Here is a 40,526-nt window from a genome sequence, read left to right as displayed (position 1 = left end):
GCGCACACCTGAGAAGGATCAAGTAAAACTTTTAGACTATGAAACAGTATAGAACAACAAACAATCAAAATTTAGGACAATGCAAAAGAGCCACACCCAAATGAATTTGTCATAAATCATTTTTGCGACTTCAAGATTCCGGTCATTGCCCATTGCAAGAAGATCGGCGTAGACAAGCAGCGGGGGAACAATATTTTTATAATTCCACTGATATTCGAAACCCCAGAATTTTTGGAACAGTTCGACGTCACCATCCCGGGCTTTTCTTAAATGATTCGCCAAAAGAAATTGATTTATTTCTTCGGGGACGTAAACCGTTATTGCGCCGGGTTTCAGATAATCCGTTAAAAAAGCGGCGGCAGGCTCACCGCCCAGAAGTGCACCGGTGTTTTGATGATTGAGATTTTTCCACCAGTCATTTTTTTTTGTTTTGTATTTTCCGATATACAACCTCGGCCTGAGTTCCCTTGCATAAGTTTCAACCCACAGATCAAAAAGCCTGGCTGCATTGATCAGTTTACGGCCGAGCCTTCCCCTGACTGCCAGAAAATTTTGTTGTTTCAGATCATGCATCACCCAGCCCACGGTTCCCTGGGCGACATTGGCAGCTTTTACAATATCCCGGTACGGGGCTTTTGCCAATTCCGGCTGGCAAAGCAGGGCAAAAACGACTTTCAGCCCCGCGGGCTTAAAAGCTCTGCCAACAGTCGTTTTTTCCGGGATATGCCTTTTTCTCCGGCCGGTAATAAAAATGTATATCGGCGGGTCGTTGATATACGCATTGCCTGCAGCATCAATAAATGCAATGTTTTTTTCCTTCAAGTGCTCCGCCATTTGAGGATTCACATACCAGGCAACCAGTATTCCCGGTTTATCAAACCGGCCGGTCCGTTCCGCCAAATAGCTTAGCAGAGCCGCTTTTGTGATCTCTTTTTTTATTTCAGGATAATATTTTTTTGTCTTTGCTTCAGGGGCATAAACCTGTAATACGGCGTCGGGTTGGTTTTTTCCCGGGAGCACGGCTTCCGTGATCTGCATATCTATGCCGGCAGCCTCTTTAAATGCCTGCTTTGCCGCATCAAGAATTTTCTTTGTATCAGCGAAACGGGGGTTAATATTGTTTTCAGGTTCCATGGCGTGCCTAAAATGTTTACTTTTGTACATTTTACATCTCTGTACAATAAAAATGTACAAAAGTAAACAGTGAACAAAAAGATTTTCAAAGCCCCCAGGTATATCCAGATTAAAACCCATTATCAGAAATCTGCAATCATTGTTATGCAGGCATTCGAGCTCTTCCTGGAGATCTTCACTTTCGGCTTTTAGGGCCTCGTATTCCTTAATCTTGATCTGCTGGAACCGGGAGAAGAGCCGGATTTTCATCAAAACCCCGGGGCGAGGTTATATACTGCTGGCGGCACACAGAAAAGAAACGAACATATTCAGGCAGGGTAAACACTTTTGAAGAATCACTAAGCAACCTCTTTTCCGGATGGCGTCCCGGATGGTAACACAGAAACAATATGTTTTATAAATGACTGAAATTATTAAGAATATGGCGGAGGGAGTAGGATTCGAACCCACGGAGCTTTCGCTCAACGGCTTTCAAGGCCGCCGCCTTAAGCCACTCGGCCATCCCTCCGGTTTGAACAGATCTTTTCTATCAGAGCGCAAATCCCCGGGTCAATGCTTTTTTGGGGTTTTGGGAGCCGGGGTGCGTGTTGTGTATTGACAGGAGTTATATATGCCTTATTATAGGATTTCATTGGGTTTTTTCGGGAAATTTTCCGGATTTTGGATTTTATTCGTAAATGTCTGACCATACAGCACAAGTTCTTCAGGAGCCGTTTAAATGAAACAGAAATACGCAATTTCAAAAGACAGTGAAACCGGCGGATTGACCATCCAGGAATATGCCGAGCTCAGCAAGGACATGTTTTCCCTGGTCTGCGAGGAGTCCTATGACCAGGACCAGATTCAAAAGGCCGTGGATGAAGGCCGAAAGTCTTTGATCGACACCCTGCGCACGCCCAATTTGTATCCGATTTCGGATTACATTGAAAAAATCGCGGATACGGTGGTTGATCTTTACCGGCAAACAGATGCACCCGGCGACCCTGTGGAACTGGTGTTTGATGATGTGGAGCTGTTTCAGCGCCAGGAAGAAGATGTTGAAACCGAAGAAGAGGACTCTGTGGAAATCGAGGATCTGCTCGATGACGAAGCCCCGGCTGACCAGGCACCGGCTGAGCAGCCCCCCGCGGAAGAGCCCCTGGATGACGCGTCCGACGAATCCCTGGAAGATAAATAATTTTCCGGGATTTCCCAACATAGAAGGAGATCAGAAAAATGTTTGAGACCAAGGAACAGGTATTTGAAAAGATCATGGAGCAGGAAAAGCCTGCGTGCCCGCACTGCGGCCAGGAGATGAGCATATGGGAAATCCCGCCCATTGCGGTTGGCGACGGGCTGGGCTGGGACTCGCCTTATATGTATGTGTGCTTTAACGACGAGTGTCCGCTGTTTGTCGAGGGCTGGGAGAACATGTGGGAAAACTATGCCCAGCGGGCATCCTACCGCTGCATCAAAAGCCCCCACGGCAGCAATTTCGAGGTGATGCCGGTTTTCAGCTCCATTGGGGGCCAGGGCCAGATTGTGGATGACGAGGTGGTGGCTGCAGAGGAAAGGCTCAAGGAATCCATCAAAAAGGGCTTTTCCGTCCTGTCTGAGTGCTATGTTTCCAATGATTCCGTGACCTGTGTGCAGATGCTGCTCGATCCGTCTGAACCGGCCCGGGTGCGGATCAAAGCTGCTGAAATGGCAGGGGACATCGCGGGTCTGGAAGCCCTGGAAGTGCTCAACAACCGCCGCTTCGGAAACGAGCTGCTCCAGGAGAAAAGCAACGAGGCCATTTCCAAAATCCATGAACGCCACTTTACCCGGGAGTGCCCGTTTTGCGCGGAAATCATCAAAAAACGCGCAAAAGTCTGCAAGCACTGCGGCAAGGATGTGGCCGGGGTGTAAACACCTGCACTGACCCGCTATTCAAGGCCCGGAGCTGCGCAATGCAGTTTCGGGCCATTTTTTTTACAATGGCTTTTTTTAAACCCGCTTGATCTGGGACAGGGCTTTTGCCGCTGCTGCCCGGATATTTTCCGGATATCCGCTGAAAAACCCCCGGGTGCGCACGACTTTCTCCAGGGCGGAGACCGCCTCTTTCGCCTGCATCCGGCCCAGGGCCTCGCAGGCCTTTGTCCGGATTTCATCGCGCACCGCCTTGTTCTGCCAAAACGACTTGGATTCCAGCAGGTTGATCAGATACGGGGCTGCGGGCTGATATCGAATGGCGCCCAGGACTGAAACAATATGGCCGGCCAACTGAGGCTCAACCACCGGAATGTGCTTTAGCAGCATATCCCCGGCCTTGTCCCCGTCAATGGCCTGAACGCTTTTGACTGCCTCGAGCTGCACCCGGTAGTCCGGGTACGTGAGCAGGGGCTCAAGCAGGCTCAGCTGCTCGGGCCCGCCGATGCGGCCCAGCAGCAGGGCCAGGTTCCGGATGTAGAACCACGGGCCTCCCTGGGCGAGCCTTTCTGCCACCGGCTGAACTGCGGCATTGCCCATCCGGGAGACGGCCTGCACGATCCGGTTGCGCTCGGCCATGTTGTGGCTGTCGCGCAGCCGGTCAAGCAGGCGTTCAATGGTGGTCGAGCCCAGGATCACCAGGGTGCGGATGTCTTCCTTTCCCGTGTCTGATGTGTTTCCCGCCTTGCTGAGCACCATTTCCAGGATCTGGTCCGTGGAAAGATGCTGGAGCATGTTTGCGGCCAGGGCCTGGATGGCTTCCTGTTTGGAAAGCCGGCCGTCGCGGATCAGGGCATAGGCCTCGAGGATGTGTTCGGCATCCGCTGCTGAGTCCTTTTGGGTGATGACGGTTTCAGCCAGATTTTCCAGCCGATGGGTCACCTGCTCATATTCTTCTGAAATGCGGTCTTCACCTTTGATCCATTCAACGAGTTTTTTCGACATGGCAATGCGCTGATCCAGCCGGTCTTCGGCCTCCATCTGCTCATCGGTTTGGGCCATGATCCGTGCCACCGCCCGGCGCACTTCCGGGGCGTCATCGCCCAGGGCTTGTCCCATCTGTGCTGTCAGGCCCGCCAGCATATCGTGTTTTTCCTGCCGGGCCATTTGCATGGCTGCTTTGGGCAGCAAATCTGCGGTTTTTTGATCCAGAAACGGGGAGTGATCGCCTTTTAAAATCCGGGACAGGGCCTCCTTGACGGTCTTGGGACGGCCCGGGGGGGTGGGCGGTTCTGCTGCCTGCTTGTACTGGTCCAGCAGTTTGCCGATGGTCTCTGCCGGATCTGAGGAATGCACGTCCTGAGGGGTTTGGTCAAAGGCTTCTGAAATGGATTTTAGAATCTGCTCAGTGTCGGCATCTGAAAGCCCTGCCAGGGAATCGAGCATGCGGCCGGCCATCCGGGTCTGCTCGGCCCGGGTTGCATCCGCGTGCTGCTCAAGCAGGTAGCGGGCGCCGGTTTCAAACACCCGGGCAAACCAGCCCGGGGCATCGGCCATTTCCCGGACCTGATCAATGGTTTGCTGATCCGCGGAGTCTTCTTCGCCCAGCAGGTATCGGACAAAATCCGTGTCACTGATATCCAGCCCTGAAACGATCTGCCGGTCGGCGTCTCTTTCAACATAGATTTTTTCGTCAATGACAATGTGGGAAATCCCGGCATCTTTGATCATATGGGCCGGACCGCCGGCGTTTTGGATTTCTTGGGCGGATTTTCCCATCACCTGCAAAAACTGGGAAATTTCCGGGCCGGTAATACCCGGGTAAAAGGTGATGCTTTTAATACCAAAATCCAGCAGCATTGACAGAAAAGAGCGGATCTGTGGCCGCTGCTGCTGTTTTTCCGGCAGGGGCTGGCCGGCGGCCAGCAGATTTTTCTCGGATTCGGCAAATTCCAGGGGCTCGCCATCTGCCAGCACCTCTTTTAAAGCGGTTTCCATTCGTGCAACAGAGGTCTGGATGATTTCGCTTGTGGGCGGATACAGCCGGATATTTGTAATTGCGGCATTTAAAACAAACAAAAAATCAACACCGGTTTTTTTCACAAACGCCCCCTTTCCGGCATCAGCCGGATTCATCCTGCCCGGGCCGGCAGACATTGACATTCATCATGTCATAGGACCGAAAAATCAGGTATTCTTTTTCCCGGCGCTTTTCCGGCAGTGCCACCGGCGGATTTTCCTGCAGCAGGCGCGCAGCGCTTTGGGCGTCCGGCAGGGCATCTGCTCCCTGTCCAATCTGTTTTCCGGAAACCGCGTCATAGACCAGTGCGGTCTGCCCGTCAGATGCAGCCGCATAGGGCACGATGTTATCCGGCAAAAGAATCCGGGCTGCGGCCACCACCTCTTTTTGTCTTGAATCCAGGGACCCGGCCGCGCACTTGATCACCATAAACGGCCGGTTTTCCACAAACACCACCAGGTCCAGGGCTGTTTCATAGGGATGGCCGGCAACGGTAAACCCAAAGGGCAGGTTTACGGCAATGTCTTGTGCCAAAAATCCTTTCTGTTCCACCAGCAGGCGCTCCACAGCCTGGCGGTTGGCCTCTGCACCCACGTTGGCAAGTGTTTTTCCGGTCAGATAATCGGTTATGATCTCAACTTCTTTACTGGTCTGCATGGGTCTGGCCTGCATTGCTTTGGAATTTCAGGTTTGGATCAGATTCTTTCCGGTCATCTCTTCGGGCTGGTCAATGCCCATGAGATAGAAGATGGTCGGGCCGATATCGCCGAGCACCCCGTGCTGCAGGTTTGTCCCGGAAAGCCCTTGCCCGCAGATCACAAACGGGACAGGGTTCATGGTATGGGCAGTGTGGGGTGAGCCGTCAGGTTCCCGGAGCTGGTCAGAATTGCCGTGATCGGCGGTTACCAGGGATATGTACCCGTGCTCGCGGGCGCATGTGACCACCTTGTTTGCGCACGCATCCACGGCCTCGGCCGCTTTTACAGCCGCCTCCATGACCCCGGTATGGCCCACCATGTCCATGTTGGCAAAATTGATCACGATCAAATCATACTTTTCCGACGCAAGCCGGGACACGGCTTCTTCGGCCACCTCATAGGCGCTCATTTCCGGTTTTTCATCATAGGTGCGCACCTGCCGGGGAGAGGGAATGAGCTTTCTGTCCTCGTTTTCAAACGGGGTTTCCTCTCCGCCGTTGAAAAAATAGGTCACATGGGCGTATTTCTCGGTTTCGGCCATGCGCAGCTGATGCAGGCCGTTTTTGCTGATCACCTCGCCCACGATGTTTGTCAGGTGAACCGGGCCGAATGCCACGGGCAGGTCAAAGGATTCGTCAAAGTGGGTCATGGTGACATAGCCGGACAATTTGGGCCGCTTTGTTCGCTCAAAAGGCTCAAACGGGTCTTCGGTAAATGCCCGGGTGATCTGCCGGGCCCGGTCCGGGCGGAAATTGTAGAAAATAATGCCGTCGTCATCCGCCACCGTGCCCATTGGGTCACCCTGGCTGTCGGTGATGACCACGGGCTTGACAAACTCGTCTGTCTCACCCCTGGTGTAGGCGTTTTTTACAGCGCGCACCGGGTCGGTTTCCGGCTCTCCCTGGCCCAGGGTATAGAGCTCATAGGCCATGCGCGTGCGGTCCCAGCGGGTGTCGCGGTCCATGGCATAATACCGGCCGCACAAAGTCGCGATTTTGGCATATGGATGATTTTCAAGGTTTTCCTGAATTTGGCGCACATAGCCCACGCCGCTGTCCGGCGGGGTGTCTCTGCCGTCTAAAATCGGGTGGATATATACCTTTTCAAGCCCGTAGCGCCCGGCCATATCCACCAGGGCAAACAAATGCGCAAGCTGGCTGTGAACCCCGGCATCCGAGGCAAGGCCCATGAGATGAAGGGCTGAGCCCTTATCCCGCACGGTTTTCATAATTTCGGCCAGGGCCGGGTTTTCAAAAAAGGAGCCGTCCTTGATGGCCAGATCAATGCGCAGCAGCACCTGGTAGACCACCCGGCCGGCGCCAATGTTTAAATGGCCCACCTCGGAGTTTCCCATAACCCCTTCCGGAAGACCCACTGCCGGACCCGTGCATTCCAGATACGTATGCGGGCAGGTTTCCATGAGCCGGTCGAGAAACGGGGTATTGGCAACAGACAATGCATTGTCCGGCCCGGCCGGACCAAGGCCCCAGCCGTCTAAGATCAAAAGCAGGCATCGGTTTTTGGGAAAATCATTCATCGCTGTCATCGCTTTCTTCAGCCGGTTGTTGAAATTGGGGATATGCAGACAAGTCAATGCGCCGGGCATCGGCCCACAGGCTTTCCAGGTCGTAAAACCGCCGCACCGGATCATAGAAAATATGGATGATCACGTAGCCGTAATCAATCAGTGCCCACTGGCCGTCCTTGACCCCTTCAACGCTCAAGGGCCGGATTCCGGCTTTTTTGAGCTCGGATTCCACATACTCGGCAATGGCGGATACCTGCCGGCTGGACCGGCCGCTGCAGATCATAAACACGTCTGCCACGTCCGTGACCCGGGCAACGTCCAGGGCCACCAGATCCATTGCCTTGCGGCCCAGGATGGCTTCTACAAACGGCTTTAAATCCGGTTGGCTTTTTGCCTCTGTCATTTATACAATCCCTTTTTGTAAATATAGCCCTCTGCCGCCTCAGGCACAAGGTAGCGGATGGATTTTCCCTGTGCGGTCAGAGAACGGATCCGGCTGGCGGAAATATCCAGAGCCGTTGCCTCAAACCAGTAAATCGCCTGTTTTTCCGGGTGGTAGAACCGCCGGGCCGCAGGGTCATATTCATAGCCGGCAGATATGCGGTCAAAAATCACCTCTGCCATTTTTTCCTTCGGATCCGTGGGTGCCGGCCGGGACATGACAATCACCTCGATGGTATCAAGCAGCCGAAGATAATCCTTCCAGGTATCGATTTCCGCAAACGCGTCCAGGCCCATGATCAAAAAGCAGCGGGCGCCCCGGGGCAGCAGGGCTGAGACCTGGCTTACCGTGTCAATGGTATAGGATCGGCCCGGCCGCCGAAGCTCCGCGTCCGAGATTTCAAAACCGGGGTTTCCGGAAATGGCGGCCTGCAGCATTTCATAGCGGTCTATGGCCGGGGCCAGGTCCTTGTCGGTCTTGTGGGGGGGGTTGGCTGCGGGGATAAAAAAAAATTTGTCCAATCCAAATGCCTCGCGCACCTCCTCGGCCATGCGCAGATGGCCCAGATGCACTGGATTAAACGTTCCCCCGAAAAGCCCGGCCCTGATTTGCATGGGATCCATACCTGGTTTACGTCCGGATCTGGCCGGTTCCCAGAACCACGAACTTGGTGGTGGTCAGTTCCCGAAGGCCCATGGGGCCGAAGGCATGCAGCTTGGAGGTGCTGATGCCCATTTCCGCGCCCAGGCCGAGCTGGCCGCCGTCGTTAAACCGGGTGGAGGCGTTGACCAGCACCACGGATGAGTCGGCCTCCTGCAAAAACCGGTGGGCGCGCTGGTAATTGCTCGTGACAATGGCCTCTGTGTGCTGAGAGCTGTAAGCGGCAATATGGGCCAGGGCCTCGTCCATGGATTCAACGATTTTCACCGCCAGAATCAAATCCAGGTATTCCTCGGGCCAGTCGGCTTCCGTGGCTGCGACAATATCAGTAAGAATTTGGCGGGTTTTTTCACACCCCCGCAGCTCCACGCCGGCCTGGGCAAACTGCCGGGCCATTTCCGGCAAAAAGGTTTGCGCCGCATCCTGGTGCACCAGCAGGGTTTCCATGGCATTGCACACCCCGGGGCGCTGGACCTTTGCATTCATGCAGATTTCCGTTGCCATCCCGGTTTCGGCCGAGGCGTCCACGTAAACGTGGCAGACCCCCTTGTAATGCTTGAGCACTGGAATCTTCGAGTTTTCCGCCACAAACCGGATCAGGCCCTCGCCGCCCCGTGGGATGATAAGATCCACATGCGCGTCCTGGTTCAAAAGGGCGTTTACCGCTTCGCGCTCCCGCACGGGAATAAGGCTGACCGCGGTTTCCGGCAGGCCGGCTTCGGCAAGGCCCGCGGATACGGTTTTGGCAAGGATCTGATTGGAGTGCAGGGACTCTGATCCCCCCCGCAGAATCACCGCATTTCCGGACTTGATGCAGAGCCCGGCAGCGTCAATGGTCACGTTTGGCCGGGATTCGTAGATAATGCCGATCACTCCTAAAGGAATGCGCATACGGCTCACCGAAAGACCGTTTGGCCGGACCCAGGTGCCGTCCATGGACCCCACCGGGTCTTCCAGGGCGGCGACTTCTCTAAGCCCATCAGCCATGGCGGAAAGCACCTTGTCTGTGATGGTCAGCCGGTCGATCATGGCCGCAGACAGGCCCTGGTTTCGGGCTGCTTCCACGTCTTTTGCGTTTTGGGCCTGAATTTGGGCCTTGTTTTCTATGAGTTTTTCGGCAATGCGGTTTAAGGCGTTGTTTTTCTCTTCTGATGAGCACCGGGCCAGGGCCCTGGCGCCCCGGCCGGCTGCCTTTGCCATTTCCGCCACTGTGGTTTCGATATTCATGGCACCCGTCCTTTCCTGGTGTTTTTGGGCCATTTTCTTACCCCAAAAGGGTCATGTTGTTTCTGTGGATGACCTCGTCATAGGATTTATGACCCAGCTTCTCGCTGATCTGGCACGACTGGCAGCCCATGATCCGGCGGATTTCGGCTGCGCTGTAATTGACCAGGCCCGCTGCCAGGTGCCGGCCGTCGGAATCCACGATATGCACCGGCGAGCCCGCACCGAAATCACCGGTCACATCCCGGATGCCGCCGGAAAGCAGGCTTTTTCCCTTCTCCAGAATAGCCCGGGCCGCACCCTGGTCAATGACGACCTCGCCCCTGGGTTTTAAGGCAAACCCGATCCAGGATTTCCGGTTGGGAATCCGGCTGTGGGCGGGCGCAAAAAAGGTGCCCCGCGCCTGGCCTTCAAAGAGCCGGATCAGCACGTCTTCTTCCCGGCCGTTGGCAATGACCATGGGAATGCCGGCAACCGTAACCTTGCGCGCTGCCCGGATTTTCGACAGCATCCCCCCGGTGCCCAGGACCCCGGGCAGGCCGCTTGCGGTTTTTTCAAGGTCCCGGGTAATTCGCTCCACCACCGGGATCTGGCGGGCTTTGGGATCTGTTCTGGGATCGCCGGTATACAGGCCGTCGATATCCGTGAGATTGACCAGAATATCGGCATTCATCATCAGGGCAATCAAAGCGGAAAGATTGTCATTGTCCCCGAACTTGATCTCCTCGACCACCACGGTGTCGTTTTCGTTGATAATGGGCACCACGTGCCAGGCCATAAGGGTGTGCAGGGTGTTTCTGGCGTTTAGATACCGCCGCCGGCTCACGGACAGATCATCGCTTGTCAGCAGAATCTGGGCAACCTGCCGGTTGTAGCGGGCAAACGCGTTTTCATAGCATAAAATCAGGCCGGCCTGGCCCACGGCCGCCATGGCCTGGCGCTTGGGGATTTCCTCGGGCCGCCGGTCCAGGCCGATTTTTTTCTGGCCCGAGGCCATGGCCCCGGATGAGACCAGCAGGATTTCCAGCCCGTTTCGGGTCAGATGGCAGATCTGGCGGCTGAGACTGGCAATCACATCAGTGTTTAACCCGTCATCTGCGGTCAGCACCCCGCTTCCCACCTTGACCACCACGCGCCGGGCCTGATCAAAACAGGTTTTGCGGTCAATTTCCATTGGTGTGTTTTCCGGAGTTGACAATCTCGTTTAGCTTATTGACCAGTTGGGCAATGCCTTTGCCCGTGGCAGCGGAAATTTTGATCACCGGCAGATTGCCGGCCGCGCGGATAAAGGCGTCAGCCCGGGTTTGGCTGTCTGGCAGATCCATCTTGTTTAGCACCACAACCTGATTTTTTTCCGCCAGCTCCGGGTTAAAACCCGCCAGTTCACTGTTGATGGCCGTGTATCCGGAAAGCGGATCATCTGCATCAATCTCTGAGGCATCCACCATGTGCAGCAGCACCCGGGTACGCTCAACATGCCGCAAAAAGCGCGTGCCCAGGCCGGCTCCCTGGTGGGCGCCCTGGATTAATCCCGGGATGTCGGCCACCACAAAGGGCTCCCCGTTTTCCGGGGTTACAACGCCGAGCACCGGATTGATGGTGGTAAACGGGTAATCGGCAACTTTTGGCCGCGCAGAAGATATCCGGCTGATCAGTGTGGATTTGCCGGCATTGGGAAAACCGATAATGCCGATATCGGCAAGAAGTTTGAGATCGAGCTTAAGGGTGCGGGTTTCGCCAGGCTCGCCCGGCTGGGCGTGTCTGGGAGCGCGGTTGGTGGAGGTGGCAAAGCGCCGATTTCCCCGGCCCCCCTGTCCGCCCTTGGCAACCACGAAGGTTTCCCCGGGTGTGACGCAGTCATGGATGATTTCATCGGTTTGCCGGTCCCGGATCACGGTGCCGGGCGGTACTTCAATGACCAGATCCTGGCCGTTTTTTCCGGTTTTCTGGCTTCCCTGGCCGTGGCCGCCGTTGGCTGCCTGAAACTGGCGTTTGAAACGGAACTGGTGAAGGGTTCGCAAACGATGCGATGTGAGGATTGATACATTGCCGCCGTGACCGCCGTCTCCGCCGTCCGGGCCGCCCTTGGGAATGTATTTTTCCCGCCTGAAGCTCACGCATCCCCGGCCCCCGTGGCCGGCGGCCACGTCAATTACAACTTCATCGATGAATTTCACGCCGCATAAACGCTGACTTTTTTCCGGGAGCGGCCGAGACGTTCATAACTCACCATTCCGTCGATCTTGGAAAACAGGGTGTAATCCTTTCCCATGCCGACGTTCTCACCGGGATGTATTTTGGTGCCAAGCTGCCGCACCAGGATGTTGCCGGCCCGGACTTTCTGTCCGCCGTACCGCTTGACTCCCCGGCGCTGTCCCTGGGAGTCCCTGCCGTTTTTAGAGCTTCCGCCCGCTTTTTTGTGTGCCATTTTCCGTATACCTCATATAAAAAATTTGGATCAGACAAAATTATTACGCACCTGCTGCGATATCATCGATCTGCACGGCCGTGTAGGACTGGCGGTGGCCTTTTTTCAGGCGGTAGCGCTTGCGGCGCTTGTATTTGAACACCAGAATTTTCTTGGACCGCGCCTGTTCCACGATCCGGGCCTGCACTGCCGCGTTTTCCAGAACCGGCTGACCCAGGGATACCGCGTCACCGTCTGACAGCATCAACACCTTGTCAAAGGTCACGCTGTCGCCCACATCCCCGGCGATCTTCTCGATGCGCAACACATCGCCTTTTGTTACTTTATATTGCTTGCCCCCTGTGGCAACAACTGCATACATGGCTAAAACCTCCCAGAAACTCGTATTTTCAAAATTTACCTACTATACCCGATTTTATCCGTTTGTCAATAATAATTGATAGCGACATCTGAAAATTGTCTTCTAAGTAACTTCAAAAAAGTTGCTGTTCGTGCCTGGTCCTGTAATTGTCGCATGATGCCGACCCGGTGGCGGTTTGCTCCCTGCTGACCGCTTGCGCGCTCAATGCGACTCGCAAACCGCCACCGGGCCGGCATCATGGCCGACTGTGTGCAAAGTTTCACACCAAGGGAGTCGGAAGGAACACATTCAAGTCCTAAAAAGCGTTGTTTTCATGCCCGGTCCCGTGGGCTGCCCCGGCAAGAACCCTTCCAAGCCCGGGGGCGGGGTCGGTTTGTGAAGCGACATTGAGCGTTTCCGGGATAAATTCAGCCAATGCCGGGGCGAATAAAGTTTGAAATTGCCCGGGGTTGGATGGAAGAAACCCGGAAACGGTCAGGAGCGAAAAAACCGACCCCGGCCGCAAGGCTTCCTTCCTGCAACAACAGCGGACGCGGTAAAAAGCTTAAATTGCATCAGACATGTAACGTAAAAAGGGCTCACCCGCCTGGCTGTGACGGGTGAACCCAGGAAAAAGTCCTTTTTTTAAAACTGCGGCCCCGGGCTATCCCTGGCCGGCCACTTCCCTTTTGACCCCGGTTACAATCTTGTACAGAAGGGTCAGCACCAGAAGTCCAAGGGCATAAACACCGATGGTGATGACAATCTCGGGAATCGAGGGAATGTATTCGTTGACCTCGTGCAAGGGGTTGGGCACAAACCCGCCGGAGATCATCCCCAGTCCCTTGTCAATCCAGGTGCCCACAAACACAAACGCGCAGGAAAAAATCAGTGTGGTTTCATTTTGCCGGGCAGCGGGAATGATCAGGAAAATCACCGCCAGCACCATCAGGGCCATGGAACTCCACATCCAGGGAACCAGCGCATCATGTCCGTGAAGACCGAAAAACAGGTACTGCAGATGGCTCATATGCTCCGGGATCTGGCTGTAGACGGCCACAAACACTTCGCAGAGAAAGAAAAACAGGTTGGCTATCACAGCATAAGCCACGATCTTGGCCAGGGTCTGCCGGGCCTTGGTTCCTGCGTCAAACCCGGTAAACCGGCGAATGATAAAGCTCAGCAGAATCAGAAATGCCGGGCCTGCGGCAAAGGCCGAAGCCAGAAAGCGGGGGGCCAGTACCGCGGTCAGCCAAAAGCCCCTTCCGGGAAGGCCGCAGTAGAGAAATGCAGTGACCGTGTGAATGCTCACCGCCCAGGGGATGGAAAGATAGATCAGAGGTTTGATCCATTTTTCCGGGGCCGTGTTGTTTCTTTCCGCATCCAGCACGTTCCAGCCGATGACGATGTTTAAAAACAAATACCCGTTTAAGACGATCATGTCCCAAAACAGCATGGAGTGGGGCGTGGGATAGAAGATCACGTTTAACAGCCGCATGGGCTGGCCCAAATCCACGATGATAAACAGCATGCACATGAGCACCGAGGCCACGGCCAGAAACTCGCCCAAAACCGTGATCTTGCCGAATGTCTTGTAATCGTGCAGGTAGTAGGGCAGCACCAGCATCACCGCCGAGGCGGCCACTCCGACCAGAAAAGTGAACTGGGCGATGTAAAACCCCCAGGTTACATCCCGGCTCATGCCCGTAATGCCAAGGCCAAAGTCGAGCTGGCGCAGGTAGACAACAAATCCGACGGCAATCACCACCGCCAGGGCCAGCAGCCACATCCAGTAGGTCTTGCTTCCTTTAAGCGCTTTTTCTAGCATAGCTCCCTCATACGATCAAACGATATAGAACACCGAGGGGAAGGTCCCCAGGTTCGGTTTCCGCCGGATGGCATACTCGTCTGCCAGCAATTTGCGAATATCAGAGTCCGGGTCATTGAGATCCCCGAAGGTCAGTGCGCCCCCGGATGCCTCAACGCAGGCCGGCATCTTGCCCACAGCCAGGCGCTCGGCGCAGAAGTTGCACTTTTCCACCACCCCTTTCATTCGGGTGGGAAAATCCGGATTTTCATCTTCGATGGCCGGCCGGGGATCCCGGAAGTTAAAGCTGCGGGCGCCAAACGGGCAGGCCGCCATGCAGAACCGGCAGCCGATGCAGCGGTGGAAATCCATGAGCACGATGCCGTCTTTTTCCCGCTTGAACGTGGCCTGGGTGGGACAGGCCTGCACACAGGGAGGGTTGTCGCAATGGTTGCACAACACCGGAATGGGTGCGTGCTCCAGCCTGTCTGACAGAAATTCGGCTTCCTGGCCGGGAAAGGCGTGCTTGAATTCGGTATCCCAGATCCATTTGATTTCATGGTTCTTGTTGCCGAATTTGCCGATAAGGTCGGGCACGTTGTGGATGCTGTGGCAGGCTTCTTCCATTTTCCGGCAGGTGCGCTCGTCAAGTTCGCGGGTATCTATCACCATTCCCCAGCGCCGGGCGTGTTTGGCCTCGGGCAGATCGCCGAACTCCGGCCCGGATGCGGCGCCAGGGCCTGCAGCACTCGCGGGTCTGCCAGCAAGGCCGATGAGCATGGAACCGGCACCGACTCCCAGTATGGAAAATCCTGCGGTTTTCAAAAAGCGTCTTCTGCTGTTTTCCATTACTCTGTCTCCTCCGGATATGTATGACAATCCCAGCAATAGGGATCCACCGAGGTGTAATTATGGCAGCTGTCGCAAAACTCCTCCTTGTTGGAGTGGCAGTCCATGCAGGTATTGGAAAGGCTGGCTTCATACTCCTTGCCGTTTTCAGCCTTGTAGATCCGCTTGCCGTCCCGGACCACCGTATCCCGCCATTGGTCGAGAATCTGCATATGCTCGGTGCGCATATGATCGGTTTCAGCAATACAGGCTTCCGCTTCCTTGGCTTTATCGGTCAATTCGGGTTCCGGCGCCTTGGCGGCGTCGGCGGCGCCGAAAATCAGGTTGAACCAGAAGGGAAACAGCAGCACCACAAAAAAGATGACCAAGCCCGCGATGATCTTGTTCTTATCATTCATCGGCGTCTTCCTCCGTTTCTTCGTTCAGGGGTTCGAAGCGCAGGTCCATGGTCCGCTCGATTTCCCCGTCCATCACCAGCGCATTGCCCACCAGCTCATGAATGCCGGTTACGCCGACACCGGGCACCCAGTAATCCATCAAAGGCGGCAGAGCGGCGCGGTCAATGGCGCAGATGCAGGAAAGCATATTGACTCCAAATGTGTCATGCACATGCTTGACCGCATTGGCTCGTGGCAGGCCGCCGAGCAGCCGCAGTTCCATAATCTCTTCGGTGTTTAATCCCGAGCCGCTGCCGCAGCAAAACGTCTGCTCCCGGATGGTGTTTTCCGGCATTTCGTAGAAATGGTTGCAGACGCTGTTGAGCACGTAGCGCGGTTCATCAAGCAGACCCATTGCGCGGGAGGGGTTGCAGGAATCGTGATAAGTGACCACGTGTTTGTCGTTTCTGGATGGATCGAGTTTCAGCTTGTTGTTGCGGATCAGGTCGGCGGTAAACTCGGTTATGTGGACCATTCGGGTGGAAGCCGCGTTTTCAAACACCGTGCCGGTGATCGGGGATTTGGGCACCTCACCGAAATCTGCGGGTCCGTTCATGGTGTCCATGTACTGATGGATCACCCGCCACATGTGGCCGCACTCACCGCCGAGGATCCACTTGACCCCAAGCCTTCTGGCTTCGGCAAACATCTTGGCGTTTAGCCGCTTCATCATCTCAGAGGAGGTAAACAGCCCGAAATTGCCGCCCTCAGAGGCGTATGTAGAAAGGGTGTAATCCAATCCCAGGTGTTCAAACAGCAGCAGGTAGCCCATAAAGGAATAGGTGCCCGGGTCTGCGAACACATCGCCCGAAGGCGTGATAAACAGGATTTCAGCACCTTTGCGGTTAAACGTGGGATTGATCCGGATTCCCGTGATCTCCTCGATGTCGTCGCAGAAAAAATCCACCATGTCCTTGAAGGCATGGGGCTGGATTCCCAGGTGGTTGCCGGTGCGGAAACAATTGGCCGCCGGCTCCAGAATCCAGTTGATGTTGAGCCCCAGCAGCGACAAAAGCTCCCGGCCCATCATGGTCACTTCCGCAGTGTCAATGCCGTAGGGGCAGTACACCGAGCATCGCCGGCATTCCGTGCACTGATAAAAATAGGAAAACCATTCCTTTAATACCTGCTTTGTCAGGGGCCGGCCGCCGTTGATCTTTTTTAGAATCTTTCCGGCGGTGGTAAAGTCATTGCGGTATACCGAACGAAGCAGTTCCGCACGAAGCACCGGCATGTTTTTGGGATCGCCGGTACCAATGAAAAAATGGCATTTGTCCGCACACGCCCCGCACCGGACACAGACATCCATGAAGATTTTCAGGGAGCGGTATTTTTCCAGCCGATCCTTGAAGCCTTCGTGGATAATTTCCTTCCAGTTGTCCGGAATGGGCCATTCCTCGTCTGCCGGCGACCATTCATCGCTGGTGGTGGTGGGCAGGTCCAGATATTCCAGATTCTTTTTCTTGGTGGGATAGCAGAACCGGCCTTCGGAAAGATCAGGCGGCATCTCTTCCCACGGCTCATCCGGCAGGCTGTGATCAATATTTTGAAACAGTTCTTCGGGTTTCGGCGTCTCTGCCATAGCTACTCCTTTTCAACTGGAAGGCCAGCCTCTTTCATTTTATCTCTGAAATCGTCTTCATATTCTTCGTAAGTATGGGTCTTGACCGGATAATTCCAGGGGTTGACATGGCGCTTGGCCCGGGAATTGTTGGCCAGGTTCCGGGTAGGGCTCAAAAAGACACCGCCCATGTGCATCAGCTTGCTAAACGGGATATAGGCCACCAAAAGGGATACAAAAAACAGGTGCACATAAAAAAGCCCGCTGATGGATCCCTCGGGAATCGAGGGCTGGAAGGTGGCCAGACCCATGGTCAGTTCCTTGACACGGACCACGTCCACCTTGCTGATATAGCGCATCATCAGGCCGGTTACCGCAATGCCGATGATCAAAAACAACGGAAAGTAATCAGCCGGCCTGGAAATGTAGACCAGTTTCGGCAAAAGCACCCGGCGCAGCAGCAGCAGGGAAGCTCCGGCCAGCAAAACCACCCCGGAAATAAACAAATTGGGCAGCATAATCTGGAGCATGCCGTCGACGCGCTCGAGCATGGATACAAAAAACGGCACAGGCTCGGCAAAAAACCGGAGATGCCGGATCACCACAACCAGAAAGGAATAATGAAACATCAGGGCAAACAGCCACAGCCAAACCACCCACTTGTAGGTGATTTTCTGACCGTCTTTTCCAAATCCGGTTCTGAGATTTTTAAACAAAGAGCGGAACAGCAGGATTTCAAGCGCCATGCGGATCACCACCTGGCCGGTGGTATAAGGGCTGTCAAACTTGTCGTGTTTGATCCACGGCAGGCTCTTTTGCTGGCCCATGGTCGTGGTAATCCGGAAAGGAACCGGGGATTTGGTCCAATCCAGGATCTTGTTGGCAAAGCCGATCAGAAAAACAATCAGGGCGAGATACGGTATGATCACGCCGAATAAAACTTCGAGCCCAGCTGCTTCCGCGCCTGCATATGCGATCAGTCCCAGAAGCACAACTGTAATGAGGGAATACAAATACGCTGCATTCATTGACCACCACCTCGCTTTGCCCGGCTGCGGCATGTCCCGGAGTATCCCGACCCCGGGCCGCCATGCCGGTTGTGCCGGTTAACCTTGTTTGTTTATTCCATAACTGCCGGATCGATATCCGGCAATTCGCTAATCAGCTCATTTTTGACCAGCAGCTGCCGGACACTGTTGCGGGCCTGTTGGGCCCGAAGGGTATAAACATGCTTCTTGCAGCCCATATACAGATCAAAAGCTGTCAGCAGGGCTTTGTCAGCATGTTCGGCGATTTTGTCCATCCTGATTTTATCCGCCCCGGCCCCGGCTTTGCCATCCCGGGCCATGATGGCCTTGATCTGTGTTATAAAACCAAGAGCCGCCGAAGGTGCCAGTTCCTGTACGGCCCGGACCCGGACCATGGGATCCAGGGCCTTGCGGGCGGCGTCCGGATCATAGGTGTCTGCTGCCAGTACTTCAAACAGATTTCTGATGCCATTTCTGAAAGCGGAGCCCACCGGGTTGGCGAACGGGTCGGTGGTGTCCTTGAAAAAACGGGCGGATTCATTGGGATAAGTGCTCATCAGGGCATCCAGCCACTGATCCATCCACTTTTCTTTTCTGGCAGAGACAATGTCCTGGGATTTTTCTTCCGGCATGTGCAAAATTCTCTTTTAACTTAAATTCAAATGAATTACGTAATTTAAAGGTGTTGACTATAGGCAAAACCCGCTATATTGTCAAGCAAATTCAAACCAACAAGGCACACACAGCCTGTTTTTGATCCGGCTTTTTTGCAATAGCCGGTCATAATAACGTCGCATACCAGGAACCATACAATATGGATATTAAAAACCAAGCCGCGCGGCTGGGCATGAATGAAGCGGAATACAAAGTGCTTCTCCGCCTTTTTATCCAGACATCGGTTGCGGAGCTATCCGATTTGCAAGATACAATAAAAGCCGGGGACCGTGAAAAAGCAAAACACCTCCTCCACTCTTTTAAAGGCGCATCTGTCAACCTCGGATTCACGGAGTTTGCCGACCAAAGCCTTTATTTGCAAAACCTTGTTGATTCAGATCCGTATCAGGCCCCGGATTTGATCCGGGAACTGATCCGGGAAATCCGGGATCTGGAAAAGTATTCCACCGCATCCCGGTAAAGCGCCGGCCTTGGTGGTGGGCCGGCCAACCGGTTTAAATGTCGAGCATGCTGACTTCCAGGGCATTGCTCTGGATAAAATTGCGCCGCGGCTCGACCTCGTCTCCCATGAGGATGGTGAAAATATCGTCTGTATCCACGATGTTTTCCACGTTGACCTGCAGAAGGGTCCGGCTTTCCGGATTCATTGTGGTGGCCCACAGCTGATCCGGATTCATTTCCCCAAGACCCTTGTAGCGCTGAATGGAAAGCCCTTTCTTGCCTGCCTCCATGAGGTAATGGATCAGCTCCTCCTTGGTTTTGACCACCACCGGATCAGATTGTTTCTGCTCATCTTCGCCGGCCTGATAAATTTCAAATTCATCGCCGTCATAGGGCTCGATCTCTTCATAAAGGGTCAGGGCCTTCTGGTAGTCCTTGGAATGCACCAGGCTGCGGCCGATCTTGACCGTGATCTGCTTTTTCTCGGATATGTCTGAAAACATCTGCTCCATTTCATCGGCCTGTTTGGGATACACCAGCAGTTCAAAGACATTTCGCTCCTCGTTCCATTCCGGCTCGCCCACGGTAAAGCCCCCCTGTTCAAGCACGCTTCGCAGGTGTGCCACCCGGCCCTGGTCCTGCATGTGGCTTTTGTCGGATATGCCGGTGCGGATCATGGTTTCAACAAGTTCCGCATATATTCCGTGGCGCTGCAGGCGGCCGAGCATGGTCAGGTATTCGGCCATGGCGGTTACCAAAAGGTAGAATTTGTGGCCGGTGAGCACCGCATCCTCGCTGCTGTGAATCCGGGCCTTGATATATTTTTCATCACAGGCCCGCCGCAGGATGTTTTCAGTGTAATCCTTCTCGTCTTTGAGATAGATATCCTTTTTGCCCCGGGTAAGTTTGAACAGCGGTGGCTGGGCGATATACAAATACCCCTTTTCGATAAGTTCGGGCATCTGGCGGTAGAAAAATGTCAGCAGCAGGGTGCGGATATGGGAGCCGTCCACATCCGCGTCTGTCATGATAATGATCTTGTGGTACTTGATTTTGCTGATGTCATATTCCTCGCTGCCGATGCCGGTTCCCAGGGCGGTGATCATGTTTTTGATCTCCTCGCTTCGCAACAGCTTGTCAAACCGGGCCTTTTCCACATTTAAAATCTTGCCCTTCAGGGGCAGGATGGCCTGGGTTTTCCTGTCCCGGCCCTGCTTGGCGGATCCGCCTGCGGAATCGCCCTCCACAATAAACAATTCCCGGAGTTCCGGCCTGGATTCCTGACAGTCGGCCAGTTTGCCCGGCAGGGTGGAGTCCAGCAGGCTTCCCTTGCTGCGGGCCATGTCCCGTGCTCTTTTGGCCGCATCCCGGGCCCGGGCCGCATCCACGGCCTTGCCGATGATCTTTTTGGCAATGGAGGGGTTTTCTTCAAGGAATATGCTGAATTTTTCGTGGATCAGCGACTCCACAATACCTTTTACCTCACTGTTGCCCAGCTTTGTCTTGGTCTGGCCCTCAAACTGGGGCGACATGATCCGAACGCTTATAATCGCGGTCAGCCCCTCGCGCACGTCATCGCCGGTAATCTTGGCCTTGGCCTTTTTTCCGGCATCCGATGCCGCAACATACTGGTTCAGTGTCCTTGTCAGGCCGGTTTTAAACCCGATTAAGTGAAACCCGCCTTCTATGGTGTTGATGTTATTGGCAAACGAAAAAATTTTCTCATTATACGTGTCATTGTACTGGATGGCGATTTCCACCTGAATATCGTTTTTTTCGCCCTCCACGAAAATGGGTTCGTGAACCGCGGTGTGCCGCCGGTTCAGATATTCCACGAACTCGGCAATCCCGCCCTGATAGCAAAATTCCTCTTTTTCATCGCTGCGCTCGTCTTCGAGAACAATCCGGATGCCCTTGTTTAAAAACGCCAGTTCCCGCAGTCTTCGGTTTAAGGTGCTGTAATCGAATTCATCGGTGGTCAGAATCTGTGTATCGGGCTTGAACCGGATCAGGGTCCCGGTTTTTTCAGTATCCCCAATGACCTGGAGCTCAGAGGTTTTATCCCCGCCGCTGTAGCTCTGGTAATAGATTTTGCCTTCCTTGTAGACCCATACCTCCAGAACGGAAGACAGGGCGTTGACCACGGAAACCCCCACCCCGTGCAGGCCGCCGGAGACCTTGTAGGAGTCATGATCAAACTTGCCGCCGGCGTGCAGCTTGGTGAGCACCACCTCAAGGGCGGGCATGTTTTCGGATTTGTGCATGCCCACGGGAATGCCCCGGCCGTTGTCTTCCACGCTCACGCTTTTGTCCGTGTGCACTGTCACCCAGATGGTATCGCAATAACCGGCCATGGCCTCGTCAATGCTGTTGTCAACGATTTCATAGACCAGGTGATGCAGGCCCTGGAAATCAACATTTCCGATATACATTGAAGGCCGCATGCGCACCGCCTGCAGCCCTTTTAACACGTTGATACTGTTGTGATCGTAGGTATAGTTGGGTTCTGTCATAGTCTTCTCTTCTCTTGATGAGCCTGTAAAAAGGCTTTTTTACAGGCAGTGTTAAGTTTTAAGTGATTAAGTGTTAAGTAAAATCAGGAAGTTATTTTTTTTATCGTCTATCGATTATATCAATTTTCAAACTTTTTGCCGTGCCATCATATCTTCATCGGCATGATAATGTTTAAATACGACAGGTCGTCTTCGGCCCGGACAATGCACGGATGATCCTCATCCTGGATATTGAGGCGGACCTTGTCCGTGCTGATAAAATTGAGCGCATCAATGAAATATCTGGGATTAAATGCAATCTCCTGCTGATGCCGGTCATATGCGATTTCCATGGATTCTTTGGATTCGCCCAGGGCGGCGTTGACCGTTCGCATGGTTATTTCGTTGTTTTCCAGGTGAAAAACCACTCCCCGGTATTCTTCTGATGTGAGAATGGACATGCGTTTTAACATCATTAAGAGCAGATTGCGATCAAAAATAATGTCATAAGCCGGATCCGGTGCCAGCAGCTCCTCATAGGCGGGAAACATTCCGTTTAACAACTTTACGCTGATGGTTTCGTTTTTCTTTTTCACGATCAGGTAATTGTCCTTGATCCCCACCTGGACCCGGCCTTCTGCGGGCAGAAACCGGTTTAGCTCATTTAATCCCTTTTTGGGCACGATCACCGTCGGCCCGGGAGCAAAGCCGGAATCCGGGTCGCAGAGGTAGTCCGCCTTGGCCAGTCTTCTGATGTCTGTTGAAACCATGCGCAGCAGGTTGTCATTTCCCTGCTCGATGCGTTCCAGGTTCACGCCGATCAAATGCGCCCGTTTTTCATCCCCGCCAACGCCCACAGCCACGGTTTTTTCAATCATTTTCTTAAGTTCCGGCGAAGCCATGGGAAAAAAACTGACCTCATCAATTTTCGGGGTATCCGGAAACTCCTCGGGATCCATGCCCACAATATGATATTCCACATTATCGGAAGCGATTTCCACCCAGTTGTTTTCCATTTCCGACATACGGATGGCTTCAGTGGGAAAATTTTTAACAATTTCGTTAAATTTTCTTGAGTTAATGGTAACCGCCCCCTCAGCCTCCACTTCAGCCGGGAAAAAACCTTCGAATCCGGTTTCCAGGTCCGTGGCAGTTAATTCAACACCGTTTTCCCTGGTTTGAAGCAAAACGTTTTCAGTGATGACCAGATTGGTTTTTCTTCCTGTAAGGCCCTGGATTTGGGATAATACATCGGCAATGGTGCTTTTGTGAATTGTGATTCGCATACAGGATCCTTATCTGTTTATTAATAAATGTATAAAGAAATAATAAAACATATGGTCTGTCGAAAAGTGGAATAACTTTATAATTATTTGAATTTGTTTTCAAATTAATTTAATTTGAATTGTGATAGTTCTTTGATAAAATGGTTGATAACTTTGGCGTTATAAAAACCGCGCAAAAAGTTGTTTAAAACTATTCCCTTGTTGACAAAATATCAATATCAAATTGTCAGCAGCCGACCCGCCTGTCCGGGATCAGAGATCGGTTCAATAACAGGGTTGATTGTATCAATTGTGCCATTTCAAATCCAGGGATAAAAAAAAGAAATAATTGATGTACTGACACAAACCATGATATCTGTTTTATCTCCGTGCCGGGTATGTTGCATGGTCGGCAATTGATTTTCTGTGCAGCACAACACACTGCTTTCCGAATAATAAAAGGAGTATATTTGCATATGCGTCGTTTGGGCCGCTGGATTCTGGCTTTAACGAAATGGGCCTTTATTTTACTGCTGATTTGCGCGGTCATGTCTGTTTTTGCCGCAGCGGGAACATATATGTATTTCAGCCGCGATCTTCCGAAAATCACCTCTCTTGAGGATTATCAGCCATCCGTGGTGACCACGTTTTATTCAGAAGATGACCGCAAGATTGCTGAATTTTACAAGCAGCGCCGGATCGTGGTGGAATTGTCTGAAATGCCAGAACACCTGATTCAGGCCTTTGTGGCCACGGAAGACGCCCGTTTCTACGAGCATGAAGGAATTGATTTATACAGCATTATGCGCGCGTTTTTCAAAAACCTGGAAGCCGGCACCATTGTCCAGGGCGGCAGCACCATTACCCAGCAGGTGGCCAAATCCTTTTTCCTGACCCCGGAGCGCAGTTATACCCGCAAGCTCAAAGAAGCGATTCTGGCCTACCGGATTGACCGGTATTTCACCAAGGATGAAATCCTGTTTTTGTATCTCAACCAGATATATCTCGGCCACGGGGCCTACGGGGTGGAGGCGGCGGCCCAGAACTATTTCGGCAAATCCGCAGAAGATTTGACCATCGGGGAATCGGCCATGCTCGCCGGCCTGCCCCGGGCGCCGAGCTGGTATTCGCCCCATCGGCATTTTGAACGCGCCCGGCAGCGACAGATTTATGTTTTAAACCGCATGGTTTCAGAAAATTTTATCACCAATTCCGAGGCCTCAGAGGCCATGAATACCGAGATGACCATTGAAAAACGACCCAACTGGTTCCAGGAAACGGTTCCATATTATACCGAGCACGTGCGCCGGATAATTAAAGAGCAATATGGTGAAAAACTGCTTTATACAGGCGGGCTCAAGGTGTATACGGCCGTGGATATTGAAATGCAGGAAAAAGCGCGAAAATCCGTTGATAAGGGGTTGCGGGACTTAGACAAACGCCAGGGATACCGCGGGCCAATACGCAATATTGCCAGAAATGAAATAGAAGCTTTCAGCCGCAAGCTCCAGGAGGATATAGAAAATAAGGCACTTCATGAGGGTCTGATCGTGCAGGGCGTTGTGGTGGATGTGGATGATAAAAAAAACAAGACCACTGTCCGGATCGGAAAAAAGGTCGGGGTGATTCCGGTGGAAAACATGCGATGGGCAAGAAAGCCCGATCCGGAAGTGGCCGCGGGGGTGATCCGGGTGCAGAGACCCGGTCAGGTCCTGCAGGTGGGTGATGTGATCCGTGTCCGGCTGGAATCCTGGGATGGGAAAAACCAGCATTGGAACCTGTCCCTGGAACAGACCCCCAAAGCACAGGCAGCCCTTATTTGCATGGAATCCGACAGTTCTTTTGTCAGGGCCATGGTCGGCGGCCGCAAATTTTCAGAAAGCCAGTTTAACCGGGCCACCCAGTCCCGGCGGCAGCCGGGTTCGGCTTTCAAACCCGTTGTCTATGCCGCGGCCCTGGATAAGGGATATACCCCGGCCACGGTGATTGCCGATACATCCATTGTTTTTACCGATGAGGAGACGGATTTTACCTGGAAGCCGGACAACTATGACAATACCTTTCATGGTTTCACTCTGCTGCGCGATGGCCTGATCCATTCCAGAAACGTGGTTACCGTAAAAATCATGCAGGATATCGGCGTGGATTACGTGATCGATTATGCCCGAAAACTCGGAATCGAATCCCAGCTGGACCGCAATCTTTCAACAGCTTTGGGATCATCGGGTGTATCGCTTCTGGAACTGGTGCGCGCCTACGGTGTGTTTGCCAACCAGGGAACCCGGCAGGAGCCGGTTTTTATCCGCCGGATCGAGGACAGAAACGGCAATGTAATTTATGAAGCCCCGGAAGAAAAAGAATCCGTGATTGATAAAAGTACTGCCTATATTATTACCCATTTGCTTGAAAAAGTGGTCACCGAGGGTACCGGATGGCGGATAAGGGCGCTGAAACGGCCGGTGGCCGGAAAGACCGGCACCACCAACAATCTTTATGACGCTTGGTTCATGGGGTATACGCCAAGATTTGTCACAGGTGTATGGGTGGGCCATGACCAGGAAAAATCCCTTGGGAAAAATGAAACCGGCTCCAGGGCCGCCAGTCCCATCTGGCTTGATTACATGCAGCAGATCCTGGAAGGAAAACCTGAGCGGGTATTTCCGGTTCCGGACAATGTTGTTTTTGCCAAAATCGACGCCAAAACCGGCCTGCTGCCCAACGAGGATTCAGACAAGGTCATCAATATGTGCTTCAAGGAAGGAACAGTGCCCGAGCGCCGCACCAAGACCAAGGATGAAATCACGGATACGGACGACTTTTTCAAAAAGGGAATCCAATAAAGTTTGATGGCGCCGTAAAAAGTGCAATATCTGCGTTACGCGCAATTTCCCAGAATTTCACGTACGGATAAGTACTCTGCATTCTTCGAAATTGCGCAAGCCTTGATCTTGAACTTTTTACGGCACCATCTGAAATCAGACTTTTTACGGTGCCATCAAGTTTAGGATTTTTTGTCCGTTTTTTTTCCTGTCAGCTGCTGGTAAAATTCGATTACCTCATTGTTAAAGCGGCCGGGGTGGTCCATGTAGGCGGCATGCTGGGCTTTTTCATATATCCGGGGCGTTATACCCAAAAGACGGCCCAGGCGCTTGATTTCATCGCGATACACCACATTGTCATTTTCCCCGTAAATCAGGCGGACCCGGGCGGAAATCTGAGAGTAGCGGGCTGCCAGTTCCGCCTGGAGGCTCATGACCGGCGCCACGAGCATCAGGCCCCCTGCAGGCCGGGCCACGCAGTGTTTTAACGCAATATAGCCGCCCAGACTGGCGCCGATCAACAGGGAGTCATGGGAAGCAATGCTGGCAACAAGTGCCGTGTTTTGCTCCGGATTTCCGGATCGCGGCACGCATTCGCTTCTGTGCCCGTAGGGCATGTCAACGGCGTTGAAGGCAATGTTTTTCTGTTCCAGCAGGCGCAGCAGGCCGATGTCATTCCACACATCGCTGGTATACATGTACCCGTGGAGCAGCACAATGCAGGGGCCCCTGCCGCTGCCGGAAATGACGCGGCATTCAAAACCGTTTATCTTGACTGTTTCTTCTTTCATTTTCCTGTCTTTATCCCTTTGCCCGGGTCATGCCGTTGCACCGGTATACGGCGCAAACCGGCGCGATGATCAGGCTCTTTTATATACCGGATTTCTCAAAATTCAATAAAAATCACACCCTGTTTCAAACCGGCACATCAACAGGGCCGGGATTGTATAATTATTGCAAACATGGGCGTTTCATGCCAAAACAATAAAAATTGTGCCCATGGCTGAATTAAGGGAGTATTTATTTGATGGCCCGAAACCCCGGAATCTCGAAATTTTATTTTGATCAGCGGGATTATCACCTGCTCCATATTGTCAACGGGATTGTCTCGGGCCAGCGCTCGCGCTTTGAGATCCAACGCCAGTTTTTCCATTATTTTCATCCCCGGGGAATCAAGGAAATGGCTGAATCCCGGGGCCTGCGGATCGCATATGCGGTGATTCATCTGCTCCAGTCCCTGGAATCGGCAGAAGCCGGACATCGTTTAAAAGCGCTTCGGGCGCTGCGCGACGAGGTGCTGTGCAGCACCAGCCAGGAACTGCAGATGAACACCGCCCGGGTGCTCATCGAAATTATGAAGGAACTGGTCCGGACTCACGGCGATTATCCGCGCCAGCTCGAGCTGGCCCACCATTTCCGCATGGCGGCAACTGGAAAGCCCAGGATCGTGCGCTATTTCCTAAAGCAGTACCGGCTGCTGGAAATGCCCGAGGAATGGAACCACCTGGCCTTTGACGACCATGTGCATGATGCCTTGACCAAGGGCCGCAAGTCGCCCACCCATCTGATCATGGATGCCTGGATCAAGGGTGTGCGGCGGCTCCGGGTGATTCATTACAACTACATACGCCCGGAAACCGCGGCAGAGCTCATGGAGGCCGCCGATACCATGGGTATTATGATCCGCATCGGTATTGAGTTTTTTGCCTCTTTTCACAACCGCCATGCCCAGATTATCTGGGTTCCCCGGGGATTTGCCGATTCCGGGGATTTTTTGCGCTTTCTGGAAAAAAGCGAAGTGCGAAATCTCATGGAAGAGGGGCGCAATGTCTCCGAATACCAGCGCGGCCAGGTCATCGACATTCTTGAGGCGTTTAACCGGACTCACCGGCACACGATAAATTCTGAATTCGGCCTGGAAATGGCGCCCCTGGATCCGGAAGCGTTCATGGCGTTTGTGGGCTTTGGCCAGGCCTCCCTGCTGCACCTGGCCAAATATATTCACCTGCTGCTGCTGCCCCGGATGCAGGAGCGGGTGGCGGAATTGCGCGGGCAGTACGCGGATGCAGACGAGGAAAAGCGCCGGAACATCGAGGCCCTGGTGGACCGGATGAATCGCATGGATGCAGATGACATCCACCATCGGTTTCTGGCCCCGGGACGCAATCCTGACGCCGGCGGCAGCGGAGATGACGCCCCCTCCCTGATGCAGCTTTCACCGTGCGAACTGGTGGACCGGCTGTCCCGGCTGCATTCGGCATACCGCATTACCCTGAATTTAAGCAACATGAAGGTCGAAGACGTTCTTGAGCTGCTTTATGAATGCCGGGGCCGGATATCCCGGCTGGAGATCTTTAACCTCAAGGATTTTGCAGATTGCAAGGTCGATCATATTCCGGATATTGACCGGCTGCAGCAAAGCATCAACAATGCCAATGTCATCCAGCTCAAACGCCTGATCCTTGAAATCATATCCCGGCTCAGGGAGACAAATGATTCCCTGGCCCTGATGCGAATCCAGAAATTTAACTGGATACTGGCGGACATGGAATCCCTGATGGGCATGTACCGGGTCCGGCCTTTGAAATCAAGGATCGGAAGCGATTCCACAGGGCACTCCCGCAGGCTGCCGGGCATGGGACTGGCCGTGCTGGATACCCTGCCCAAAAGGGCTCAGCGGGAAGTGCGCAAGGACGAGGCCGGCGCATATATGGTGATTCCCTTTTACGTGCAGACCTTTTTCCGGCTGGTTTACGGCCAGGCGGAAAAAGCCGGGACCCTGCTGTCGCTGCTGATGTATGGGATTCGTGCAATTCCGGGTCTGGCCCTGGCCGGACGTCTGCACCACAGGGATTGGTTTGCCAGGGAGGAAACCACGAAAATGGCCGAATGCGGCAATATCGTGACCTTAAGCGGCTTTTCCACCGAGGCCAACAACGGGCTCTATATCAAAAAGCCGCCCGGACCCGGGAAAAAACCGCGTCTGCATCGGTTTGAATACCTGCGGACCAATTTCAAAAACAGCCTCAAGGTGATTTTCGGTTTTGTGCCGGCATTTCTGACCTTTTACCTCACCCATGACTGGTGGGTGCTGGCATGTTTCGGGGCGTTTATCTGGTTCGGGATAACCGGGCTGCGCAATATTCTCCAGTCGGTCATGGCCGGCGGCGGGCTGCGGCGATCACCGCTTCTGCAGTGGAATGATTATATCAGCTGGGACCGGATCACCGATTCTTTAATGTATACCGGGTTTTCAGTGCCCCTGCTGGATTATCTGGTCAAGACCCTGATGTTAAACCAGGGTATGGGCATTACCACCGCAACGAGCCCGGTGCTGCTTTATTCAGTGATGGCGCTTGTCAACGGGCTTTACCTGACCAGTCATAACCTGTTTCGCGGGCTTCCCAGGGAAGCCGCATTTGCCAATTTTTTCCGATCGGTTCTCTCCATACCCGTGGCCTTCGGGTTAAGTGAGTTGCTCGGCGGCGTGCTTGGCCTTGCCGGCGTGGTGCAGGTGGACATGATTCTGCAAAGCTGGGCCGCGGTGATTTCCAAGACCGCGTCGGATTTTGTTGCTGCCCTGATCGAAGGGGCTGTGGACCGGGCCAAAAACATTGAAAACCGGATGAACGACTACCGGCAGAAACTGCGGCAGTTTCTGGACTGCTACGCCCGGGCGGAAATGCTGTTTCCCGAATCCGAGGTGCTGGATTTGCTGGAGCGCCCCCGGGAGCTTCTGCACTCCGAGGACGAGGAATCCCGGCGCCTGATTCAGGTCTTGATCATAAATGCCCTGGACCTGCTTTATTTCTGGATGTATCAGCCCCGGGCGCGCACGGCTTTTGGCAATTTTGTCCGGGATCTGTCCGCAGAAGAGCGCCACGTGTTTATCCAGGCCCAGAGCGTGCTGAAAATGGAGCGGGAAATCAGTCAGATGTTTATCGACGGCATCCTTGGCCAGTATTTTTCCAAACCCCTGGCATTTTATCTGGACCGCTCAGGGGAATATCTGAAAAACATCGGCAGATTCCGGGATTGATTCGCCGGAATCTGTTTTGACAAATAAGCGGCATTGCAGTAAATTGTTCTCCGGATGGCCTGAAGCGGGCATCCGGAATCCATACAAATCCGAAAAAACCCATCAGGTCAGCAGTCAGGGCAAGGTTGCTTATGGTACAAACCAGCGGGGACACCCGTTTTATCATGAAGCAAAGCCCTCCATCTTAATACACGGCAGGAGATGCAAATGAGCAGGCAAGAATCCAACGCAAAGGGGTTGCGGCAGGCCCTTTCTGAATATGATTCCAAGCAGTTTTTAAAACCCTTTGGCATACCCGTGGTGGAAGAGACCGCTGCTGCTGACCCCGGTCAGGCCGCAGAGGCCGCTGCCCGTATCGGCTTTCCCGTTGTTTTAAAAGCCCTTGGAAGCACGCTTTTGCACAAGACCGAGGCGGGTCTGGTACACATGAACCTGTTTGATGAAACCGCAGTGAAAAGTGCCGCAGAAGAGATTGCCGGCCAGGCCGGCGCGGCCCTGGAAGGTTTCCTGGTTCAGCCCCAGGTTTCGGCCAAACGGGAGTTTGTTGCCGGCATGTTTCGGGACCCGGAATACGGACCGGTGATCATGTTCGGGCTCGGCGGTATTTTCACCGAGGCTTTCTCTGATGTGGTGTTCCGGCTGGCGCCCTTAAGCGCCGAAGATGCCCGGGATATGATTGATGAAGTCCGCTCCCGTGCGCTTCTGGATTCGTTCCGGGGAGAAGCGGCCGCAGACCTGGCCATGCTGGTCAGCACCCTCACCGGTATTTCCAGGGCGGCCCTGGAATACCCGGATGTGGCTGAAATTGATATAAACCCCCTGCTGATCACCCAGGACGGCACCGTGGTGGCAGTCGATGCCCTGGTGGTCAAGGCCCCGATAACGGAAGGGAAAAAATTTCTTCCGGCCGTGGACCCTTCTGTTCTGGGCGCGTTGTTCCATCCCCGGTCTGTTGCGTTTGTGGGTGCATCCGCCGAGCTTGGCAAATGGGGCTATACCCTGCTGACCAATGCCATCGGCGGCGGCTATAAAGGCGATATTTACCTTGTCAATCCCAGGGGCGGAAAGATTGCCGGCCGAACGGTTTACAAGCGTGTCACCGATATCCCCGGGCAGGTGGACGTGGCCGTGGTGACCATCCCGGCCGCAAAAGTACCCGATCTGATCCCGGAGTTTCAGCAAAAAGGGATTTCCTACATGCTGCTGATTGCCTCGGGTTTTGCCGAAACCGGTGAAGACGGGGCCCGGTCCGAAAGACAGCTCGTGGAACAGGCCCGCAAAGCCGGCATCTATCTTATCGGGCCCAATACCATGGGCATCTGCAATCCCCATATTTCCTTTTACTGCACCGGCAGTCACGTGCGGCCGGAGGCCGGATCGGTTAGCATGGTGGCCCAGTCCGGCAACATGGGCAACCAGCTGCTGGCGTTTGCCGAATTGCAGGGTGTGGGGATCCGGGCTTTCTGCGGATCCGGAAACGAGGGCATGATCACCATCGAGGATTATCTGGATGCATTTGAGGTCGATTCCCTGACAAAAACAGTGATGCTTTACGTGGAAAGTGTTAAAAACGGCCGGCGGTTTTATGAAAGCGCCCGCCGGGTGGGACGCAAAAAACCCATTGTTTTGCTCAAGGGGGGACAGACCGCGGCCGGCACAAAGGCGGCATCAAGCCATACCGGGGCAATGGCCTCAGATACCCGGGTGTTTAATGCTGTTTGCCGCCAGGCCGGTATCGTCAAGGTGGACAAGCCCCTGGACCTGCTGGATTTGTCTGCCGCGTTTTCCTCCCTGCCCCTTCCCCGGGGCAGCCGGGTGGCCATCATGACCCTGGGCGGTGGCTGGGGTGTGGTGGCGGCCGACCTGTGTGAGCACTACGGCCTGCAGGTGCCGGAGCTGCCCGAAGATTTGATCCGCCAAATCGACGATGTGCTGCCCCCGTACTGGAGCCGGGCCAATCCCGTGGACCTGGTGGGAGAAAACGATGAGCAGCTGCCTGTGAAGGTCATTGAACTTTTGGCCAATTGGGACGGCTGTGATGCGGTTATCAATCTTGGCATTGTGGGCCGCCGGCACATGCTGTCAAGAATGGTGGCTTCCGTGCAGACCGCGGATCCGGACTGTCCCGAGGATTTCATGGAATCCATGCTCGCATCCCTGGATGATTTTGAGACCCGTTACATCGCCCATATCGCGGACTTGATGGAATCCTGCCAAAAGCCGATTCTGGGCGTGAACATGCTGCGCGATGAAAAGGACAAAACCGTCTACACCCTTGAGGGCCGCCGGTACAAGGGATTGTTTTACCCCACGCCGGAGCAGGCGGTGAAATCTTTGGCCAAGCTATGCGAGTATCAGCGTTTCCGCAAAAAAGAAACCCGCCAGTTCCCGAAAGCGTAAAACATCAACCGTAAACTAAAGATCAAGTCTTATTTCATGGGTATTTAAGTTCGGATCCGGGCGGATTTCAAATTTTTTCACTCCCGGATAGCGCAGATGGAGTTTTTTCAGGTTGGATTTGGCAAGCCCCTGCATCCGGCTGATGCTTCCGGGGTGCACGTTGAGTACAATGGTATCCGGGAGGTCTTTGGCAGCATCCAGCAGGTTTGCGGCATGGTCATACATCAAAGATGCAAACACCATATGGCCGAAAGCCGGGTGATAAGGCCCGGCAAGGATGGCGCCCGGGCTATCCAGGCCCTCTGATGCCTGAAGGCCCATCCGAATCACATTGATTCCGGCATGGTTAAAAATCCGAAATAGGTTTTTGGTGCGCAAAACACCGGCTTCCAGGTCCAGGGGGGCAAACCGGCCGGCCCGGTAATCAGCGGCCAGGGGGCTTTTGTTTAGCACCACAAGCGGATAAATGCGGACAAAATCCGGCCCCAGGGCAGCCACGGCCCGGGCCGTATCCAGGCTGGAGGCTTCGTCCTCCCCGGGCAGGCCGGTCATGATCTGGCAGCCCAGGGTGTATCCGGCGGTTTTCAGCCTTTGGGCCGCAAGCCGGGTATCTGCGGCACTGTGGCCCCGCTTTACTTTTTCCAGCACCCTGTCATCCATGGACTGCACTCCGAGTTCCACTGTGGTCACCGGGTAGTTGGACATGATTTCAAGGCGTTTTTTGTCAATGGTATCCGGCCGGGTGGAGAACCGGATGCCGTTGATTTTACCCGCAGAAACAAAACCGGCTGCCACATCCAGCAGCCTGCGGATGTCTGCGGACCCAAGACCCAGAAAATTGCCCCCGAAAAAGGAAATCTCTGTAAAGCCCCGCTTGGTGCGCTTAAAATCAAGGTATTGTTTTGTTGTGCAGGTGATTTCGGTTTCATCCGGCAGCGCTGCCGCGGCTCCGGTCACAGAATTCTGGTTGCAGAACGTACACCTGTGTGCACATCCCTTGTGGGGAATAAACACCGGGATGACAAAATGTTTGGCTCTTCGGGGGATCCCATCCATTATTCCGGATCTGCGGTCAGGCGGGCATAAGCTTTTTGGGCCGCGTCCTGTTCAGCCCCTTTTTTGTTTTTGCCCGTGCCGTAGACCCGAATGCCGCTGACCGAAAGCGCCACGCGAAAGGTCTTGTCATGATCGGGTCCGCTTTCTTCGATGATTTCATAGGCCGGCATGTTCTGGTGCCGGCCCTGGACGTATTCCTGCAGCAGGCTTTTGAAATCATAGGTGGGTTCTTTTTCCTCAATGGCATCGAGAAACACTGCAAAATGCCGGGAGATGACCTCAAAGGCCCGGGCAAAACCGCCGTCTATATAGACTGCGGCGACCAGGGCTTCAAATGCGTCAGCCAGAATGGAGAATTTCTGCTGGCCGTGGGAGCGCTGCTCGCCTTTTCCCAGCTGAAGGTATCGGCCCAGACCGATGTTTTTGGCGGCCGCGGCCAGGCGGTTTTCATTGACCAGCCCGGCGCGCACCCGGGACAGATCCCCTTCGGCAAGTCCGGGAAACCGCTCCATTAAAAGATGGCTCACAATGAGGTTGAGTACGGCATCGCCCAGAAACTCCAGCCGTTCGTTGTCTTCCATGGGGCCGTTTTGTTCGTGTACAAAGGATCTGTGGCGCAGGGCGGTGGCCAGGGTCTGCCGGTTGGCAAACCGGTATTCAAGCGAGGTTTCGAGTTCTGAGAAATCAGGGGTATGCATGATGCCTGTCTATCCGGTGGAAGTCCGGTCCTTCAGGGCGCGGCAAAGCCGGACAAAGATCTCATAAGGAACGTCTAAATCTCCAGCTCCGGTGCCCATGCGGATCTCCGGGTTGATGTCTCCGTGAAAATCGCTGCCGCCGGTGAGCAAAAGATCATATTGTTCTGCAATCGCCTCAAAGGCGGCTGTTTGCGCCCGACTGTGGCCGCTGTAATATGCTTCCAGGCCGTCAAGGCCCATGGCCGTAAGAGCTGCAACCAGTTTTTCAAGCTTTCCGCCGGGTTCAAAGTCCAGCAGCCCGGGATGGGCCAGCACGGCAACGCCGCCGCTTTGGTGGATGTGGAAAATGGCTTCCTCCGGGTTGATCCGGAACCTGTCCACATAAGCGGGCTGTCCTTTGGCCAGAAAGCGGTCAAAGGCATCGTCAATTGAGGCGGCATACCCTTTTTTTACCATGTGGGCGGCGATGTGGGGGCGGGCGATTTCGTCTTTTCGGGCTTCGGCTGCAATGTCGGTCAGGTGAATATCAATGCCCAGATCCGCAAGTTTTTCAAGTATCCGGGGATTTCTCCGGGCCCGCGATTGCTGCTGTTTTTCAAGCAGCTCGGCCAGCGGCTGATTGTACGGATCAAATCCGTAGCCCAAAAGATGCATGCTGCCGGCTGCATTAAAGCCCGGGGGAAATTCAGCGCTGATTTCCACGCCGGAGACAAACGCCGGTCCTTGCGAAAACTTGAGCTGCAGGGCGGTCTTGACCCCGGCTACTGTGTCATGGTCTGTGATGGAAACGGCGGCAAGACCGCATGCCGCAGCCTGGGAAAGGATTTGCGCAGGCGCAAGGCTTCCGTCCGAAGCATTGGAATGAATATGTAAGTCGATTTTCCCGGATTTATAATCCAAGTTTACAATCCAAGGGCTTTTTCCTGAGCTTCCTCTTTGGTTTTGCACTCAATGCACAAAGTGGTCACCGGGCGAACCTTCAGCCGCTTGGTATCGATATCCTCCCCGCATCTTTCGCAGATGCCGAAAGTGCCGTCTTCGATCCGCTCCAGGGCTTTTTTGACCTTTTTGATGAGTTTATGCTCCCGATCCCGGATACGCAGCTCAAAGTTTCGCTCTGCTTCATAGGCGGCCCGGTCCGTGGGGTCCGGAAAATTGCCTTTGGAATCGTGCATATCCGAAACCGTATCCTCGGCCTGGGCCAGCAGATCCTCAAGCCGTTGGGTTAGCAAATCTTTAAAATAATCAATATCTTTTTGATCCATAGGAGCTTCCTTAACCTGACAATCGCGTTTTCATGCCAATGCTTCCCGACAGCAAAGCGCATTTTACAAGAAATGTCTTCCTTAACACAACCGTTTTTCAAAAGTAAAGAAAAAATCAGCTGGCCGTATTACTCATCTTCCAGGTTAAAGACGTTGCGGATCAGGTCGATGTACAAGGACTTGTCCCGGTGCGAGCCGGGATTTTTGAGAAACTGCATGGGGTCATGGAGGATTTTTTTGATCACGGCTTCATTCATTCTTTCCAGCGCATCAATGTCGTCCTGGCTGAGGTGGTCCAGAAAATGGAGGGTCTTGTTGAGTTCAGCAGCGAATATGGTTGACAGTTTGTTTTGCAGGTCCTTGATTGTGGGGACCACGTCAAGGCTGTCATACCACTGCTGAAACCGGAGAGCGGCTTCGTCGATGATACGCTCGGCCCTGGCGGATTCGCTTTTTCTGGATTCCATGTTTTCTTCGATAACTCCCTGCAGTTCGTCAATGTCGTAGACGTATGCATTGTTGAGCCGGTTGATGGCCGGATCCACATCCCGGGGAACGGCAATGTCGATGAAAAACAGGGGTCTGTTTTTTCTTTTGCGCATCACCGGGCGTACCTGGTCCCGTGTGAGCACGTAGTCTGAAGCGCCCGTGGAGCTGATAATGATATCTGCGGATTCCAGTGTTTTGCTGATTTCCTCAAAGTCAATGGCTTTTCCGGAAAAACGCCGGGCCAGCTCCACGCCAACCGAAAAGGTTCGGTTGGCCACGTATAGCGATCCCGTGCACCGGGACCGGTTTAAGTGCTCCACGGCCAGTTCCGCCATTTCCCCGGCGCCCACCAGCAGTACGGTCTTGTCTTCTAACCGGCCGAAAATCTTGCGGGCCAGTTCCACGGCCGCATAACTGATGGAAACGGCCCGATCGCCGATGCCGGTTTCGCTGCGGATGCGCTTGGCCACGGAAAAGGCCTTGTGCAGGAGGCGGTTTAAGATGACCCCTGTGGCCCTGGCTTCCACCGCGGTTTTGTAGGCAGCCTTGACCTGGCCGAGGATCTGGGGCTCTCCCACCACCATGGAATCAAGGCTGGAAGCCACCCGGAACAGGTGCCGTACCGCCTCGGCACCTGTGTAAGTGTACATGGACTGCCGAAGCCGGCTTATGTTCACATCCCTGCTGCCGGCGATGTGGGCCTCCACCCGCTGAATAGCCGATTGTGGGTCGTAAGTGGTCAGAAGCATTTCCACCCGGTTGCAGGTGGAAAGAATGATAATTTCCCGGATTTCCGGGTGGTCTTTGAGCGCCTGGGTTGTACTGCCGCTCTCCTCCGGGGAAAAAGCCAGGCATTCCCGCAGCTCCACGGGAGCGGATGTGTGGCTGATGCCGGCAATCACGATTTCCGGCAGCTGTTCCTTGCCCGGAAACCTCCGGGTTTCAGCAGAAGGGCTACCACCGGGTAAATTCATTGTGATGCCCCTCCAGCAGTAAATTGACGCCCAAAAAGGTAAAAAGCATGGCAGCAAACCCGATAATGGCGAAAATGGCCGCCTTTCGTCCCCGCATGCCGGCCACCAGCCGCTCATGGAGAAGGGCGGCATAGATCAGCCAGGTAATGCCGGACCAGACCTCCTTGGGATCCCCGCTCCAGAAATGCCCCCACACGGAATGGGCATAGACAAACCCGGTGATCAACCCCACGGTCAGGGCGGTAAAGCCGATGATAATAAACTGATATCCCGTGTTGTCCAGCAGTTCCAGGGAGGGCAGGCGCCTGAAGAAAAACCGGTGCTTTTTGAACTTGATGTTGCGCTCCTGGATCAAATACAGCACACCTGCGGCACAGGCCAGGGCCAGGCAGGCCTCGCCGATAAAAATGACCACCACGTGGATAATGAGCCAGAACCCGGTCAGGGATGTTTCGATATCAGCGGCGGTATCCGGGACAAAAAAGGCAGCTGCCGCCACCAGGGTGATCAGGGGGGCGGCAAATACGCCGAGGATTTTCAGGCGGCTTTTCCACCACAGCACCAGAAACACGAAAGCCAGGGTCCATGCGGCAAACCACAGGGTTTCGTGGAGGTTGCGCACGGGTATCGTCCCTTCCCGCAAAATCGCTTCTGCCAGCAGCAGGGTGTGGATGACAAACCCGGCGGTGACCAGGGCGTAGGCCAGTTGATTGTAACCGTTTTTCTGCCGGAACAAAAACCCGGCATATGCGGCGGATCCGGTCAGATAGCAGCAAATGGCCGGAAGCAGTGCATAATTCATCTATCCCTCATTACAGGCACCTGCCTGGTGTTGGCCGGTCAACGCCGGGGTCATTGTTCCTGCTGACGGCAGCCGGTTTCCAGAAGCGCGTCATAATCAAAATCGTCTCCCAGCACTTCATGGAGCAGCCGGTTGATGGCTTGTTTGTCCCTGTTGTGGATCATGTCGAGCAGGCCGTTGTCAATGAGTTTTTCAAACAGGGGCTTGTGCGCCTCGGGTGCGTGCTCGGCAGCCAGCAGCTTTTGCCGGATGGCGCCCATGAGCCCGAGAAATGTGGTATATTCCTCTCCGAACTGCTTTTCAAGCTGTTTTCGCAAATGCTTTGCAAAAGCCGGGCTTTTGCCGGAGGTGGAAACGGCAATGGACAGATCGCCCCGGCGTACCACTGCCGGCAGGATAAAACTGCAGGCATCGGGCACATCCGCGATATTGCACAAAATATTGCGGCTTTGGGCGTCTGCGCTGACCCGGCGGTTTAATGTCTCATCGTTGGTGGCGCCGATGACCAGAAACTTGTCCTCCAGATCCGTTGTCTGGTAGGAGCGCCGGATCACGCGCAGGGGCAGGGATTCATCGATTTGCTGAAAATCCGGGTGAAATTCCGGGCTGACCACGGTCACAATGGCGCCGCAGTCCAGCAGGCCCCTGACCTTTCGCACGGCCACGGCGCCGCCGCCCACAACCAGGCATTTCCGGTTTTGAATATCAATGTAAGCAGGATAATATTTTTTCATATTTCATTGCTTTTTAAGACGATGCGTCGGTTTTTTGTTTTTGGCACTGGTCAAATACCGCGTTGATGCGCTCAAGGATCCATTGTTTAACCGTGTCCTTTTCCAGGTTTTCAACATTTTCCCTTAACGTTTCCACAGGGATTTCAGCCCTGGCCATGCTTTTGTGCCCGCCTGCGGTACCGAACCGGCCGAACTGCTTTGCCGCCACCCCCCCTGCATCCTTTCGAAGCCCGTCGTTTCTCAGTACGATAATCAGGCGCCCCTCGCAGAGCCCGGAGACAATGCTCCAGGTCACGGTATTGACCCGCATGAAAAAATCAGCGATCAACACGCATATGTCCGGGGTTTCCACGTTTCCCAGGTGCACGCAGATGCGGTCGTCTGCCACTGTTTTTTCCGATATGGCCTGCTTGAAATAATCCAGAAAACCCATGCGCAGGTCCACCTGCTCAATGCGCCGGGCCAGGTGGATGTTGGCGTGCCGGAACAAAAACTGAAACGCCTGGATATCGGCATTGGTGGCCATGCGTTCGAAATTGTTGGTATCTGTCTTGATCCCGTGGAACAAAGCCGTGGCAAGCTTGTCCGAAGGTTTGATCTTGGCGGTTTTCAGGTATTCGGTCATGATGCTGGCCGTTGCGCCGTATTCGGGCCGGACATCCTTAAACGGGGCATCATAGCTGTCGGGTTCGTGATGGTCGATGATTACGTTGAACTTAAACTCTCTGAAGCTCTCGTTGTGAGACGGCTGGGAGTCGAGCAGCACCACCTTGTTGAATTCATTCGGGGTAATCTTGGTGACGTGGATGAGCGTGACGTCCAGCAGCCGGATCATGGCCATGTTATCGGGCCGGGTGATGGTATTGATATTCGACAGGGTCAGCCGGGTGACCCTGCGCCACAATATCCGCTTCAGGGCCATGGCGCTGGCGATGGCATCCGGATCCGCATTGATTAATACCAGTACATGGTCGGAGCCGGAAAACTGCTCCATCAAGTGTTGAAGTTTTTGGGCTGTTGACAAAGTCATAATGCGTCGTCCTGCGCAGGCAACCGCTGCAAAATCGGTTTTTTGGGGAATTCAAATAAAAAAGCGTGTTCACCGACACGCCGCGTTCGCCCTTGCCAGGTCTTTTTTGCACAAATGGCAGATCACATCGGGTTTCTGCTTTTCTGGATCACGCCGTGGCACCGGAAACCTTTTTTCCAAGGGTTGCCGGCCTTTGATTTGCTAAAACAATATGCAGAAACCAAAGGGTTGTCAAGAGGACAAATTTGTTTGAAAACTCAGGAGTCTATGAAAGATGAACCGTTTCTGCGGGCAATTGGTATTGAAACGCCGTGGGTTTTGTTGTATAAAACCGTCTAAGATTGATGTTCTTGATAGTATAGTGCCCGAATGAAAACCAGGATTTTTCGTCAAGGTCAAGGACGGCGAAGATTTTAACCGCAGGAATACTCGACGTATTTTGAGGATTAAAATTTGAGCCGGACGCAGAGATTGGCGGAAAAGACGGTTTTCATTCAGGCACTAGTATATGAGTTATGCTCTAGGCAGACGCCACCCAGGCTCATCCGGGTGGCGTTTTTTTATTGGAGGCAGGCAAATCATGGCCGGACTGCTGGTAATTGACAATTATGATTCCTTTACCCACAACCTGGTGCAGATGTTTATGTGCTATGACCTGGACATTTCCGTGTTCCGGGCCGACTGCATCACTGTTGAGCAGATCCCTGCACACAGGCCCGATTACCTGCTTATCAGCCCGGGTCCCCGGGCCCCGGAGCAGGCCGGCGTCAGCGTGGAAGCGATCCGGTCCTTTGCCGGCCGGATTCCGGTGCTGGGCGTATGTCTGGGCATGCAGTGCATCAACGCGGCTTTCGGGGGAAAGACCCTCCGGGCTTCCGTGCCCGTGCATGGAAAGACCAGCCGCATATTTCATGACCGCACGGGCGTGTTTGAAAACATCGCGTCCCCGTTTACCGCAACCCGGTATCACTCCCTGGTCATTGACGGCCGGGGCCGTGGTCTGCGGGCCTGCGCCTGGACCCGCAGCGGCGTGATCATGGGCATTGCCGATCAGGAGCGGCGGCTTTTTGGTGTGCAGTTTCATCCGGAAAGTTTTATGACACAAAACGGATTTGCCCTTGTGGAAAATTTTCTTTCCCAGGGGCCGCTCAACCTCCGGGAGCACAGGAAATGATGATGGCGCTGTAAAAAGTCCAATATCAGCGTTACGCGCGATTTCTCAGAATTTCACGTACGGATAAGTACGCTGCATTCTTCGAAATCGCGCAAGCCTTGATCTTGAACTTTTTACAGCGCCATCT

At 54.0% G+C, this 40,526-nt stretch carries 36 protein-coding genes and 1 tRNA gene; 8 read left to right on the top strand and 29 right to left on the bottom strand.

Translation table 11 applies throughout. The features are described 5' to 3' along the window. Positions 1–36: 36 nt before the first annotated feature. Positions 37–1,383, bottom strand: coding sequence for a type IV toxin-antitoxin system AbiEi family antitoxin (locus tag ACTCIA_RS08705; RefSeq protein WP_463001420.1), 1,347 nt, complete (start codon positions 1,381–1,383; stop codon positions 37–39). A gap of 173 nt (positions 1,384–1,556) precedes the next feature. Further along, positions 1,557–1,642, bottom strand: a tRNA-Ser gene (locus ACTCIA_RS08700). A gap of 210 nt (positions 1,643–1,852) precedes the next feature. Here ACTCIA_RS08700 and ACTCIA_RS08695 point away from each other — a divergent pair. Next, a complete protein-coding gene (locus ACTCIA_RS08695) occupies positions 1,853–2,311 on the top strand; it encodes a hypothetical protein (RefSeq protein ID WP_463001419.1) in 459 nt (152 codons plus the stop codon). A 38-nt stretch (positions 2,312–2,349) separates the two neighbouring features. After that, the gene (locus ACTCIA_RS08690) at positions 2,350–3,024 is read left to right on the top strand and encodes a zinc ribbon domain-containing protein (RefSeq protein ID WP_463001418.1); all 675 of its coding nucleotides are present in this window, start codon (positions 2,350–2,352) and stop codon (positions 3,022–3,024) included. 78 nt (positions 3,025–3,102) lie between these two features. On the opposite strand, the gene ACTCIA_RS08685 is transcribed toward ACTCIA_RS08690, so the two are convergent. The 16 genes from ACTCIA_RS08685 to ACTCIA_RS08610 all read right to left on the bottom strand — a co-directional run bounded on the left by ACTCIA_RS08685 (position 3,103) and on the right by ACTCIA_RS08610 (position 18,678). Continuing rightward, positions 3,103–5,160: a HEAT repeat domain-containing protein gene (locus ACTCIA_RS08685; protein ID WP_463001417.1), complete on the bottom strand. Its 2,058-nt coding sequence runs from the start codon at positions 5,158–5,160 to the stop codon at positions 3,103–3,105. After that, positions 5,147–5,701, bottom strand: a complete 555-nt coding sequence (locus ACTCIA_RS08680) for a type I restriction enzyme HsdR N-terminal domain-containing protein (protein ID WP_463001416.1) — start codon at positions 5,699–5,701, stop codon at positions 5,147–5,149. The genes ACTCIA_RS08685 and ACTCIA_RS08680 overlap by 14 nt, the downstream gene beginning before the upstream one ends. Positions 5,702–5,728: 27 nt before the next feature. Further along, positions 5,729–7,288, bottom strand: a complete 1,560-nt coding sequence (gene gpmI, locus ACTCIA_RS08675) for a 2,3-bisphosphoglycerate-independent phosphoglycerate mutase (protein WP_463001415.1) — start codon at positions 7,286–7,288, stop codon at positions 5,729–5,731. Next, positions 7,272–7,673 carry a ribosome silencing factor gene (gene rsfS / locus ACTCIA_RS08670; RefSeq protein WP_463001414.1) on the bottom strand — a complete coding sequence of 134 codons (402 nt, stop codon included), beginning with the start codon at positions 7,671–7,673 and terminating at the stop codon, positions 7,272–7,274. Before rsfS ends, gpmI begins: the two co-directional genes overlap by 17 nt. Continuing rightward, a complete protein-coding gene (gene nadD, locus ACTCIA_RS08665) occupies positions 7,670–8,335 on the bottom strand; it encodes a nicotinate-nucleotide adenylyltransferase (RefSeq protein WP_463001413.1) in 666 nt (221 codons plus the stop codon). The genes rsfS and nadD overlap by 4 nt, the downstream gene beginning before the upstream one ends. A 7-nt stretch (positions 8,336–8,342) precedes the next feature. Further along, the gene (locus ACTCIA_RS08660; protein ID WP_463001412.1) at positions 8,343–9,599 is read right to left on the bottom strand and encodes a glutamate-5-semialdehyde dehydrogenase; all 1,257 of its coding nucleotides are present in this window, start codon (positions 9,597–9,599) and stop codon (positions 8,343–8,345) included. A 37-nt stretch (positions 9,600–9,636) separates the two neighbouring features. After that, positions 9,637–10,770 carry a glutamate 5-kinase gene (gene proB, locus ACTCIA_RS08655; RefSeq protein WP_463001411.1) on the bottom strand — a complete coding sequence of 378 codons (1,134 nt, stop codon included), beginning with the start codon at positions 10,768–10,770 and terminating at the stop codon, positions 9,637–9,639. Beyond that, positions 10,760–11,773, bottom strand: coding sequence for a GTPase ObgE (gene obgE / locus ACTCIA_RS08650; RefSeq protein ID WP_463001410.1), 1,014 nt, complete (start codon positions 11,771–11,773; stop codon positions 10,760–10,762). The genes proB and obgE overlap by 11 nt, the downstream gene beginning before the upstream one ends. Continuing rightward, the gene (gene rpmA, locus ACTCIA_RS08645) at positions 11,770–12,024 is read right to left on the bottom strand and encodes a 50S ribosomal protein L27 (protein ID WP_181549657.1); all 255 of its coding nucleotides are present in this window, start codon (positions 12,022–12,024) and stop codon (positions 11,770–11,772) included. Before rpmA ends, obgE begins: the two co-directional genes overlap by 4 nt. Positions 12,025–12,067: 43 nt before the next feature. After that, complete coding sequence (rplU, locus tag ACTCIA_RS08640; protein WP_463001409.1) at positions 12,068–12,385, bottom strand: 50S ribosomal protein L21; 318 nt, start codon at positions 12,383–12,385, stop codon at positions 12,068–12,070. A gap of 643 nt (positions 12,386–13,028) precedes the next feature. Beyond that, positions 13,029–14,192, bottom strand: a complete 1,164-nt coding sequence (gene dsrP, locus ACTCIA_RS08635; protein ID WP_463001408.1) for a sulfate reduction electron transfer complex DsrMKJOP subunit DsrP — start codon at positions 14,190–14,192, stop codon at positions 13,029–13,031. 15 nt (positions 14,193–14,207) lie between these two features. Next, positions 14,208–15,020 (bottom strand): sulfate reduction electron transfer complex DsrMKJOP subunit DsrO, encoded by an 813-nt coding sequence (dsrO, locus tag ACTCIA_RS08630; protein ID WP_463001407.1) that lies wholly within the window; start codon positions 15,018–15,020, stop codon positions 14,208–14,210. Continuing rightward, complete coding sequence (gene dsrJ, locus ACTCIA_RS08625) at positions 15,020–15,418, bottom strand: sulfate reduction electron transfer complex DsrMKJOP subunit DsrJ (RefSeq protein WP_463001406.1); 399 nt, start codon at positions 15,416–15,418, stop codon at positions 15,020–15,022. Before dsrJ ends, dsrO begins: the two co-directional genes overlap by 1 nt. Then, positions 15,411–17,039 (bottom strand): sulfate reduction electron transfer complex DsrMKJOP subunit DsrK, encoded by a 1,629-nt coding sequence (gene dsrK / locus ACTCIA_RS08620; RefSeq protein ID WP_463001405.1) that lies wholly within the window; start codon positions 17,037–17,039, stop codon positions 15,411–15,413. The genes dsrJ and dsrK overlap by 8 nt, the downstream gene beginning before the upstream one ends. A gap of 2 nt (positions 17,040–17,041) precedes the next feature. Next, positions 17,042–18,046 carry a sulfate reduction electron transfer complex DsrMKJOP subunit DsrM gene (dsrM, locus tag ACTCIA_RS08615; protein ID WP_463001404.1) on the bottom strand — a complete coding sequence of 335 codons (1,005 nt, stop codon included), beginning with the start codon at positions 18,044–18,046 and terminating at the stop codon, positions 17,042–17,044. Positions 18,047–18,138: 92 nt separating this feature from the next. Beyond that, positions 18,139–18,678 carry an RsbRD N-terminal domain-containing protein gene (locus tag ACTCIA_RS08610; RefSeq protein WP_463001403.1) on the bottom strand — a complete coding sequence of 180 codons (540 nt, stop codon included), beginning with the start codon at positions 18,676–18,678 and terminating at the stop codon, positions 18,139–18,141. A 182-nt stretch (positions 18,679–18,860) separates the two neighbouring features. Here ACTCIA_RS08610 and ACTCIA_RS08605 point away from each other — a divergent pair, with 182 nt between their 5' ends. After that, positions 18,861–19,181, top strand: coding sequence for an Hpt domain-containing protein (locus tag ACTCIA_RS08605; RefSeq protein WP_463001402.1), 321 nt, complete (start codon positions 18,861–18,863; stop codon positions 19,179–19,181). 34 nt (positions 19,182–19,215) lie between these two features. Here ACTCIA_RS08605 and gyrB read toward each other — a convergent pair whose 3' ends face one another. Together gyrB and dnaN are read right to left on the bottom strand one after the other, a co-directional pair. Beyond that, positions 19,216–21,675 carry a DNA topoisomerase (ATP-hydrolyzing) subunit B gene (gene gyrB / locus ACTCIA_RS08600; RefSeq protein WP_463001401.1) on the bottom strand — a complete coding sequence of 820 codons (2,460 nt, stop codon included), beginning with the start codon at positions 21,673–21,675 and terminating at the stop codon, positions 19,216–19,218. 146 nt (positions 21,676–21,821) lie between these two features. Then, on the bottom strand, positions 21,822–22,940 hold the full coding sequence (dnaN, locus tag ACTCIA_RS08595; RefSeq protein WP_463001400.1) for a DNA polymerase III subunit beta: 1,119 nt from the start codon (positions 22,938–22,940) through the stop codon (positions 21,822–21,824). Positions 22,941–23,395: 455 nt separating this feature from the next. Here dnaN and ACTCIA_RS08590 point away from each other — a divergent pair, with 455 nt between their 5' ends. Beyond that, on the top strand, positions 23,396–25,759 hold the full coding sequence (locus ACTCIA_RS08590; protein WP_463001399.1) for a penicillin-binding protein 1A: 2,364 nt from the start codon (positions 23,396–23,398) through the stop codon (positions 25,757–25,759). 161 nt (positions 25,760–25,920) lie between these two features. On the opposite strand, the gene ACTCIA_RS08585 is transcribed toward ACTCIA_RS08590, so the two are convergent. Beyond that, complete coding sequence (locus ACTCIA_RS08585; protein ID WP_463001398.1) at positions 25,921–26,529, bottom strand: alpha/beta fold hydrolase; 609 nt, start codon at positions 26,527–26,529, stop codon at positions 25,921–25,923. 236 nt (positions 26,530–26,765) lie between these two features. On the opposite strand from ACTCIA_RS08585, the gene ACTCIA_RS08580 reads away from it, so the two are divergent. Continuing rightward, positions 26,766–29,777 carry a hypothetical protein gene (locus ACTCIA_RS08580; RefSeq protein WP_463001397.1) on the top strand — a complete coding sequence of 1,004 codons (3,012 nt, stop codon included), beginning with the start codon at positions 26,766–26,768 and terminating at the stop codon, positions 29,775–29,777. A gap of 207 nt (positions 29,778–29,984) precedes the next feature. After that, on the top strand, positions 29,985–32,177 hold the full coding sequence (locus ACTCIA_RS08575) for an acetate--CoA ligase family protein (RefSeq protein WP_463001396.1): 2,193 nt from the start codon (positions 29,985–29,987) through the stop codon (positions 32,175–32,177). Positions 32,178–32,192: 15 nt separating this feature from the next. On the opposite strand, the gene ACTCIA_RS08570 is transcribed toward ACTCIA_RS08575, so the two are convergent. The 8 genes from ACTCIA_RS08570 to ACTCIA_RS08535 all read right to left on the bottom strand — a co-directional run bounded on the left by ACTCIA_RS08570 (position 32,193) and on the right by ACTCIA_RS08535 (position 39,225). Next, entirely contained in the window at positions 32,193–33,233 is a 1,041-nt protein-coding gene (locus tag ACTCIA_RS08570; RefSeq protein ID WP_463001395.1) for an elongator complex protein 3, read from the bottom strand. Next, positions 33,233–33,931, bottom strand: a complete 699-nt coding sequence (rnc, locus tag ACTCIA_RS08565) for a ribonuclease III (protein ID WP_463001394.1) — start codon at positions 33,929–33,931, stop codon at positions 33,233–33,235. The genes ACTCIA_RS08570 and rnc overlap by 1 nt, the downstream gene beginning before the upstream one ends. Positions 33,932–33,940: 9 nt before the next feature. Next, positions 33,941–34,831 carry a PHP domain-containing protein gene (locus tag ACTCIA_RS08560; RefSeq protein WP_463001393.1) on the bottom strand — a complete coding sequence of 297 codons (891 nt, stop codon included), beginning with the start codon at positions 34,829–34,831 and terminating at the stop codon, positions 33,941–33,943. Positions 34,832–34,833: 2 nt separating this feature from the next. Next, on the bottom strand, positions 34,834–35,196 hold the full coding sequence (gene dksA, locus ACTCIA_RS08555) for an RNA polymerase-binding protein DksA (RefSeq protein WP_181549639.1): 363 nt from the start codon (positions 35,194–35,196) through the stop codon (positions 34,834–34,836). A gap of 128 nt (positions 35,197–35,324) precedes the next feature. Next, positions 35,325–36,659, bottom strand: coding sequence for a glutamyl-tRNA reductase (gene hemA, locus ACTCIA_RS08550; RefSeq protein WP_463001392.1), 1,335 nt, complete (start codon positions 36,657–36,659; stop codon positions 35,325–35,327). Beyond that, a complete protein-coding gene (gene ccsB, locus ACTCIA_RS08545; protein ID WP_463001391.1) occupies positions 36,640–37,461 on the bottom strand; it encodes a c-type cytochrome biogenesis protein CcsB in 822 nt (273 codons plus the stop codon). Before ccsB ends, hemA begins: the two co-directional genes overlap by 20 nt. Before the next feature lie 50 nt (positions 37,462–37,511). Continuing rightward, positions 37,512–38,195, bottom strand: a complete 684-nt coding sequence (locus tag ACTCIA_RS08540) for a precorrin-2 dehydrogenase/sirohydrochlorin ferrochelatase family protein (RefSeq protein WP_463001390.1) — start codon at positions 38,193–38,195, stop codon at positions 37,512–37,514. 13 nt (positions 38,196–38,208) lie between these two features. Next, a complete protein-coding gene (locus tag ACTCIA_RS08535; RefSeq protein WP_463001389.1) occupies positions 38,209–39,225 on the bottom strand; it encodes a DHH family phosphoesterase in 1,017 nt (338 codons plus the stop codon). 114 nt (positions 39,226–39,339) lie between these two features. Here ACTCIA_RS08535 and ACTCIA_RS08530 point away from each other — a divergent pair, with 114 nt between their 5' ends. Both ACTCIA_RS08530 and ACTCIA_RS08525 read left to right on the top strand, forming a co-directional pair. Further along, on the top strand, positions 39,340–39,564 hold the full coding sequence (locus ACTCIA_RS08530) for a hypothetical protein (RefSeq protein ID WP_463001388.1): 225 nt from the start codon (positions 39,340–39,342) through the stop codon (positions 39,562–39,564). A gap of 241 nt (positions 39,565–39,805) precedes the next feature. Continuing rightward, entirely contained in the window at positions 39,806–40,399 is a 594-nt protein-coding gene (locus tag ACTCIA_RS08525) for an anthranilate synthase component II (protein WP_463001387.1), read from the top strand. Positions 40,400–40,526: the final 127 nt, after the last annotated feature.

It is taken from the genome of Desulfosalsimonas sp., from assembly GCF_055149105.1.
Note: the sequence above shows the minus strand (reverse complement) of the source record. Positions and strands in the feature narration are given on the sequence as shown.

Coding starts and splice junctions, on each gene's coding strand:
- dsrJ (WP_463001406.1), bottom strand. CDS start 15,418: ATGAATGATAAGAACAAGATCATCGCGGGCTTGGTCATCTTTTTTGTG.
- ACTCIA_RS08695 (WP_463001419.1), top strand. CDS start 1,853: ATGAAACAGAAATACGCAATTTCAAAAGACAGTGAAACCGGCGGATTG.
- dnaN (WP_463001400.1), bottom strand. CDS start 22,940: ATGCGAATCACAATTCACAAAAGCACCATTGCCGATGTATTATCCCAA.
- dsrP (WP_463001408.1), bottom strand. CDS start 14,192: ATGCTAGAAAAAGCGCTTAAAGGAAGCAAGACCTACTGGATGTGGCTG.
- ACTCIA_RS08525 (WP_463001387.1), top strand. CDS start 39,806: ATGGCCGGACTGCTGGTAATTGACAATTATGATTCCTTTACCCACAAC.
- gpmI (WP_463001415.1), bottom strand. CDS start 7,288: ATGACAGCGATGAATGATTTTCCCAAAAACCGATGCCTGCTTTTGATC.
- rpmA (WP_181549657.1), bottom strand. CDS start 12,024: ATGGCACACAAAAAAGCGGGCGGAAGCTCTAAAAACGGCAGGGACTCC.
- ACTCIA_RS08540 (WP_463001390.1), bottom strand. CDS start 38,195: ATGAAAAAATATTATCCTGCTTACATTGATATTCAAAACCGGAAATGC.
- hemA (WP_463001392.1), bottom strand. CDS start 36,659: ATGAATTTACCCGGTGGTAGCCCTTCTGCTGAAACCCGGAGGTTTCCG.
- ACTCIA_RS08580 (WP_463001397.1), top strand. CDS start 26,766: ATGGCCCGAAACCCCGGAATCTCGAAATTTTATTTTGATCAGCGGGAT.
- proB (WP_463001411.1), bottom strand. CDS start 10,770: ATGGAAATTGACCGCAAAACCTGTTTTGATCAGGCCCGGCGCGTGGTG.
- ACTCIA_RS08590 (WP_463001399.1), top strand. CDS start 23,396: ATGCGTCGTTTGGGCCGCTGGATTCTGGCTTTAACGAAATGGGCCTTT.
- gyrB (WP_463001401.1), bottom strand. CDS start 21,675: ATGACAGAACCCAACTATACCTACGATCACAACAGTATCAACGTGTTA.
- dsrM (WP_463001404.1), bottom strand. CDS start 18,046: ATGAATGCAGCGTATTTGTATTCCCTCATTACAGTTGTGCTTCTGGGA.
- dsrK (WP_463001405.1), bottom strand. CDS start 17,039: ATGGCAGAGACGCCGAAACCCGAAGAACTGTTTCAAAATATTGATCAC.
- ACTCIA_RS08585 (WP_463001398.1), bottom strand. CDS start 26,529: ATGAAAGAAGAAACAGTCAAGATAAACGGTTTTGAATGCCGCGTCATT.
- ACTCIA_RS08680 (WP_463001416.1), bottom strand. CDS start 5,701: ATGCAGACCAGTAAAGAAGTTGAGATCATAACCGATTATCTGACCGGA.
- ACTCIA_RS08535 (WP_463001389.1), bottom strand. CDS start 39,225: ATGACTTTGTCAACAGCCCAAAAACTTCAACACTTGATGGAGCAGTTT.
- ccsB (WP_463001391.1), bottom strand. CDS start 37,461: ATGAATTATGCACTGCTTCCGGCCATTTGCTGCTATCTGACCGGATCC.
- ACTCIA_RS08610 (WP_463001403.1), bottom strand. CDS start 18,678: ATGCCGGAAGAAAAATCCCAGGACATTGTCTCTGCCAGAAAAGAAAAG.
- ACTCIA_RS08605 (WP_463001402.1), top strand. CDS start 18,861: ATGGATATTAAAAACCAAGCCGCGCGGCTGGGCATGAATGAAGCGGAA.
- dksA (WP_181549639.1), bottom strand. CDS start 35,196: ATGGATCAAAAAGATATTGATTATTTTAAAGATTTGCTAACCCAACGG.
- ACTCIA_RS08575 (WP_463001396.1), top strand. CDS start 29,985: ATGAGCAGGCAAGAATCCAACGCAAAGGGGTTGCGGCAGGCCCTTTCT.
- ACTCIA_RS08705 (WP_463001420.1), bottom strand. CDS start 1,383: ATGAAAATCCGGCTCTTCTCCCGGTTCCAGCAGATCAAGATTAAGGAA.
- rnc (WP_463001394.1), bottom strand. CDS start 33,931: ATGCATACCCCTGATTTCTCAGAACTCGAAACCTCGCTTGAATACCGG.
- ACTCIA_RS08660 (WP_463001412.1), bottom strand. CDS start 9,599: ATGAATATCGAAACCACAGTGGCGGAAATGGCAAAGGCAGCCGGCCGG.
- ACTCIA_RS08690 (WP_463001418.1), top strand. CDS start 2,350: ATGTTTGAGACCAAGGAACAGGTATTTGAAAAGATCATGGAGCAGGAA.
- rplU (WP_463001409.1), bottom strand. CDS start 12,385: ATGTATGCAGTTGTTGCCACAGGGGGCAAGCAATATAAAGTAACAAAA.
- ACTCIA_RS08685 (WP_463001417.1), bottom strand. CDS start 5,160: ATGAATCCGGCTGATGCCGGAAAGGGGGCGTTTGTGAAAAAAACCGGT.
- rsfS (WP_463001414.1), bottom strand. CDS start 7,673: ATGACAGAGGCAAAAAGCCAACCGGATTTAAAGCCGTTTGTAGAAGCC.
- ACTCIA_RS08530 (WP_463001388.1), top strand. CDS start 39,340: ATGGCAGATCACATCGGGTTTCTGCTTTTCTGGATCACGCCGTGGCAC.
- dsrO (WP_463001407.1), bottom strand. CDS start 15,020: ATGGAAAACAGCAGAAGACGCTTTTTGAAAACCGCAGGATTTTCCATA.
- ACTCIA_RS08570 (WP_463001395.1), bottom strand. CDS start 33,233: ATGGATGGGATCCCCCGAAGAGCCAAACATTTTGTCATCCCGGTGTTT.
- nadD (WP_463001413.1), bottom strand. CDS start 8,335: ATGGATCCCATGCAAATCAGGGCCGGGCTTTTCGGGGGAACGTTTAAT.